The 56,469-nt window shown below is 70.4% G+C and carries 55 protein-coding genes and 1 pseudogene (1 of these 56 only partly in view); 25 read left to right on the top strand and 31 right to left on the bottom strand.

Annotation, left to right across the window (positions count from 1 at the left end):
- The 6 genes in view from HUS56_RS09755 to mnhG are tightly spaced (each overlapping or abutting the next) and all read left to right on the top strand, a layout consistent with a single transcriptional unit that may run on beyond the window.
- Positions 1–1,622, top strand: the 3' portion of a protein-coding gene (locus HUS56_RS09755) for a Na+/H+ antiporter subunit A (RefSeq protein WP_173923229.1). 1,456 nt of this gene lie to the left of the window's left edge; only the last 1,622 of its 3,078 coding nucleotides appear in the window; its start codon lies beyond the left edge, outside the window; it ends in the stop codon at positions 1,620–1,622.
- Complete coding sequence (locus HUS56_RS09750) at positions 1,619–2,134, top strand: sodium:proton antiporter (RefSeq protein ID WP_173923228.1); 516 nt, start codon at positions 1,619–1,621, stop codon at positions 2,132–2,134. The genes HUS56_RS09755 and HUS56_RS09750 overlap by 4 nt, the downstream gene beginning before the upstream one ends.
- Positions 2,131–3,714 (top strand): Na+/H+ antiporter subunit D, encoded by a 1,584-nt coding sequence (locus HUS56_RS09745; protein WP_173923227.1) that lies wholly within the window; start codon positions 2,131–2,133, stop codon positions 3,712–3,714. Before HUS56_RS09750 ends, HUS56_RS09745 begins: the two co-directional genes overlap by 4 nt.
- Complete coding sequence (locus tag HUS56_RS09740) at positions 3,711–4,355, top strand: Na+/H+ antiporter subunit E (protein ID WP_173923226.1); 645 nt, start codon at positions 3,711–3,713, stop codon at positions 4,353–4,355. Before HUS56_RS09745 ends, HUS56_RS09740 begins: the two co-directional genes overlap by 4 nt.
- Positions 4,352–4,624, top strand: a complete 273-nt coding sequence (locus HUS56_RS09735) for a monovalent cation/H+ antiporter complex subunit F (RefSeq protein WP_173923225.1) — start codon at positions 4,352–4,354, stop codon at positions 4,622–4,624. Before HUS56_RS09740 ends, HUS56_RS09735 begins: the two co-directional genes overlap by 4 nt.
- A complete protein-coding gene (mnhG, locus tag HUS56_RS09730; RefSeq protein WP_217423986.1) occupies positions 4,621–4,980 on the top strand; it encodes a monovalent cation/H(+) antiporter subunit G in 360 nt (119 codons plus the stop codon). The genes HUS56_RS09735 and mnhG overlap by 4 nt, the downstream gene beginning before the upstream one ends.
- Positions 4,981–5,027: 47 nt before the next feature.
- On the opposite strand, the gene HUS56_RS09725 is transcribed toward mnhG, so the two are convergent.
- From HUS56_RS09725 to paaA, 7 genes are all read right to left on the bottom strand, one after another.
- Positions 5,028–7,685, bottom strand: a complete 2,658-nt coding sequence (locus HUS56_RS09725) for a cell wall-binding repeat-containing protein (RefSeq protein WP_173923224.1) — start codon at positions 7,683–7,685, stop codon at positions 5,028–5,030.
- A gap of 130 nt (positions 7,686–7,815) precedes the next feature.
- The gene (locus HUS56_RS09720) at positions 7,816–8,601 is read right to left on the bottom strand and encodes an enoyl-CoA hydratase/isomerase family protein (protein WP_173923223.1); all 786 of its coding nucleotides are present in this window, start codon (positions 8,599–8,601) and stop codon (positions 7,816–7,818) included.
- 113 nt (positions 8,602–8,714) lie between these two features.
- A complete protein-coding gene (paaE, locus tag HUS56_RS09715) occupies positions 8,715–9,941 on the bottom strand; it encodes a 1,2-phenylacetyl-CoA epoxidase subunit PaaE (RefSeq protein ID WP_173923222.1) in 1,227 nt (408 codons plus the stop codon).
- Positions 9,941–10,441, bottom strand: a complete 501-nt coding sequence (gene paaD / locus HUS56_RS09710; protein WP_254431428.1) for a 1,2-phenylacetyl-CoA epoxidase subunit PaaD — start codon at positions 10,439–10,441, stop codon at positions 9,941–9,943. The genes paaE and paaD overlap by 1 nt, the downstream gene beginning before the upstream one ends.
- A gap of 218 nt (positions 10,442–10,659) precedes the next feature.
- Positions 10,660–11,631, bottom strand: a complete 972-nt coding sequence (gene paaC / locus HUS56_RS09705) for a 1,2-phenylacetyl-CoA epoxidase subunit PaaC (RefSeq protein WP_173923220.1) — start codon at positions 11,629–11,631, stop codon at positions 10,660–10,662.
- On the bottom strand, positions 11,628–11,933 hold the full coding sequence (paaB, locus tag HUS56_RS09700; protein ID WP_173923219.1) for a 1,2-phenylacetyl-CoA epoxidase subunit PaaB: 306 nt from the start codon (positions 11,931–11,933) through the stop codon (positions 11,628–11,630). Before paaB ends, paaC begins: the two co-directional genes overlap by 4 nt.
- Before the next feature lie 67 nt (positions 11,934–12,000).
- Complete coding sequence (gene paaA, locus HUS56_RS09695) at positions 12,001–12,984, bottom strand: 1,2-phenylacetyl-CoA epoxidase subunit PaaA (protein ID WP_173923744.1); 984 nt, start codon at positions 12,982–12,984, stop codon at positions 12,001–12,003.
- A gap of 89 nt (positions 12,985–13,073) precedes the next feature.
- Between paaA and paaI the strand changes: the two genes are divergently transcribed.
- From paaI to HUS56_RS09680, 3 genes are all read left to right on the top strand, one after another.
- On the top strand, positions 13,074–13,601 hold the full coding sequence (paaI, locus tag HUS56_RS09690; RefSeq protein WP_371808303.1) for a hydroxyphenylacetyl-CoA thioesterase PaaI: 528 nt from the start codon (positions 13,074–13,076) through the stop codon (positions 13,599–13,601).
- Positions 13,602–13,663: 62 nt separating this feature from the next.
- Positions 13,664–15,001, top strand: coding sequence for a phenylacetate--CoA ligase PaaK (gene paaK, locus HUS56_RS09685; RefSeq protein ID WP_217423985.1), 1,338 nt, complete (start codon positions 13,664–13,666; stop codon positions 14,999–15,001).
- 132 nt (positions 15,002–15,133) lie between these two features.
- Entirely contained in the window at positions 15,134–15,763 is a 630-nt protein-coding gene (locus HUS56_RS09680) for a TetR/AcrR family transcriptional regulator (RefSeq protein ID WP_173923218.1), read from the top strand.
- 279 nt (positions 15,764–16,042) lie between these two features.
- Here the strand turns inward: HUS56_RS09680 and HUS56_RS09675 are convergent, their stop codons facing one another.
- A complete protein-coding gene (locus HUS56_RS09675) occupies positions 16,043–16,252 on the bottom strand; it encodes a hypothetical protein (RefSeq protein ID WP_173923217.1) in 210 nt (69 codons plus the stop codon).
- A gap of 104 nt (positions 16,253–16,356) precedes the next feature.
- Here HUS56_RS09675 and HUS56_RS09670 point away from each other — a divergent pair, with 104 nt between their 5' ends.
- Positions 16,357–17,433 (top strand): LLM class flavin-dependent oxidoreductase, encoded by a 1,077-nt coding sequence (locus HUS56_RS09670; protein ID WP_173923216.1) that lies wholly within the window; start codon positions 16,357–16,359, stop codon positions 17,431–17,433.
- A 300-nt stretch (positions 17,434–17,733) separates the two neighbouring features.
- On the opposite strand, the gene mftF is transcribed toward HUS56_RS09670, so the two are convergent.
- The 14 genes from mftF to mftA form a co-directional block, all read right to left on the bottom strand.
- Positions 17,734–19,215 (bottom strand): mycofactocin biosynthesis glycosyltransferase MftF, encoded by a 1,482-nt coding sequence (mftF, locus tag HUS56_RS09665; protein WP_217423984.1) that lies wholly within the window; start codon positions 19,213–19,215, stop codon positions 17,734–17,736.
- On the bottom strand, positions 19,212–20,036 hold the full coding sequence (gene mftE, locus HUS56_RS09660) for a mycofactocin biosynthesis peptidyl-dipeptidase MftE (protein ID WP_217423983.1): 825 nt from the start codon (positions 20,034–20,036) through the stop codon (positions 19,212–19,214). Before mftE ends, mftF begins: the two co-directional genes overlap by 4 nt.
- 9 nt (positions 20,037–20,045) lie before the next feature.
- Positions 20,046–21,338 carry a pre-mycofactocin synthase MftD gene (gene mftD / locus HUS56_RS09655; protein WP_173923214.1) on the bottom strand — a complete coding sequence of 431 codons (1,293 nt, stop codon included), beginning with the start codon at positions 21,336–21,338 and terminating at the stop codon, positions 20,046–20,048.
- A 143-nt stretch (positions 21,339–21,481) separates the two neighbouring features.
- Entirely contained in the window at positions 21,482–22,417 is a 936-nt protein-coding gene (locus HUS56_RS09650) for a VWA domain-containing protein (protein ID WP_217423982.1), read from the bottom strand.
- 54 nt (positions 22,418–22,471) lie between these two features.
- Positions 22,472–23,407, bottom strand: coding sequence for a MoxR family ATPase (locus tag HUS56_RS09645; RefSeq protein WP_173923213.1), 936 nt, complete (start codon positions 23,405–23,407; stop codon positions 22,472–22,474).
- A gap of 13 nt (positions 23,408–23,420) precedes the next feature.
- The gene (locus HUS56_RS09640) at positions 23,421–24,257 is read right to left on the bottom strand and encodes a mycofactocin-coupled SDR family oxidoreductase (RefSeq protein ID WP_173923212.1); all 837 of its coding nucleotides are present in this window, start codon (positions 24,255–24,257) and stop codon (positions 23,421–23,423) included.
- 75 nt (positions 24,258–24,332) lie between these two features.
- On the bottom strand, positions 24,333–25,172 hold the full coding sequence (locus tag HUS56_RS09635; RefSeq protein WP_173923211.1) for a mycofactocin-coupled SDR family oxidoreductase: 840 nt from the start codon (positions 25,170–25,172) through the stop codon (positions 24,333–24,335).
- Between the two features lie 69 nt (positions 25,173–25,241).
- A complete protein-coding gene (locus HUS56_RS09630; protein WP_173923210.1) occupies positions 25,242–26,066 on the bottom strand; it encodes a mycofactocin-coupled SDR family oxidoreductase in 825 nt (274 codons plus the stop codon).
- Positions 26,067–26,141: 75 nt separating this feature from the next.
- Positions 26,142–26,957, bottom strand: a complete 816-nt coding sequence (locus HUS56_RS09625; protein WP_173923209.1) for a mycofactocin-coupled SDR family oxidoreductase — start codon at positions 26,955–26,957, stop codon at positions 26,142–26,144.
- Between the two features lie 13 nt (positions 26,958–26,970).
- Positions 26,971–27,789 (bottom strand): mycofactocin-coupled SDR family oxidoreductase, encoded by an 819-nt coding sequence (locus tag HUS56_RS09620; RefSeq protein ID WP_217423981.1) that lies wholly within the window; start codon positions 27,787–27,789, stop codon positions 26,971–26,973.
- A 94-nt stretch (positions 27,790–27,883) separates the two neighbouring features.
- On the bottom strand, positions 27,884–28,744 hold the full coding sequence (locus HUS56_RS09615; RefSeq protein WP_173923207.1) for a mycofactocin-coupled SDR family oxidoreductase: 861 nt from the start codon (positions 28,742–28,744) through the stop codon (positions 27,884–27,886).
- Positions 28,745–28,912: 168 nt separating this feature from the next.
- On the bottom strand, positions 28,913–30,217 hold the full coding sequence (gene mftC / locus HUS56_RS09610; RefSeq protein WP_173923206.1) for a mycofactocin radical SAM maturase: 1,305 nt from the start codon (positions 30,215–30,217) through the stop codon (positions 28,913–28,915).
- Positions 30,214–30,489 (bottom strand): mycofactocin biosynthesis chaperone MftB, encoded by a 276-nt coding sequence (gene mftB / locus HUS56_RS09605; RefSeq protein ID WP_173923205.1) that lies wholly within the window; start codon positions 30,487–30,489, stop codon positions 30,214–30,216. The genes mftC and mftB overlap by 4 nt, the downstream gene beginning before the upstream one ends.
- Positions 30,490–30,499: 10 nt before the next feature.
- Positions 30,500–30,610: a mycofactocin precursor MftA gene (gene mftA / locus HUS56_RS09600; protein WP_173923204.1), complete on the bottom strand. Its 111-nt coding sequence runs from the start codon at positions 30,608–30,610 to the stop codon at positions 30,500–30,502.
- Positions 30,611–30,751: 141 nt separating this feature from the next.
- Between mftA and mftR the strand changes: the two genes are divergently transcribed.
- From mftR to HUS56_RS09580, 4 genes are all read left to right on the top strand, one after another.
- Positions 30,752–31,393 carry a mycofactocin system transcriptional regulator gene (gene mftR, locus HUS56_RS09595; protein WP_173923203.1) on the top strand — a complete coding sequence of 214 codons (642 nt, stop codon included), beginning with the start codon at positions 30,752–30,754 and terminating at the stop codon, positions 31,391–31,393.
- A complete protein-coding gene (locus HUS56_RS09590) occupies positions 31,390–33,033 on the top strand; it encodes a GMC family oxidoreductase N-terminal domain-containing protein (RefSeq protein ID WP_173923202.1) in 1,644 nt (547 codons plus the stop codon). The genes mftR and HUS56_RS09590 overlap by 4 nt, the downstream gene beginning before the upstream one ends.
- A gap of 159 nt (positions 33,034–33,192) precedes the next feature.
- Positions 33,193–33,447 (top strand): CopG family transcriptional regulator, encoded by a 255-nt coding sequence (locus tag HUS56_RS09585; protein WP_173923201.1) that lies wholly within the window; start codon positions 33,193–33,195, stop codon positions 33,445–33,447.
- A complete protein-coding gene (locus HUS56_RS09580; RefSeq protein ID WP_173923200.1) occupies positions 33,447–33,857 on the top strand; it encodes a type II toxin-antitoxin system VapC family toxin in 411 nt (136 codons plus the stop codon). The genes HUS56_RS09585 and HUS56_RS09580 overlap by 1 nt, the downstream gene beginning before the upstream one ends.
- 418 nt (positions 33,858–34,275) lie before the next feature.
- On the opposite strand, the gene paaZ is transcribed toward HUS56_RS09580, so the two are convergent.
- The 6 genes from paaZ to HUS56_RS09550 form a co-directional block, all read right to left on the bottom strand.
- Positions 34,276–36,363 carry a phenylacetic acid degradation bifunctional protein PaaZ gene (paaZ, locus tag HUS56_RS09575; RefSeq protein WP_173923199.1) on the bottom strand — a complete coding sequence of 696 codons (2,088 nt, stop codon included), beginning with the start codon at positions 36,361–36,363 and terminating at the stop codon, positions 34,276–34,278.
- 107 nt (positions 36,364–36,470) lie between these two features.
- Positions 36,471–37,340, bottom strand: coding sequence for a 3-hydroxyacyl-CoA dehydrogenase family protein (locus tag HUS56_RS09570; RefSeq protein WP_173923198.1), 870 nt, complete (start codon positions 37,338–37,340; stop codon positions 36,471–36,473).
- Positions 37,341–37,549: 209 nt separating this feature from the next.
- Positions 37,550–38,359 (bottom strand): enoyl-CoA hydratase/isomerase family protein, encoded by an 810-nt coding sequence (locus HUS56_RS09565; RefSeq protein WP_173923197.1) that lies wholly within the window; start codon positions 38,357–38,359, stop codon positions 37,550–37,552.
- A complete protein-coding gene (locus HUS56_RS09560; RefSeq protein WP_173923196.1) occupies positions 38,359–39,555 on the bottom strand; it encodes an acetyl-CoA C-acyltransferase in 1,197 nt (398 codons plus the stop codon). Before HUS56_RS09560 ends, HUS56_RS09565 begins: the two co-directional genes overlap by 1 nt.
- 162 nt (positions 39,556–39,717) lie before the next feature.
- Positions 39,718–40,452 (bottom strand): collagen-like protein, encoded by a 735-nt coding sequence (locus HUS56_RS09555; RefSeq protein ID WP_173923195.1) that lies wholly within the window; start codon positions 40,450–40,452, stop codon positions 39,718–39,720.
- A gap of 102 nt (positions 40,453–40,554) precedes the next feature.
- Positions 40,555–42,330, bottom strand: coding sequence for a DEAD/DEAH box helicase (locus HUS56_RS09550; RefSeq protein ID WP_173923194.1), 1,776 nt, complete (start codon positions 42,328–42,330; stop codon positions 40,555–40,557).
- Between the two features lie 296 nt (positions 42,331–42,626).
- On the opposite strand from HUS56_RS09550, the gene HUS56_RS09545 reads away from it, so the two are divergent.
- The 6 genes from HUS56_RS09545 (at position 42,627) to HUS56_RS09520 (ending at position 48,899) form a co-directional block, all read left to right on the top strand.
- A complete protein-coding gene (locus HUS56_RS09545; RefSeq protein ID WP_254431386.1) occupies positions 42,627–43,121 on the top strand; it encodes a GNAT family N-acetyltransferase in 495 nt (164 codons plus the stop codon).
- 46 nt (positions 43,122–43,167) lie between these two features.
- On the top strand, positions 43,168–44,181 hold the full coding sequence (locus HUS56_RS09540) for an alpha/beta hydrolase (RefSeq protein ID WP_173923193.1): 1,014 nt from the start codon (positions 43,168–43,170) through the stop codon (positions 44,179–44,181).
- 94 nt (positions 44,182–44,275) lie between these two features.
- The gene (locus HUS56_RS09535) at positions 44,276–45,325 is read left to right on the top strand and encodes a YihY/virulence factor BrkB family protein (RefSeq protein WP_173923192.1); all 1,050 of its coding nucleotides are present in this window, start codon (positions 44,276–44,278) and stop codon (positions 45,323–45,325) included.
- A gap of 82 nt (positions 45,326–45,407) precedes the next feature.
- Complete coding sequence (locus tag HUS56_RS09530) at positions 45,408–46,691, top strand: histidine kinase (RefSeq protein ID WP_173923191.1); 1,284 nt, start codon at positions 45,408–45,410, stop codon at positions 46,689–46,691.
- A complete protein-coding gene (locus tag HUS56_RS09525; protein WP_173923190.1) occupies positions 46,688–47,359 on the top strand; it encodes a response regulator transcription factor in 672 nt (223 codons plus the stop codon). The genes HUS56_RS09530 and HUS56_RS09525 overlap by 4 nt, the downstream gene beginning before the upstream one ends.
- Positions 47,360–47,531: 172 nt before the next feature.
- Entirely contained in the window at positions 47,532–48,899 is a 1,368-nt protein-coding gene (locus HUS56_RS09520; RefSeq protein ID WP_173923189.1) for an acyltransferase, read from the top strand.
- 289 nt (positions 48,900–49,188) lie between these two features.
- On the opposite strand, the gene HUS56_RS09515 is transcribed toward HUS56_RS09520, so the two are convergent.
- Entirely contained in the window at positions 49,189–49,902 is a 714-nt protein-coding gene (locus HUS56_RS09515; protein ID WP_173923188.1) for a DedA family protein, read from the bottom strand.
- A gap of 117 nt (positions 49,903–50,019) precedes the next feature.
- Between HUS56_RS09515 and HUS56_RS09510 the strand changes: the two genes are divergently transcribed.
- Together HUS56_RS09510 and HUS56_RS09505 are read left to right on the top strand one after the other, a co-directional pair.
- Positions 50,020–50,340, top strand: coding sequence for a multidrug efflux SMR transporter (locus HUS56_RS09510; RefSeq protein ID WP_173923187.1), 321 nt, complete (start codon positions 50,020–50,022; stop codon positions 50,338–50,340).
- Positions 50,340–50,648 (top strand): annotated as a pseudogene (locus tag HUS56_RS09505) (multidrug efflux SMR transporter); the annotation flags it as partial. The gene HUS56_RS09510 and the pseudogene HUS56_RS09505, both read left to right, overlap by 1 nt.
- A gap of 120 nt (positions 50,649–50,768) precedes the next feature.
- Here the strand turns inward: HUS56_RS09505 and HUS56_RS09500 are convergent.
- Complete coding sequence (locus HUS56_RS09500) at positions 50,769–51,206, bottom strand: ester cyclase (RefSeq protein ID WP_173923185.1); 438 nt, start codon at positions 51,204–51,206, stop codon at positions 50,769–50,771.
- Positions 51,207–51,374: 168 nt separating this feature from the next.
- Here HUS56_RS09500 and HUS56_RS17460 point away from each other — a divergent pair, with 168 nt between their 5' ends.
- Positions 51,375–53,048 carry a LuxR family transcriptional regulator gene (locus tag HUS56_RS17460; RefSeq protein WP_305792488.1) on the top strand — a complete coding sequence of 558 codons (1,674 nt, stop codon included), beginning with the start codon at positions 51,375–51,377 and terminating at the stop codon, positions 53,046–53,048.
- Positions 53,049–53,082: 34 nt separating this feature from the next.
- Here the strand turns inward: HUS56_RS17460 and HUS56_RS09490 are convergent, their stop codons facing one another.
- A complete protein-coding gene (locus HUS56_RS09490; RefSeq protein ID WP_173923184.1) occupies positions 53,083–53,865 on the bottom strand; it encodes an IclR family transcriptional regulator in 783 nt (260 codons plus the stop codon).
- Positions 53,866–53,953: 88 nt separating this feature from the next.
- Here HUS56_RS09490 and hutH point away from each other — a divergent pair, with 88 nt between their 5' ends.
- Entirely contained in the window at positions 53,954–55,741 is a 1,788-nt protein-coding gene (hutH, locus tag HUS56_RS09485) for a histidine ammonia-lyase (RefSeq protein WP_173923183.1), read from the top strand.
- Positions 55,742–55,916: 175 nt separating this feature from the next.
- Positions 55,917–56,150 (top strand): hypothetical protein, encoded by a 234-nt coding sequence (locus tag HUS56_RS09480; RefSeq protein ID WP_173923182.1) that lies wholly within the window; start codon positions 55,917–55,919, stop codon positions 56,148–56,150.
- Positions 56,151–56,469: the final 319 nt, after the last annotated feature.

The following is a 56,469-nucleotide window of genomic DNA, read 5'->3' as shown; positions in this document are numbered from 1 at the left end:
ACTACCACCTCGCGCTGTGGCACGGGCTCGAGCCGGCGCTGGCCCTCTCGGTCGCGGTCTTCGGCCTCGGCGCGCTGCTCGTCTGGGGCCGCCAACGCGTCGCGAAGATGCAGGCCTCGGTCTCACCGATGTTCGACTCCGCGCGCGGCTACCTCAGCACGGTCTCGCTCGTCGACCGGGTGGCCGCCGCGGTGACGACGGCGATCCAGCACCAGGGCCTTCCCGGCTACCTCGCGATCATCGCCGCGGTGTTCATCGGCGGGCTCGGCACGGCGACCGCGATGAACACCACCTGGCCGGCGGAGTTCCGCCTCTGGGACTATCCGGCGCAGCCGTTCATCGCCGTGGTCATGGGCGTCGCCGCCGTCGCGGCCGCGACCGTGCGGCAGCGGGTCACGGCCGTGCTGCTGGTCAGTGTCACGGGCTACGGCCTCGTGCTGCTGTTCGGTATGTCGGGCGCCCCCGACCTCGCGCTCACGCAGGCGCTCATCGAGACCATCGTGCTGGTGGTCTTCGTGCTCGTCATGCGTCGACTGCCGAAGCAGATCGCGCAGCGGAACCCGCCGGTGCACAAGCTCGCCCGCGCCATCATCGGATCGCTCGCCGGCCTCGTGATGGGCGTCATCGGACTCGTCGCCCTCGGGGCGCGCATCCAGCCGACGATCGCCGAGGGACTGCCCGCGCTCGCGATCGAGGCGCACGGCAAGAACATCGTCAACGTGCTCCTCGTCGACATCCGAGCCTGGGACACGCTCGGCGAGATCTCGGTGCTCGTGGCCGTCGCCACCGGCGTCGCCAGCCTGATCTTCGTGTCAGGGCGCACGGGCGGCGCGCCTCGGCTCGAAGACCTCGATCCCCAGCTCAGCGTCGACCGCAGCCAGCGCCTGCGTCCCGTGCCCGAGCCGGCCTGGAGCATCCGTGCCCCGCGCACCAGCCTCGCGAACACCGATGGCGAAGAGGATGCCGCGGCCGAGGCTGCTTCGACCCGGCAGACGTGGATCCTCGCCGGCCGCACCCTCTCGCCGCGCAACCGCTCGATCCTCATCGAGGTGCTCGTGCGCCTGCTCTTCCACCCGGCCATCGTCGTGTCGGTGTTCCTGCTCTTCGTCGGACACAACGCACCGGGCGGCGGCTTCGCCGGCGGCCTGCTCGCGGGTCTCGCGCTCGTCGCCCGATACCTCGCGGGCGGACGGTACGAGCTCGGAGAGGCGGCGCCCGTCGACGCCGGCAGGCTGCTGGGCACCGGTCTGCTGCTCGCCGCCGGTACCGCGGCGGGATCGCTCTTCTTCGGGGGCCTCCCGCTCGAATCGGCCTGGTTCGAGCAGGAGGTGCCGGTCCTCGGCACGATCTCGATCGGCACGTCGACGCTGTTCGACATCGGTGTCTACCTGATCGTGGTCGGACTGGTGCTCGACATCCTCCGTGCGCTCGGCGGAGAGGTCGACCGGCAGGAGGAGCTGGCGGGCGAGAGCGACTCCCAGGAGGGCGGCGACCTCGACCGGGCCGCCGAGGTGATCGAACAGGGTGAGGGACCCGAGATCGTCGAACGACCCGAGCACCTGGAGTCCGAGCTCGTGACCCCCCTCACCGGTGACGATCGACCCGAGGAGGCCAGCAGATGACCGGTTCCCTCACGCTCGTCGGGCTCATGGCCGTGCTCTTCGGCGCCGGCATCTCGATCATGCTCGAGCGCAGCCTGACCCGCGTGCTCATCGGATTCCTGCTGGTGGGCAACTCCGTGAACATCCTCATCTACCTCATGAGCGGGAGCCCCGGCCTCGCCCCCATCCTCAACGAGGGCGTCGACGCCGCCGAGATCTCCGACCCCCTGCCGCAGGCGTTCATCCTCACGGCGATCGTCATCAACCTCGGCATCACGGCGTTCATGCTGGCGCTGATCTACCGCTCGTGGTGGCTGGCCCAGCTCGGCGTGAAGGGCGACGAGGTCGACGACGTGACCGACGACATCGAGGACGCCGAGGAGGCGGCCGACCTCATCCGCAGCTCCGCGGCCGACGACGCCGCGATCCAGGAGATCATCGACGCCAGCGATGAGGGACCCGAGGATCTCGACGAGGAGCTCGAGCTCGAGGCCGCCGCCCGCGATCACGTCGAAGGAGGGGGCGACCGATGACGGCCGTGCTCGTGCCCCTCGTGGTGCTGCTCCCGCTCCTCGGAGCGGCCGCGGCGCTCATCCTCGGCCGGCGCCGGCGCGCCCAGATGGCCGTCAGCGCCTCGGTCCTCTCGGCCGTGGCCGTGATCGCGATCGTGCTCCTCGCCGCGGTCGACGGAGGCGAGCCCATGGCCGTCACCGTCGGCGGATGGGAGGCGCCCTTCGGCATCCTCCTCGTCGTCGACCGGCTCTCGGCGATCATGCTGATCATCTCGGCGATCGTCCTGCTCGGCGTGCTCATCTACGCCGTCGGACAGGGCGTGGCCGACCGCCACCGCGAGACGCCGGTGTCGATCTTCTACCCGAGCTACCTGATCCTGTCGGCGGGCGTGTTCAACGCCTTCATCGCGGGCGACCTCTTCAACCTGTACGTCGGGTTCGAGATCCTCCTCTCCGCAAGCTATGTGCTGCTGACGTTGGGCGGCACCGGCGAGCGCATCCGCGCCGGCGTCACGTACATCATCGTGAGCCTCGTCTCCTCGCTGTTCTTCCTCAGTGCGATCGCGCTCATCTACGGCGCCACGGGCACCGCGAACATCGCCCACCTGTCGGTGCGCATCGCGGAGCTCCCGTCGAACGTGCAGCTCATCCTGCACCTGCTGCTGCTCATCGCGTTCGGCATCAAGGCCGCGGTGTTCCCGCTGTCGTTCTGGCTGCCCGACTCGTACCCGACCGCGCCCGCACCGGTCACCGCGGTGTTCGCCGGCTTGCTCACGAAGGTCGGCGTCTACGCCATCATCCGCACCGAGACGGTGATCTTCGCCGAGCACGACCTCACCGTGCTGCTCATGATCATCGGCGGCCTGACCTTGCTCATCGGCATCCTCGGCGCGCTCACCCAGGCCGACATCAAGCGACTGCTCTCGTTCACCCTGGTGAGCCACATCGGATACATGATCTTCGGCATCGCCGTCGGCACCGAGCTCGGGTACGCGGCGACCATCTACTACGTCGTGCACCACATCACCGTGCAGACCACCCTGTTCCTCACGACCGGACTCATCGAGCGCTTCGGCGGCGCCACCTCGATCAACCGGCTCGCCGGGCTGCTGAAGGCGTCGCCGCTGCTGGCCATCCTCTTCTTCATCCCCGCGCTGAACCTCGGCGGCATCCCGCCGTTCTCGGGCTTCCTCGGCAAGGTGGGGCTGTTCCTCGCCGGAGCCGACGACGCGGGGGCGGATGCCGCAGGGCCGGCGTGGCTCATCTGGACCGTGATCGCCGCCGGCACGATCACCTCGCTCATCACCCTGTACGCCCTGACCCGCTTCTGGAACATGGTGTTCTGGCGCCGCCGCGAGGAACTCGAGGGCTACGAATCGGTGCTGCTCGAATCGGTGCAGGAGGCGCCCGAGGGCGCCACCGTCACGGCGACGCGCACGACACCGGTGCTGATGGTCGCGGCCACGACGGCGCTCGTCGTGCTCACGATCCTGCTCACCGTGTTCGCCGGACCGCTGTTCGACCTCACCAGCCGGGCGGCCGCCAACCTCGTCGACCCCGACGTGTACGTGTCGCTCGTCTTCCCCCGAGGCATCCGATGACCCGCGCCGAGCTCGAGACGTCGCGCTGGCGGCTGGTCTGGCGCCAGGCGCCGCTGCTCGTCGCGCTCGTCGTGCTCTGGATCTTCCTCTGGGACCACATCGACGTGCTCACGATCACCACGGGCGTGGTGCTCGCGATCGCGATCACCCGCGTGCTCTACCTGCCGCCCATCCTGCTCAGCGGGCGCTTCAACCCGTGGCGCGGCCTGCTCTTCGGCCTGCGCATGATGCTCGACGTGACGATCGCGTCGCTGCAGGTCGGGTTCTTCGCCGTGAATCCACGCTGGCAGCCGATGAACTCGATCATCGCGATCCAGCTGCTCACCCGATCCGATCTCGTCCCCACCCTCACCGCCGAGGCCACCTCGGTCGTCCCCGGCACGGTGGTCGTCGACATCGACCGGGAACGGGGCCTGCTCTACCTCCACCTGCTCGGCACGCGCACGCAAGCCGACATCGAGCGCATGCGGAACCAGGTGCTCGGCATGGAGGAGGGCATCGTGCTGGCCATCGGCACACGCGAGCAGGCGGCATCCGTTCGCGCGGCCCGTCGAGAACGCCGGGCAGCCAAGGGGCGGGCGAGGAGCTCCGCCTCGGCCGCATCCGAGTCCGATCGATCACCGAAGGGAGGCGCCTCATGACGTTCCTCAACATCGCTGCCGTCGGCGCCGGCCTCATGTTCGCCGTCGGCGCCATCGCCGCCGTCTACCACATCATCCGCGGGCCATCGATCCTCGACCGCGCCCTCGCGACGGATGTGCTGCTGGCGATCGCGATCTGCGCCCTCGGTGCCGAGATGGCCCTCAACAAGCACACCGACACGCTCGTCATCATGCTCGTCCTTTCGATGTTCGCGGTGGTCGGCTCGATCTCGATCGCCCGGTTCATGGCCAAGCAGGATGCATCGTGAACGTCACCGAGATCGCCGTCGGCGTGCTCATCCTCGTGAGCGCGTTCCTGTCCATGGCTGCGGGGATCGGCATCGTGCGATTCCCCGATGTGCTCACCCGGCTGCATGCCGCGACGAAGCCCCAGGTGCTCGGGCTGGGCACCGCGCTCCTCGCGATCGTGCTGAGCGTGCCCACATGGGGCGTCGTGACGACGGCCGTGCTCGTCATGACGTTCCAGCTGCTCACCCAGCCCATGACGGCGCACATGCTGGGGCGCGGTGCGTATCGGAGCGATCACGTGCGACGTGACCTCCTCATCGAGGACGATCTGGGTCGCGACATCGCCGAGCACGACCAGGAGGAATCCACGCGCTGACGCCCGAGGAGGCGGGCCCCCACCGTGGGCCCGCCTCCTCGTGTCGATCACTCGCTGCCGGGATCGTACTGCCACTCGTCAGTCGGCAGCTCGACCCATGGCAGCTCCTGCTGGTCGTACGGCTCGATCTTCCAGGTGTCCACCGGCTCGGGCGGCGCGGGCGGTGCGGCTCGTCGCTGCGGTGCCAGCGGCTCGGGCTCGGTTCCGGTCGTGGCCGGCTGGAACAGCGCCCCGACCTGGTTCATCACCGTATTGGGGATCGCGCCCGAGGAACCCGCCAAGAGCACCAGACTCGGATCGGCGCGCCTGAGCTCCTCGGCGACCGCCGGCGAGAGCGTCGAACTCACGAGCAGCAGGGAACCCCCTGCCGCCGCGACGGCAGGGCCGGCCGCGAGTGCGTCGGGGAAGTTGAGCGCCGTGGCGAGTCCCACCGTGTGGGCGGAGGAGGGAGCGCCGAGGGCCCGGGCCACCGCCAACGCGGTCTCGTACCGGTCGGCACCGGCCAAGCGCACCGTCTGGGGTGCGAGCTGGTCAAGGGCGCTGAGGACGCCGTTCGAGACCACCCCGTCTCCGCCGACGACGACGATGCGGGCCGGCTTGAGCCGCTCGAGCTCCGCCCTGGTCGACGGCGGGAGCGCGGTGCCGGCGGTGAGCAGTACCGGGCCACCGAGCTGGGCTCCGGCCGCACCGGCGGCGAGAGCGTCGGGGAAGTTCGCCCCGGTCGCGACGTACGCCACCGGGACACCTGGCCCGAACGTGTTCGCCGAGAGCGCGGCAGCGGTCTCGTAGCGGTCGGCGCCCGACCGACGAACGGCGGTCACGCCCGCGGCAGCCGAAGCCTGCTGCATGACCGCATCCGACACCACCGACGAGCCACCGACGACCTCGAGCTTGGTCGGCGTGAGCCGCGCGAGCTCGTCGAGCACGGCCTGCGGGATCGACGCGCCCGGCACGAGCAGTACGGGACCATCACCCTGCGTGGCCGCTGCTGCGGCGAGCGCATCGGGGTAGTTCGCACCGGTCGCGAGGTACGCCACGGGCACATCGTCGGGGTCGGGGAACGCGTGCTGCGAGAGTCCCACAGCCGTCGAGTAGCGGTCGTCGCCACCCACCCGCTTCGTGGCGGCATTCTCAGCCAGGCCTTGGAACTTGGCGAAGAGGTTCGTCGTCATGCTCCGCACGCTCTGCTGAGCAGCCGGGCCGTCGCCGTACAACCCGCGCGGGTAGCGCAGGGTGCCGGCGCTGAACACGTACGCCTGGGACGGCGCCTGGTAGAGGGTCGCCTCCTGGGGCCCGACCCACCTGTACGGTTCTAGCCGCTCCGTATAGTACGAGCTCGCGAGCACCGCCGTCGAGGTGCCCGCGAGTCGCGCCGGCTCGGGGTAGTACGGCAGGCGCCGGTCGACCTCGATGCCGACGAGCATCGGGATTTCGGAACCGTTGCCGAGACCGGTGCCCCGGTAGAACCAGTGGTCGGCCTGCGAGACGGTCCACGGCCAGTCACCAAGGGTCATCCCGATGCCCTCGTCCCACATCTGCCCCATCAGCGTCTGCTCGGGCCGTGGGGTGTCGAGGTACCGGAACCGGACCGAGGCGTCGGCGCCCTGCACGGGGTCGATGGTCGGGTCGCGATAGACGACCATGACGCGATCGCCATCACCGCTGAAGGTGGACGGCTCCATGCGCGTCTGCCAGTAGACGTTGTTCGCACCGAAGTACGCGAGGTCGACGCCGGCATCGCGCGCCTTCTCGGCCGCGGTGAACATGGCGCCCGTCCAGTACTCGTCGTGCCCGACCGACACCATGCCGATCTGCCCCGTGAGCAGGTCGGGCCGGTTGTGCAGGTCGGTGTCGGTCGTGTACTTCATGTCGAAGCCGCGCGACTCGGCGTACCGGATCATCGGGGCGTCGTCGGTCATCACGAAGGCGGCGCCCGACATCGAGTACGGCCGGTCGAAACTCACCTTGACGGCCCGAGTGTCGCCGCCGATGGTGTTCGCTCCGTACGAGTTGTAGGGGTAGAGGCTCTTGCCAGTCCAGCCATTGTCGGGGAAGTTGTTGTACGCCTGCGAGGTGAGCGCCGACTGCAGGTGCACGATCGCGTTCTTCTTGGCGTCGTCCCGCACGACGAACGACGCGTAGTTCTGCCAGGTGCCCTTGGTCAGCGTGACGACGTAGATGCCGGTGGGCCAGGGCTCGCCGTCGGCGTACTTCGTCTCGATCGTGAAGCTGTCGTTCCATGGGCACTCGATGAGGCCCGTCGTCCCATCGAGGGTGCACGCGCGCCCAGGCTGCGATCCGGCCTGGAAGGTACCGCTGGCCATCGTGCGCCCCCCGAGGCCCTGGTACCAGCCGAGGCGATACACGCCGTAACTCGCCGTGCCCGTGGATGCGGCGAGCGCACGGATGCCGACCGTCTCGCCTCGGTTCACGCTCGCGTCCGACGCGTACCCCTTGATCTCCAGGTTGTTGTCGTTCGCCATGTTGTACCCGTTCCATGGGAGACGCCACGCGGTCGTGCCCCCCTTGCGGTTCTCGAGCACGATCTCGTTCGTCTCGGGCGGTACCGCGGCGGCCTGCACGGCGATCGGCGCCGCAGCGGCGGCATCCTGCGTGACCGACGATGCGAGCGCGGGATTCGAACCCAGGATCAGCGCGAAGGCGGTGGCGGATGCGACGAGGATCGCCGCAGGGCGTGTTCTCATGGTGACTCCGGGTTCGGGTACTTCGGCGTCCCCTCAGGGTGGGACCCGATCGAGACCGAGCCTATGAGGCCCCCTCAGGAACGGCAGCCCCCCGACCCGAAATGTCCCCCGAACTGGGAGTGAGCTGGGGTCAGCCCCGACCGGCGAAGACCGGCTTGCGCTTCTCCTGGAACGCGGCGAACCCCTCGCGGTAGTCGGCGGTGTCGCAGAGCGCCGCCTGGGCCCGGTTCTCCTCGGCCATCGAGTCCCACAGCCCGAGCCGCTGGTCGCGCAGGGCGGCCACCAGCGCCTTCGACGCCACGAACGCCTGGGTGGCTCCGGATGCCGCGGCGCGGGCCGCCGTGCGGGCGGCATCCGTCACCTCCTCGGCCGGGAACACCTGGGAGAACAGGCCCGACGCCACCGCCTCGGTGCCCGACATGAGCCGGCCCGTGACGATGAGGTCCATGGTCTTGTGCGCGCCGAGCCGCTCGACGAACAGCGCGTGGCCGCCCGAGTCGAGCGTTGCGCCCAGGTTCGCGAACGGTGAGCCGATCTTCGCGGTGTCGGCGACGTAGACGATGTCGCTCGCGATGAGCAGCCCGAGGCCGACGCCGAGGCAGGCGCCGTGCGCGACGGCGAACGTCGGCGCCGGGAACGAGGCCATGCGCTCGAGCAGCGGCTGCACGAGGCCGCCGAGGTAGCCGAGCACGTCGTCCTCCCGGGGGTCGACGCCCGAGATATCGCGACCGGCGCAGAACGCGCGGCCCTCGCCGCGCAGCACGAGTGCGCGGATGTCGCCGCGCTGCGACATCCGCTCGGCCTCGCGGTACGCGTCGGACAACTCGGCGATCGCGTCGGCGTCGAGTGCGTTCAGCTTCTCGGGCGCGTTCAGCACGATCTCGGCGACGCCGTCGGCACTGCTCAGCTCGATCATCTGGGTGTTCTCCTCTTTCGTTTGTGCCCAGTGTGCCCGTTTCGACACGATTCAGCGCTCTGCAGCGCCCTCGACCGGGTGAAACGGGCACAATCGGCGCCGAGCGGACATGACTACACGTCGTAGTCGACCACGACGCGGTCGGTCTTCGGGTGCGACTGGCACGTGAGCACGTAGCCGCGCTCGAGCTCGTCGGGTTCGAGCGCGTAGTTCTCGGTCATGTTCACGCTGCCCTCGACGACCCGCGCACGGCAGGTGCCGCACACCCCGCCCGCGCACGCGAACGGGACGTCGGGACGCACCCGGAGCGCGGCGTTGAGGATCGACTCGTTCGCCGAGACCGGGCTCTCGACCACCGACGACTGCCCGTCGAGGGTGAACTCGATCGCGACGGTCTGCTCTCCGCGCTTCACCTCGACGGGGCGACCGTGCCGCGGTTCGACGCGATCGGCATCGGTCGTGAACAGCTCGTACCGCACGTGATCACCCGGCACGCCCTTGGCGGCGAGGGTGTCGCGGGCGAGCTGCACGAGCTCGAAGGGTCCGCAGAGGAACCACTCGTCGACCGTCTCGGGGCGGATCAGCACGTCGAGCATCGTCTCGAGCTTCTCGGCGTCGATGCGACCCGAGAGGAGTGGCGCGGTGCGCTGCTCGCGGGAGAGCACGTGGTGCAGTGCGAGCCGCGACGGGTAGCGGTCCTTCAGCTCGGCGAGCTCCTCGAGGAACATGACGTCGAGCGTCGAGCGGTTCGTGTACACGAGCTCGAACTCCGCGGTCGCCGACCGGGAGAGCACCGTGTGCGCGAGCGCCATGAGCGGGGTGATGCCGCTGCCGGCCGCGATGCCGACGATGTGCTTGCCGTCGAGCGCGTCGAGCGTCGACGTGAACGTGCCCTGCGGGCTCATGACGTCGAGCGTGTCACCCGCCCTGAGCTCGGAGTTGGCCCACGTCGAGAAGATGCCGCCGAGATCGCGCTTGATCGCGACCGAGATGCTGCCTCGCTCGGGCGGACGGCAGATCGAGTAGCTGCGGCGGCGCTCGTGGCCCTCGAGCTCGGTGCGCAGCGCGACGTACTGGCCGGGCAGGTACGTGTACTCGTCGGCGAGTTCCTCGGGAACCGCGAACGTCACCTCGACCGCATCGGCCGTGAGCGGCCGCACCTCGGCGACCTCGAGCCGGTGGAACCGCGCGCGCCGCCGCCTCGGCGCGTCCTTCGTGGAGAGCGACTCGCCGCCGACCGTCGATGCCAGGAACGCCTGGGCGACCGCGGCATCCGTCGATGTACCAGAGCTCGCGTCGGCGGGCCGGTTCGTGATCGACCCCAGGTTGCGCGCCGCCATCACAGCACCTTGAAGTAGTCGAACGGCTCGAGGCAGTCGCGGCACTCGTAGAGTGCCTTGCACGACGTCGAGCCGAAGCGGGCCAGCTCGCGCGTGTTCAGCGAGTCGCAGCGGGGGCACTTCACGGCCAGCTGCACCCGCACCGGGCCCGAGCTTCGCGCGGGCGCGTGGCCCGACGGGGCCTGGATGCCGTACTCGCGCAGCTTCTGCTTGCCCTCGTCGCTCATCCAGTCGGTGGTCCACGCTGGGGCGAGCACGAGCGACACGTCGACGTCGGCGTAGCCGGCATGCGTGAGTGCGATCGTCACGTCGTCGCGCATGGCGTCGAGGGCGGGGCATCCGCTGTACGTGGGAGTCAGCTGCACATGCACGGCACCGTCGTCGTCGACCTCGACCGAGCGCAGCACGCCGAGATCCTCGATCGTCAGCACCGGGATCTCGGGGTCGGTCACGGTCGCCGCGACCTCCCACGCGCGGCGGGCCGCCGGGTCGGTGGGCACGGGCCGCGCGACGTGCTCGGGTGGTCGGGGAGCGGGCGGCTGCGTCTCGATGCGCGGCTGCGTCTGCGTCTCGACGTGCGTCTGCGTCTCGACGTGCGTCTGCGTCTCGATACGCGTCGCCTGCGGCGGCGCTACTCGACGACCGTCGGGCTGCGCTACTCGACGACCGTCGGGCGGCGCTACTCGACGACCGTCGGGCGCTGCTCGACCTACCGCGGTCACCATGACGCCCCCGGATGCTGCCGGGCGAGCACCTGCATCTCCGCGAGGAGCGGGCCGAGGTGCTCGGTGTGCCTGCCCTGGCGTCCGCCGCCGGACGCGATGAACGCCGTGCGACCGGTGGGCCGCTCGAGTTCCGCCTCGGCGAACACGGCATCGATGGCGGCCTCGAACGCCGGGCGCAACGTCGACGGAAGCACCGCGACCCCCTCGGCGGCGAGTCGCTCGACGAGCTCGTCGTCGACGAACAGCTCGTCGACGTACGGCCAGGTGTCGGTGATGGCGAGGATCATGCGGCGACGCGATTCGTCGGTGCCGCCCGCGAGCCGAAGCACCCACTGCACGGCGTGATCACGGTGGTAGTCGACCTCCTTCACCGACTTGGCGGCGATGGCCGCGAGGGTGGGGTCGGTCGACCGGGCGAGCGCGTCGTAGAGCTCGAACCAGTACACGGATGCCGCGAGCTGTCGTGCGATGGTGTGGGCGAAGTCGCCGTTCGGCTGCTCGAAGAGCCACGCGTTGCGCCACTCGGGCTCGTCGCGCCAATAGGCGAGGTCGTCTTCGGAGCGACCCGTGGCGGTGCCCGCGTAATGCAGGAGCGAACGCGCGTGTCCGATGAGGTCGAGCGCGATGTTGCCCAGCGCGACGTCCTCTTCGAGCTCGGGCGCTCGCGAGATCCACATGCCGAGCCACTGGGCGAGCACGAGAGCGTCGTCGCCGAGCCGCATGGCGTACTCCGCGGCATCCGACGTCGCCTGATGCCCGGCGCTCGTGATGCCGGCTCCGGCGAGCTCCTCGGCGAGCGCGACCCGGTCGACGGTGACGTCGCCGTGCTCGTCGGGTGATCGAGTGGCGACCGGCGCAGCCGGACGCGTATCGAGATCCGCGTCGGCGTCTCGATACGCGTCGCCGACGGCGGCGCGACTCGACGACCCATCGGCGGCGCGACGCGACGAACGGTCGTCGGTCACAGGTGCTTCACCCCCTCGGACTTCGTGTAGTACACCGCGTGGCGGTAGTTCTTGCCGGCCGGGCTCTCGAAGAACGCCCCCTTCGCGTCGGGGTCGCTCGTGGTGATGGCGTCGGCGGGCACCACCCAGATCGAGACGCCTTCACCCCGCCGGGTGTAGAGATCGCGGGCGTTCCGCACCGCCATGTCGGGGTCGGGCGCGTGCAGCGAGCCGACGTGCACGTGGCTGAGGCCGCGGTTGGCGCGCACGAAGACCTCCCACAGCGGCCACGCCTCGGTGCCGGTCTCTCCGGGGGTGCTCATCGGTTGCCTCCCTGCGTCTCGATCCGCGTCGCCTTCGGCGGCGCGACTCGACGACCGAACGTGCTCATCACGCCACCGCCCCGGATGCCGCGAGCTCGCGTTCGGCCTGCTTGCGGGCGTACTCGGCGGCGGCCTCGCGCACCCAGGCACCCTCCTCGTGCGCCTCGCGGCGGCGACGCATGCGCTCCGCGTTCGCGGGGCCCCGCCCGGAGAGCACCTCGTGGAACTCGTTCCAGTCGATCTCGCTCATGTCGTAGCGCTGCTCGGCCTCGTTCCACTTCAGGTTCGGGTCGGGCAGGGTCACGCCGAGCACCTCGGCCTGGGGAACGAGCATGCCGACGAAGCGCTGGCGCAGGTCGTCGTTCGAGAAGCGCTTGATGTTCCACGCCATCGACTGCGCCGAGTTCGGCGACTCGTCGTCGGGTGGGCCGAACATCATGAGCGCCGGCCAGTACCAGCGGTTCACGGCATCCTGCGCCATCTCGCGCTGCGCCTCGTTCCCCTGCATGAGTTCGAGCAGGATCTCGAAGCCCTGCCGCTGGTGGAACGACTCCTCCTTGCAGATGCGCACCATGGCCCGACCGTACGGCCCGTACGAGGCTCGGCACAGCGGAACCTGATTGCAGATGGCGGCGCCGTCGACGAGCCAGCCGATCGCACCCATGTCGGCCCAGGTGGGCGTCGGGTAGTTGAAGATCGACGAGTAGCGCGCCCTGCCGTCGATGAGCTGCTGCATCATCTCCTCGCGCGAGATGCCGAGCGTCTGGGCGGCCGAGTAGAGGTAGAGTCCGTGACCCGCCTCGTCTTGTACCTTCGCCATGAGGATCGCCTTGCGCTTCAGGCTCGGCGCACGCGTGATCCAGTTCGACTCGGGCTGCATGCCGATGATCTCGGAGTGGGCGTGCTGGCTGATCTGCCGGATCAGCGTCTTGCGATACGCGTCGGGCATCCAGTCGCGCGGCTCGATGCGCGAGTCCTTCGCGATGAGGTCGTCGAAGAGCGCCTGCGCTGCTTCGTTCTCGACCACGCCGAGGTCTGCGGGAGAGGTCATCGTCGACTCCTGGTTTCTCGCGGGAATGCGGACGCCGATGTGCAGCGGCATCCGACATTACTAACCGATCGTTCAGTTAGTATATAGTCATGTTGAGCGTCGCAGCAACGGCGCGCGGACTCGATGAGGAGCTTCAGATGACGGATGCCGCGACGGATGCCACGACGGATGCCGCGACCGACGAGGTCGCCGCCGACGTCGAGGCCCACCGCATCAACCGCGCCATGATGGACCGCGACCTGGCGTCGGCGGCGCTGGGCATGGTCGTCGAACGCGATGATCCAGGTCACGCGGTCGTCTCGATGCGGGTGCGCGACGACATGACGAACGGCTTCCACATCACGCATGGCGGCCTCGTCTTCACGCTCGCCGACACCGCGTTCGCAATCGCGTGCAACGAAGACGACAACGTCACCGTGGCGGCCGGCGCCGACATCACCTTCCTGAAGTCGACCGTGGCGGGTCAGACCCTGACGGCGACGGCCGTGCGCCGCGCGAGGTCGGGTCGCACCGGCCTCTACGATGTGACCGTCGTCGATGACCATGGCGACACGGTCGCCGAGTTCCGCGGCCGCTCGATCTCCACGAACCGACCCTTCACGGCGCCCATCGCCTAGCCGCGCACCCCCGCGCCGCCTCCAACCCCAGACCACCAGACCACGACCTCTCGGAGCACACCGTGTCGACGACGACCGCAGCCAGCACCGTCTCGGGCCTCCGCCCGCCCGCACGCGAGGAACTCGACCCCGAGGAGCGGATGTCCCGCGCCGAGCTCGAGGCGCTCCAGCTCGAACGCCTCCAGCACACCGTGCGCCACGCATACGAGAACGTTCCGCTGTACACGCGCAAGTTCGACGACGCGGGCGTGCACCCCAGCGACATCCGGAGCCTCGACGACGTCGCGAAGCTGCCGTTCACGACCAAGGAGGACCTGCGCCAGACCTACCCGTTCGGCATGTTCGCCGTGCCGATGCAGCGCGTCGCGCGAATCCACGCGTCGAGCGGCACGACGGGGCGGCCGACGGTCGTCGGGTACACGAAGGGCGACCTCGACCACTGGGCGACGCTCATCGCCCGGTCGCTGCGCGCCAGCGGCATCCGACCCGGCATGAAGGTGCACAACGCGTACGGGTACGGCCTCTTCACGGGCGGGCTCGGCGCCCACGGCGGCATCGAGAAGCTGGGCGCGACCGTCATCCCGATGTCGGGCGGGCAGACCGCGCGGCAAGTGCAACTGATCCGCGACTTCGAGCCCGACGCGATCCTGTGCACGCCGAGCTACCTGCTCACGATCGCCGACGCGATGGTGAGCGCCGGCATCCACCCCCACTCCACGAGCCTCAAGGTCGGCGTGCTCGGTGCCGAGCCGTGGACCAACGAGCTTCGCCGCGAACTCCAGCAGCGACTGGGCATCGACGCCCTCGACATCTACGGCCTGAGCGAGGTGATGGGCCCCGGCGTGGGCAACGAGTGCATCGAGACGAAGGACGGGCCGCACATCTGGGAGGACCACTTCCTCCCCGAGATCGTCGACGGCGACACCCTGCAGCGGGTTCCCGACGGCACGATGGGCGAGCTGGTGTTCACGTCGCTCACGAAGGAGGCGTTCCCCGTCATCCGCTACCGCACCCGCGACCTGACGCGGCTGCTGCCCGGCACCGCTCGGCCCTCGATGCGCCGCATCGAGAAGATCACCGGGCGCAACGACGACATGATCATCCTGCGCGGCGTCAACCTCTTCCCAACGCAGATCGAGGAGCTCGTGCTCGGCATCGAGCAGCTCACGCCGCACTTCATCCTCGAGCTGACCCGCAGGGGCACCATGGACGAGATGACCGTGCGCATCGAGCGCCACCCCGACCTGTCGGTCGAGACCTGCGAGGCCGCCACGGTGGTGCTCGCCGAGCGCATCAAGCAGTTCGTCGGGTCGACGGTCGCCGTGCAGCTCGTCGAGCCGGGCACACTCCCCCGCAGCGAGGGCAAGTACAAGCGGGTCTACGACCTGCGGAACGGTTGAGCGGATGCCGCGCGACCGGGTCTGCGTCGGCGCTGCGCCAGTTCGACCCCCGCTGCGCCATTCCGGATGGCGCGGAGCGCACGGAAGTGGCGCAGCGGCCGCCACGGCGACACGAGTGCGAGACTGAGGGCGATGTCTGAGAACGGAGCACTCCGCCGCGGCCGGCCCGGCTACGACCAGCAGGGCATCCTCGACGTCGCCGTCGCCGCGTTCAACCAGTACGGCTACGACGCCACGTCGATGGGTGTGCTCGCCGACCGACTCGGACTCTCGAAGTCGGCGATCTACCACCACTTCGCGTCGAAGGACGAGATCCTCGAGCGCGCGCTCGACGAAGCGCTCGGTGCGCTCGAAGGCGTGCTCGAGGAGCCCGCGGCCACTCGCGGTCGTGCGGCCGACCGGATCGACCACGTGCTGCGCGCCGCGGTGCACGTGCTCGTCGACAAGCTCGCCTACGTGACCCTGTTGCTGCGGGTGCGCGGCAACACCGAGGTCGAGCGCCGGGCCCTCGCCCGCCGGCGTGCGTTCGACAAGCAGGTGACGTCGCTCGTCTCGGAGGCCCAGCTCGAGGGGTCGCTGCGCAGCGACATCGACGCGAGCGTCGTCGCACGCCTGGCGTTCGGCATGATCAACTCGATCGTCGAGTGGTATCGGCCCGGCGGCAAGGAGGACGCCGACCGCATCGCCGACGACGTGATCGCCGTCGCGCTCGACGGGGTGCGCATGCCGACGTCGAACCGCGTCGAGGAACTGCTCCGCTGAGGCCGTGATCCGGTGATCGAGTAGCGCTCGCCGCAGGCGAGCGCGTAGCGAGATCGGGTCGGCGGATCTCGATACGCGTCGGCTTCGCCGGCGCTACTCGATCACCAGAAAACGGCTTCGCCGGCGCTACTCGATCACCAGAAGATGGCTTCGCCGGCGCTACTCGATCACCAGCAGGCGGCTTCGCCGGCGCTACTCGATCACCAGCAGGCGGCTTCGCCGGCGCTACTCGATCACCAGCAGGCGGCTTCGCCGGCGCTCCTCGACCACCGGCGGTCGTCAGGTCGGGCAGGGCTCCGCGGCCGGCGCGACCGCCCGTGTAAGGCGTCGACGGCGGTACCGGGTCGCGGGGTGGGCGGCCCGCTCGATGGCGGCCTCCTCCTCGAGGATCTCGCGGATGACGCGTCGACGCTCGAGTTCCTCGCTGAGGCGCGCCTCGTGAGCGGCCTGCAGGTGCGGGAAGGACAGTTCCGAGATCAACATCTTCACTCCGGTTCTTCGTCGTGTGCCTCTAAGCTCCTCCCTAAGGCGGGCCCTCGGCATCCGGAGGATGTCGTATTTCGCAGTCGCCGCCACATGAGGGGAATGGACGGATGCCGCAGGGCGCTGAGACGGGTGTGAAGAAGCGCATCGGGTTCCTCTCGTTCGGCCACTGGCATCCGTCACCGCAGTCGCGCACGCGAACCGGTCGCGACGCGCTCGTGCAGTCGATCGAGCTCGCCGTGGCGGCCGAGGAGCTCGGGATCGACGGCGCGTTCTTCCGGGTGCACCATTTCGCCCGCCAGCTCGCGAGCCCGTTCCCGCTGCTCGCGGCGATCGCGGCCCGCACGAGCCGCATCGAGATCGGCACCGGCGTCATCGACATGCGCTACGAGAACCCGCTCTACATGGCGGAGGAGGCGGCGGCCGCCGACCTCATCAGCGCGCCGCCCGACGGCGAGGGGCGGCTGCAGCTCGGCGTGAGCCGCGGGTCGCCCGAGCCGGCCCTCAACGGTGCGCACGCGTTCGGCTACGTGCCGCCCGACGGACAGGACGACGCCGACCTCGCGCGGGCGAAGACGGAGCTGTTCCGGGCCGCGCTGGCCGGGGCGGGCGTCGCGCCGGCTAACCCGCAGATGACGGGCTCCCCCGGCACCCTGCCGATCCAGCCGCAGTCGCCGGGGCTCGTCGACCGGATCTGGTGGGGGGCGGGGACGCGCGCGACGGCCAAGTGGACGGCTGAGCAGGGCATGAACCTCATGAGCTCGACGCTGCTGACCGAAGACACGGGCGTGCCGTTCGACGAGCTGCAGGCCGAGCAGATCCAGGTCTTCCGCGACACCTGGGCGGATGCCGGATGGGAGCGCACCCCTCGCGTCTCGGTGTCGCGCAGCGTGATCCCGCTGGTGACCGATGAGGATCGCGAGATCTTCGGGCCGCGCATGGCCGGCGACACGAAGGACCAGGTCGGGTTCCTCGACGGCGGGCTCGCCCGCTTCGGCAAGAGCTATATCGGGGAGCCCGACGAGATCGCCGCCGACCTCGCGAAGGACGCCGCCGTCGCCGCGGCCGACACCATGCTCGTCACGGTGCCCAACCAGCTCGGGGTCGACTACAACGCGCGACTGCTCGCCGCCATCGCCGAGCACGTGGCCCCGGCCATCGGGTGGGAGCCCGCGGTCGTCGAGTAGCGCCCGCCGCAGGCGGACGCGTATCGAGACGCCCGACCCCGCTCGTCGAGTAGCGCCCGCCGCAGGCGGACGCGTATCGAGACGCCCGCCCCCTGGATCTCGATACGGGTGCGGCTCCGCCGCTCCCTACTCGGTCAACGTCTGCGACCCGCGGATCTCGATACGGGTGCGGCTCCGCCGCTCCCTACTCGATCAACGTCTGCGACCCGCGGATCTCGATACGGGTGCGGCTCCGCCGCCCCCGACTCGATCAACGTTTGCGGCCGCCGGATCTCGATACGGGTGCGGCTCCGCCGCTCCCTACTCGATCAACGTCTGCGGCCGCCGCTCTCTGCTCGATCCATGGGTGCGGCGCAGGTCGGGCAGCAGGGCCTTCGGCGAGCGCGCCCGCAGGGCGCTCCACCAGACGCCCGCACCGTACGCGGCGTCGTCGAGGCGGCGGGCGATCCCGAAGCGCACGGGATCGAGCCGGGGTTTCGTGCGCGCGAACTCCCACGCCGTGTCGGCGAGGGCCGCCACGAGCACGGCCCGGCGTACGCGCGCCGACACGAGGCATCCCATGACCGTCAACGGCCACCAGTGCCGCAGCAGCAGAGCGAATCCCTGTGCGATCGCAGCGATCGCCCCGTATCCGGTGAGCCTGGCTGCGAGCCGATACGGATGCCGCACCGCCGTCGCGCGGCGGCCGATACGCGCCGCCGTGCCGGCCATGACGAGCGCTGCGACCGGCAGCGACCAGCGTCGCTGGGCGGCGAGCGCGACGAGCAGCGCGGCGCCCCACGGCGGGAGCACGACGGGCGCGATGTCGTCGGGGTGTCGTTCGGCGAGGGGGTGCGCGCCCGTGCCGTAGAAGAACTTGCGTGCGAGCCAGGCCCGCACCGTCGACCGGTGCTCGTGGTGCACGGTGGCCGCGGGCTCGAACCGCACCCGGAGGCCCCGCTCCACGAGACGCCACACGAGGTCGACGTCTTCGCCGACGCGCATCGATTCGTCGAATCCGTGCCCAAGCGCGTCGACCCGTGCCACGAGGCACGTGCTCGACACCCAGGTCACGGGTGAGCGGGGCCGCACGCTCGACGAGTCGCTGCCGAGGTCGAGGGACGAGCGGGCGTCTTCATACCGGGTGATCCAGTTGGGCCGATCGCTCGCGAGACCGAGCACGCGCGGGGCGACCATCGCCAGCCCCGGGTCGGCGAAGTGCCGCAGCATCACCTCGATGGCGGTCAGCTCGACGACCACGTCGGAGTCGACGAAGACCACGAACGGCGTCGCGACCCGAGCAAGCCCCGCGTTGCGCGCGCCCGCCGGCCCGACGTTCACGTCGAGCGTCAGCAGCTCGGCCCCGTGCCGTCGGGCCACCTCGGCGACGGCCGAGCGGTCGACGGATGCATCGTCGACCACGATCACCGGCAGCGTGCCGCCGAGCGACCGCAGCAGGCGGTCGAGCTGTCGCGGACGGTCGCGCACGGGAATCACCACGGTGGCGAGCGAGAGGTCGACGGGAGGCAGGACGTCGACCACCGGGTCGGCCATGCCGGTTACGAGGAGGTGGTCCGCGAACGCTCGGCTCGCGGCATCCGTCACCGTGATCTCGCGACCCCGCATGCTGCGGAGCGCGAGCGGCTTCAGCCGGGAGATGCGCGTCGGGGAGCCGCCCACGAGTGCGGCGCCATCGTCGAGCACGCGGGTGTGGCGGTTGAGGCGCACCACGAACCCGTCGGGGAGCGCCGACGGGGGCGGCGAAGCGCCGGTCGACGCCGTCGAGGGCGGTGCCGTCGTCACGACACGGCTCCAATGGTCGGATCGGGTGTCGCGACGCCGGCGACGAGGCATCCACGCTCATCGATCCGGCCGCTTCGGAGGCGCGACCACGCCTCCTCGACCATGGAGCGAAGCAGCGTCCGTCCCTCGCCGGCGGTGGCCTCGGTGGGGTCGCCGAGCACGCCGTCGGGCGCGATCGCGCGCACCCCACCGGCGCGCAGCTCGCCGATGAGCTCCCGGATCGGAGCGCTGTTGCCGGGGTGCAGCCGGTCGACATGCACGCGCGCCTCGTCGATGGCGAGGAGCACCGAGGTCTCGGACCGCCCGGCGTGCGCGTCGACGGGAATGCCGTCGCGCGTCGCGTCGGGCCCGGGCACGCAGGGCACCCACGCCACTGCCCGCTGCTCGGAGACGAGCACCGGAACCGACCGGGCGAGCGCCTCCACGTTGCCGCCGTGGCCGTTCACGAACACCACGCGGTCGAACCATGATGACGCCGATCGACCGTACTCGAGCAGGAGGAACGCGAGCGCCTCGGTGCCGATCGAGACGGTGCCCGGGAAGCCCTGGTGCTCGCCGCTCGCGCCGTAGGCGATGGCGGGCGCCACGACCGCGTCGGTGCCGGCTGCGGTGAGCCGAGCAGCGAGCTCGGTCGCGACGACGGATGCCACGAGAGTGTCGGTGTCGAGCGGCAGGTGCGGCCCGTGCTGCTCGGTGGATCCGACCGGCACGAACACCACCGGACGGCCCACGTCGGGCCACGACCGGGCGACGAGCCGCGCCGCCGGGGCAGGCCGACCCCCGGCGGGCGACGACCGGTCGTGGGGCCCCTCAGCCGTCACCGCCCCGCCTCAGGCGTTGCCGAGTGCGACAGCTTCGTCGGGGTGGGGCTCCGCGACGTCGGGTTTCGTCGGGGCTGCCGCGGGCTCGGCCGCCCGCCCGGCAGCCTGCGCCGGCGCCGCATCCGCACCGGCCCCGAGGTCGCGTCGGAAGGTCGCCGGGATGTGCAGGTCGGCCGGAGAGAGCTCGTCGATCCCCGAGTGGCCGAGGCCGAGTACCGCTGAGTCGAGGCCGCCGCGGAGCACGTCGAACACGTTCTCGACACCGGCCTGCCCGTTGGCCGCCAAGCCCCAGAGGTAGGCCCGGCCGATCATGACCGCACGCGCCCCGAGCGCGAGCGCCTTCGCGACATCTCCGCCACGCCGGATGCCGCCGTCGAGGAGCACCTCGACCTGGTCGCCGACCGCCTCGGCGATGCCGGGCAGCATCCGGATCGACGCGGGCGTCGAGTCGAGGTTGTTGCCGCCGTGATTCGACACCGAGATCGCCGTCACGCCGGCATCGACCGCACGCCTTGCGTCGTCGATCCGGGTCACGCCCTTCAGCATGAACGGCCCGCCCCACTGCTCACGAAGCCACGCCACGTCCTCCCAGGTCGGCGGCGGGGGCGACATCCATTCGCCGTAGGCGCCGAAGAACGTGGGCGCCGGGCCCCCGTCGGCCGGGGCCAGGTTCGGTGTCGTGAGGTCGGGGATCTGGCCCGCCTTCAGGAAGTCGAGCAGCCACGTCGGCTTCGTGATCGCCTGCGGCCCGAACCGCATCGCCGCCTGGAGGGTGAGCTTCTCGGGGATCCAGGGGCTCCCCCAGTCCCGGCCGTTGGAGAACGACCAGTCGAGCGTGGCGATGAGGCCCTTCGCGCCCGCCGCGCGGGCGCGCTCCAGCCGGTGCAGCATCGCGTCGCGGGTCCCGCTCCAGTACACCTGGAAGAACGTGTTCGGATTCGCCGCCGCCACGTCCTCGACCGGCTTCGACGCGAACGAGCTGAGGCCCATGATCGTGCCCCGGTTCGCGGCCGCACGGGCCACCGCCACCTCACCCTCGGGATGCACCGCCTGCACGCCCGTCGGCGAGATCAGCACCGGCAGCGAGATGGGGATGCCCATCACCGTGGTGTCGAGCTTGCGCTCGGCCTGGTGTCCGGCGACGTGCGGCGAGAACTGCAGCTCGCCGAAGGCGTCCATGTTGTCGCGATACGTGAGCCCCCGTTCGGACCCTCCGATCAATGCACCGTAGACCGACCCGGGCAGCCGCTTCTTGGCCCGTCGCTGTGCGACGGCCACCGTCTCGAACCACTTGTTGGCCATTTCGGATCTCCCTTCGCGGATCTCGTCCGCTCATTCATCGTGCAGGTCATGCAGGTCATGCAGGTCGCAGGTCACGCAGGCCATGCAGGTCGTTCACCTGGGGCGAATCGTCCTCCGTCTCGAAGCACTCGCGTGGTCTCGGGTCATCCTCCGAAGATGCTGCTCACCGCCGGTGCGACGCTCCGGTAGTCGCGCACGACATGGAGCGTACCCCGCCCGATCCGGGCGAGATCCCGCCCGAGTTCCACGTCGTGTTCGCCACTCGCATCGAGCAGCACGTCGAGTCGCGGAAGGCGGGCGGCGAGCGGTCGTGGGTCGGGTCCGGCGTTGTGCACGCAGTCCGAGAGCAGGACGACACGGGCATCACGCACGGGCGCGCGGTGGAGCTGCTTCGCGGCGAGCTCCAGAGGGAATGCCACGTTGGTGAGCCCCTGTGCCGGGATCCGCATGATGGAGTCGAGTAGGTCCATGGGCTTCACGAGCTCGCCGAGGTTCAGCAGGATCGCGGCATCCGACCAGAACGCGATCACGGCGAGGTCGTCGTGCTCGAGCTCACCGGCGAGTGCGCCGACGGTCGCCGCGGCGGTCGCGACGCGCTCGCCCTTCATCGACCCCGAGACATCCACCGCGAGCACCACCGACCGCTTGGTGCGGATGCGATCGCGCACGACGATGTCCTCGTCCTCGGGCACCGGACGCTCGGCGAGCACCTCGATCGTGGCGTCGAGGTCGATCTCGTCGGAGCCGCCCCGGTACGGCAGGCTGCCGAGCTCGCCGATGCCGCCCCGGCTGGTCGCATCGCGTCTGGGCCGCCGGATGGCGAGACGCGAGGCGATCTGCCGGGCGCGGGTCCGGGCGACCGGGTCGACCGCGGCATCCGCTTCGGGGACGACGACGGATGCCGCCTCGTCAGTGAATCCCATGGCCGTGCTCCCCGGCATCGGCTTCGCCGGCGCGCCGCGCCGACCCTCGTCCGTCGGCCGCATGATCATCGCCCCGCCGGGGCCGGCGGTCGCGTCGAACACCGTGGGCTGCTCGTCGAGCTGCTTCGGCTTGCGACGCAGCGGCTTGCCCTTCACGCCGCGCCGATCGGGACGCCGGCGCTGAAGCGGCGAGTCCGCGGGGACCTCCCTTCATCCCGGTGCCGCCGTCGCCGGCTCGAGGATGAATCGGTCCTCCCAGATCTCGCGGAGCACTCGCTCGGGGGTCGTGTCGACCGCCTCGTCGATGTGGATCCGGCCCGAGAGCGACACGATCATCGCGTCGAACACGAGCTCTGCATACCCCTCCTCATCGGGCGAGGTGACGCCGCGCAGGTCGGCGAGCTTCGTCGCGACGAGCACGCAGTCGATCGCGCCACGCACGCTCGACCCCTGTCGGATGTCGGGATGGTCGCGAGTCGCGCGGGTGACCGCGACCGCGTCGGAGACGAGGCGATCACCGACGGGGCCCTCGGCGCCGGTGCGGAGCCGGACGATCGCCTCCTCGCTCGGGGCGTCCTGGTAGCCCACCGCCAACCGGTTGAGCCGGTCGTGCACGCTCGTCGAGAGACGGGTCGTGCCGACGTTGTCGTAGGGGTTCATCGAGGCGATGACCCGGAACGTCGGCTTGGCCTTGATCTTCCCGACGCGCGGCACCGCGATGGAGCGATCAGCCATCGCGGTGAGCAGCGTATTCAAGGTGTCCTCCGGCGCGCGGTTGAACTCCTCGATGTAGAGGAATCCACCCTCGGTCATCGCCTCGACGAGTGGACCGGCCACGAAGTTGTCAGGACTGTAGTCCTCCTTCAACACCCGCGCCGGGTTGTGGTGGCCCACGAGCTTCGCAGGCGTCAGGTCGGCGTTGCCCTCGACGAAGAGCAGCGGGATGCCCCACTCCTCGGTGATCGCCGTGAGCATCGTCGTCTTGCTCGTGCCGGGCGGCCCCTCGAGCAGGATGTCGCGCCCAGCCGCGACGGCCGCGAGCGTGAGTTCCAGCTCGCGTTCGCGGCCGACGACATGCGAGGCGATGCGTTGGCGGTTCGCCGCGAGCTCGCCGGGCGCGGCATCCGCTCGAGTGGTGTCGGTCACGGTGTTGCTCCTCCTACTTGGTGGTCTGCCCAGCGTCGACCGGCAGCGCCACGCCTGTGATGTAGCGCGCCTCGTCGGAGGCGAGGAACAGCACGGCGTTCGAGATGTCGACGGCCTCGACCCACGGGACCGGCAACGCATTCAGGGTCGCGAACCGCTCGCCGACCGCCTCTCGCGTACGCTCTTCGGGCTCGAGGTCGGGCGCGAACAGCCCGTAGATGGTCTCGTTCTGAATCATGTCGGTGTCGACGCTGGTCGGGTGCACCGAGTTCACCCGAATCATGTCGGGTGCGAGCTCGAGCGCGAGCGTGCGCATCAGCCCCACCACACCGTGCTTGGCCGATACGTAATGCGCCAGGTTCTGGTAGGCGTTGAGGCCCGCGGTCGAGCTCGTGATGATGATCGACCCACGACCCGCGGCCTTGAGGTGCGGGATCGCTGCCTTGATACTCCGCCACACCCCCGAGAGGTTGATGTCGATCATCGTCGTCCAGTCCTCTTCGGACAGGTTCTCGGCGGGGTTCGGCGTTCCCGCGATTCCGGCGTTGGCCGCGACGATGTCGAGCCGGCCAAGCTCGGCGACCCCCTCGTCGACCGCTGCCTTCACCGCGTCGTAGTCGCGGACGTCGGCCTTCGTGGCGATGATGCGCCGGTCGAGGGCTTCGACCAGCCGCACCGTCTCGGCCATGTCGGCCTCGGTCGCCGGCGGGATGTTGTTCGTCGGCACGGGCTCGCAGATGTCGACGCCGATGATGTCGGCGCCCTCCTGGGCCAGCCGGATCGCATGACTGCGACCCTGCCCACGCGCGACGCCAGTGATGAATGCGACCTTGCCGTCAAGACGACCCATTGATTCTTTCCTTTCGATGCATCGATTTCTTCTGGGTTGCACGACTTCGCTGTCGTACGGTTTCCGGGTACGCGGCTACTTGATCGTGTAGCCCGCGTCGACCTTCAGCTCGTTGCCCGTGATGTACCGGGCCTCGTCCGAGGCGAGGAACAGCACGGCGTTCGAGATGTCGATGGGCTCGACCCACGGAACCGGCAGCGCGTTCGTCGACTCGAAGATCGGCGCTGCCTCTTCCTGGGTCGGGTGCTCGGCGTCGGGCATGAAGAGCTTGAACGTGGCCTCGTTGAGGATCATGTCCGTCGCCACGCCCGTGGGGTGCACGGTGTTCACCCTGATCCGGTGCGGCGCCAGCTCGAGTGCCAGCGTGCGCATGATGCCCACGACGGCGTGCTTGCTCGCGGTGTACGCCGCGACGTTCGGCGTGCCCTTGAGTCCAGCGGTCGAGCTGGTGATGATGATCGACCCGCCCGTGCCCTGCTCGATCATGTGCGGGATCACGGCCTTCGCGGTGTGCCAGACGCCCGTCTGGTTGATGTCGGTGACGAGCTGCCACTCCTCATCCGAGACCAGGTGGGTCTGGTCGCCGAATACGAAGATGCCGGCGTTCGCCGACACGATGTCGACGTGACCGAGTTCGGCCACACCCTCGTCGAGCGCGGCCTTCAGCCCGTCGTAATCGCGGACGTCGGCTTTGCGCGCGACGATGCGCCGGTCGAGCGCCTCGACCTGCTTCACCGTCTCGGCGAGGTCCTCCTCGGTCGCGCCCTCGTAGTAGCGATCCATGCCGGGCAACGACTCCGCGATGTCGATCGCGATGATGTCGGCACCCTCCTGCGCGAGCCGCAACGCGTGCGAGCGGCCCTGGCCCCGTGCCGCGCCCGTGATGAACGCGACCTTGCCTTCGACTCGGCCCATGATGATGACTCCTTCCGTATGGGATGCCGCGGCCGCACCGCAGCCGGATGGCGCGGCCGCGGCATCCGCTCAGTACTGGGACAGACCGCCGTCGACCGCCAGCGCGTGCCCGGTGATCCACGTTGACTCGTCGGATGCGAGGAAGAGGATCGCGTTCGAGATCTCGCGGGGCGGCATCATGCCGGGGATCCACTGCGTGAACATGCCGGTGAGGTTCGGATTCTCCTCCGAGCCCTTGGCGAATCCGCTGTCTGGGACACCCATGATCCCCTCGACCATCGGGGTGTCGACGCCGCCGGGGTGCACGCTGTTCACCCGGATGTTGTCCTTGGCGAGCTCCATCGCGAACGACTTCGCCATGCCGGTGACGCCGTACTTCGACATGTTGTAGGCCATGTTGAACGGCCCCGCCTTCAGCCCGTTCGCCGAGCTCGTGAGGATGATCGATCCTCCTCGCCCGCCATCGAGGATGTGCGGCAACGACGCCATGACCGTGTTCCAGACGCCGATCAGGTTGATGTCGATCGTCGTCCGCACGATCTCGGGGGTCATCGAGTGCCACGGCCCGACGATGTCCACTCCGGCGTTCGCCGCCACGATGTCGAGGCGCCCGAGTTCTGCGACGCCCTTCTCGAGCACCGATTTCAGCGTGCCGAGATCGCGCACGTCGGCCGTCTCGGCGACGATGCGTCGGTCGAGCGCCTCGACCTGGCGGACCGTCTCCTGCAGGTCCTCGGCCTTCGCCGTCGGGTACGGCACCTCTTCGACCTGCTCCTCGATGTCGATCGCGATGATGTCGGCACCCTCTTCTGCGAGCCGCAGGGCATGTGCACGCCCCTGGCCGCGCGCCGCGCCGGTGATGAACGCGACCTTTCCCTCTACTCGTCCAGCCATTGCTTCATTCCTTCTCACTGATCGATTCGATGAGGTGGGGTTCCGGATGTCGCGGGCCGCGGCATCCGGCTGTGCTCAGTACTGCGTGTTGCCGGCGTCGACGGTGAACTCCATGCTCGTGACGTAGCGCGCCTCGTCGGAGGCGAGGAACAGCACCGCGTTCGACTGATCGCGCGGCTCGGTGCTCTCGACGGGGAGCAGGTTGGTCATCATCGGGCCGAGCTTCGGGTGCGCCTCGAGGAGCGGGCCGAACTTCTCCATGGTCCTGGGATCGGCCATGGGGGTGTTCACCCCGGTCGGGTGGAGCGTGTTCACCCGGATGCTGTGCTCGGCCAGCTCGGTCGCGAAGGCGCGCATGAGGCCGACGACGCCGTGCTTGGCCGCGACGTACGCCGTGAGGAACGGCAGCCCCTTGAGGCCCGCCGCCGAGCTCGTGAGGATCATCGATCCTCCCCCGGCCGCGATCAGGTGCGGTGCCGTCAGTTGCACGGTGTTCCACACGCCGGTGAGGTTCGTCGAGATGGTCTGGTCCCACACCTCGACGCTCGTCTCATCCCAGCCGGCGATCACGCAGATGCCCGCGTTCGCGACGACGATGTCGAGCTTTCCGAGTTCCGCGACGCCCTCGTCGATGACCGCCTTCATCGCATCGCGATCGCGCACGTCGGCTTTGCGCGCGATGATCCGGCGGTCGAGCGCCTCGACCTGTCGAACCGTCTCGGCGAGGTCCTCCTCGGTCGCCGAGGAGTACGCCACGTTCGGGATGTCGTCGCAGAGGTCGACCGCGATGATGTCTGCGCCCTCCTCGGCGAGCCGGAGTGCGTGCGACCGACCTTGCCCTCGTGCCGCGCCCGTGATGAAGGCGACCTTGCCTTCGACCCGTCCAGCCATGTCTCGTCCTCTCCTACTTCTTGTTCGTGAAGCCCGCGTCGACGGGCAGGGTCACACCGGTGACGTACCGCCCGGCGTCCGAGACGAGGTAGAGGATCGCGTTCGAGATGTCGACGGCGTCGATCATCGGCACGGGCAGGGCATTGGCCATCGCCTGGCCCATCTGCGGGTCGGCCTCCAGGAACTCCTGCATCACGTCGTTGACCACCATCGGCGTGTCGACACCGGTCGGGTGCACCGTGTTGACGCGAATCGAGTGCTCGGCCAGCTGGTTGGCGTAGCTGCGCATCAGCCCGACCACGCCGTGCTTGGCGGCGGTGTATCCGAGGCCGCCGGGCGTGTTGCCGCCGATCCCGTTCAGGCCGGCGGTCGAGCTCGTGATGACGATGGCGCCGCCTCGGCCACCCTCGATCATCGACGGCTTGGCGACCTCCACCGTGTTGTAGACGCCCGTGAGGTTGACGTCGAGCACGTCCTGCCACTCCTCGGGAACGGGGTTCAGCGACAGCGGCGCGATACCGGCGTTCGCGAGCACGATGTCGACCGGGCCGAGCTCGGCGACGCCCGCATCGAACGCCGCCTGGAGGGCGGCACGATCGCGCACGTCGGCCTCGACCGCGTGGATGCGTCGGTCGAGGGCCTCGACCTGGCTCACGGTCTCGGCGAGATCCTCGGGAGTCGACATCTGGTATCCGACGGTGTCGATCTGCTTGCAGATGTCGACGGCGATGATGTCGGCACCTTCCTGTGCGAGGCGGATCGCGTGCGACCTGCCCTGTCCTCGTGCGGCGCCGGTGATGAATGCGACCTTGCCTTCGAGCTGACCTGCCATGGCGTGTCCTTTCTGCCGATCTCTGTGAGGGAATCTGGAATAAGCGGGGGATTGGAACTGCGGGGACTTGGAACTGCGGGGGACTTGGAACCGGCTACCTGACCGGGTTGTGGTTGACGCCGGGCATGAGCAGGTGTCCGGCATCGACCGGCAGCGTGACGCCCGTGACGGACGCCGCCAGGTCGGAGTTGAGGTACAGCGCACTGTCGGCGATCACCTGCGGGTTCAAGAAGCCGTTGCCCTTGAGCGCGTGGAAGTGGTACCCGGCGTCGAGCATGTCGGCCTCGGTGCCCTCGCCGGCCGGCTTGCCCGACATCATGTCCCAAGCGCCCTGCCAGCTGGTCATCGGCGTGAGGATCGCGCCGGGGTGCACACTGTTGACGCGGATGCCGTAGGGCGCGTACTCGAGCGCGAGCGTCTTCATGACCCCGACGACCCCGAACTTGGCGGCGCAGTAGTGCACGTAGTTCGCGCCCGGCTCGAGCCCGTTGATCGACGACGTGATGACGATCGAGCCGCCGCCCTGCTCCATCATGTGGGGGAGCACGGCCTTCGCCGACTTCCAGACCCCGGTGAGGTTCACCGCGATCGTGTCGTCCCACTGCTCCTCGGTGAGCTCGTGGGCCGGGGCCAGTGAGAAGATGCCGGCGTTCGCGATGAGGATGTCGATCTTGCCGAGCTCCGCGATGCCCTTCTGCACGGCAGCGTCGAGGTCGGCCTGCTTGCGGACGTCACCGACGTGCGTGACGATGCGCCGGTCATGCGCCTCGACCTGTCGCACGGTCTCATCGAAGTCCGACTGCTGCGCCATCGGGTACTGGACGGTCGCGATCTGGTCCAGCGTGTCGATGATGATCACGTCGGCGCCCTCGCGGGCACAGGTCACCGCGTGCGCGCGACCCTGCCCTCGCGAACCCCCGGTGATGAGCGCGACCTTCCCGTCGAGCATTCCCATGACGTGTTCCTTCCTGTGTCTCCTGTTTCAGGGCATGCCGCTGCCGAGCCGTGTGAGCGCACACGTCTACCCCGTCCGCGTCATCGCGGTCGTGTCGGCGAGTCGGGTCTCACACGGGTTCGAAGCGGATGCCTCCCTGGTGGCGCCGGTCGGCGCCGGGTTGTCTCTTCATTCCTTCGTTGCGAAGTCGGATGCCGCGGCCGCAGTGAACCCGGCGAGCGGGTCCTCGGCGCACGCGCTCACGGGTGGCGCCTGCAGGTCTTCACGACGCGACAGCGTCACCCGGACCGGACCCATGCCCGTTCGCGGCCGAGGCGGAGAGGTGCGATGCGAGTGGTCGCCCGAGTGCTTCGGGATCTCGATCTTGTCCTTCCGGCCCGCCAACAGCTCCTCGCCGTAGCCCTGCACGCACTCGGGGTCGGGCCCGTCGAGCGGCAGGCCGGTGAAGAACTTCGCGGCCATGCATCCGCCCTTGCAGGTGTCGAAGAACTGGCACGACGTGCACGCCCCGCCCGACTGCGGCTCGCGCAACCGGGTGAACAGCTCCGAGTTCTGCCACACGTCTCGGAAGCCGCCCTCGCCACGCACGTTGCCGGCGAGGAACTCCTCGTGGATCGCGAACGGGCACGCGTACACGTCGCCGATCGGATCGATGAGGCACACGACGCGGCCCGCTCCGCACAGGTTCAGCCCGGGAAGAGCCTGGCCGTACGCGGACAGGTGGAAGAACGAGTCGCCGGTCAGCACGTCTTCACCGTGCGCGACGAGCCAGTCGTACAGTTCGCGCTGCTGCGCCTGCGTGGGATGCAACTCGTCCCAGACGTCGGCGCCCCGGCCCGACGGCCGCAGGCGCGTGAGCCGCAGCTGCGCCCCGTAGCGGTCGGCGATCGCCTTGAACTCGTCGAGCTGCGGGATGTTCTGCCGAGTGCACACGACCGAGATCTTGAAGTTGCGCATCCCGGCATCCGACAGGTTCTGCAGCGCGCGCAGCGCCGTCTCGTACGACCGCGGCCCGCGCACGAAGTCGTTGACCTCGGCCGTCGCGCCGTCGAGCGAGATCTGCACGTCGACGTAGTCGTTCGCGGCGAGCTTCGCGGCCACTTCGGGGGTGATCTTGATGCCGTTCGTCGAGAACTTCACGCCCACGTGATGCGCGGTCGCATAGTCGAGCAGCTCCCAGAAGTCGCTGCGCACGGTCGGCTCACCGCCGCCGATGTTCACGTAGAACACCTGCATCCGCTCGAGCTCGTCGATGACCGCCTTGCACTCCTCGGTCGACAGCTCGCGCGGGTCGCGACGACCCGAGCTCGACAGGCAGTGCACGCACGACAGGTTGCACGCGTACGTCAGCTCCCACGTCAGGCAGATCGGCGCGTCGAGGCCGAGCTCGAAGTGGTCGACCAAGCGCATCGCCTTCGGCGGCGGGGCGGTGACCGGTCGGATGTCACGGGCCGGAGTATCCAGAAGGGTCATGCCGCACGCTCCACGAGCATCCTCGAGTCCACGAGCGTGCCGAGCGCCCGGAGGTACGTCGGCACGTGTTCGGGCGAAACCCCGGCCGCGTCGCACGCGGCACGGGCATTGGGGGCATCCGAGAGGCCCTCCACCACGGTCAGCAGGGTGCGGTCCTTCAGGAAGGACAGCTTGCGCGTGCCGAAGTGATAGAGCAGCGCACCGAAGGGCTCGGGCCTGACCGAGACCTGCGGATGCAGCTGCCAGGCGCTCTCGGGATCGATGGTGCTCATCGGTCGGCGCTCAGTACACGCCGCACATGCCGTCGATCGAAACCTCTTCGACAAGGGAATCCGTCTCGATCACGTCCTCGACCTCGCCCTGCGGCGCAACGAGCTGTTCGGTTCGACTCATGGGATGCTCCTCATGTCGTGATCGCCGCCATTGGCGATCTTCCGTTGGTCGCCGACCTTGGCGACCGTCGTGGTTGGGACGATACTAATGACACTCAGTGCCGAAGTGAAGGGGGTTGACTTGGCTGCTGATGTGGAAAGGATGGAAGAGCCCGCTGTATCGGAGCCCGAGCATCGTCGGCTGGGCCGCGCGCCCTCGACGACCCACGCCGAGATCAGCCACACGGCGCTGCGGCTCTTCATGGACCGCGGGTTCGATCAGACGACGATCGACGACATCGCGCGCGAAGCCGGGATCGGCCGGCGCACGTTCTTCCGGTACTTCGCGTCGAAGAGCGACCTGCCGTGGGGGCATTTCGACGTCCTGCTCGATCGCATGCGGCAACACCTGGCGAGCATGTCCGACGATCTGCCGCTCATGGAGCAGCTCCGTGAGGCGATCGTCGAGTTCAACCGCGTCCCCGAGACCGAGTGGGCGTACCACCGCCGGCGGATGGACCTGCTCCTGCACGTGCCGACGCTGCTCGCGCATTCGACGCTCCGGTACGCATCGTGGCGTCAGGTCGTCGCGGAGCACGTCGCGCGACGGCTGGAGCTGCCCGAGCACGACCTGATCCCGCAGACCATGGCGTGGACCTGCCTCGGGGTGTGCTTGGCGGCCTACGAGCAGTGGCTCGCCGACGAGGAGTCCACGCTCATCGACCTCCTCGACGAGGCCTTCCGGCTCATCGACGAGCGGATCGACACCAGCACCGTGCAGGCGCATCGGAGCGCCTCGATGTGACCCGGCGCACCACGGTCGTCGTGGGGGCCGGCTCGGCGGGCGCCGCGCTCGCCGCCCGCCTGAGCGAAGATCCCGATCACCGGGTCCTCGTGCTCGAGGCCGGAGCGGTGCCGCGCACGACCGGCGAGTTCCCGGCCGAGCTGCTCGACGGGTCGACGGTGCAGGGCGCGATGCCGGGGCATCCGGCCAACTGGTCGTACCTCGGGCACCTGACGCCCGAGCTTCCGTACACGATCGCCCGCGGTCGCATCATCGGCGGCTCCTCCACCATCAACGGCGGGTACTTCGTGCGAGCTCGCCCCGACGACCACGCACGATGGGCGGATGCCGCGGGCCCCGAGTGGAGCTACGAGCGCGTGCTTCCCGTGATGCGCGACCTCGAACGCGACCTCGACCTCGGTGCCGGGCCGTTCCACGGCGACGCCGGTCCGATGCCGGTGCGACGCGCCTCGCAGGCGAACCCCGCTGCCCGGGCGTTCGCCGCCGCGGCCCTCGAGCTCGGATTCGCCGAGGAACCGGACAAGAACGCGCCGGGCCCCGAGGGCGTGGGACCGGTGCCGGTGAACGTGGTCGACGGCGTGCGCGTGAACACCGGCATCGCCTACCTGAATCCTGCGCGCGATCGACCCAATCTCGAGGTGATCGGCCGATGCCGCGTGCTTCGGGTGCTGTGCGACGGGACACGGGCCCTGGGCGTCGAGGTGCTCGACGCGGGCCCCACAGGTGGCCGGAGCGGCGGAGGCACGCCCCGCGTCATCCACGCCGACGACGTCGTGCTCTGCGCCGGCGGGATCGGCACGCCGCACCTCCTGCTCGCCTCGGGCATCGGGCCGGCCGGGCAGTTGGCATCGTTCGGGATCCCGGTGGTGCGCGACGCGCCCGGCGTGGGGCGCGCGTTCAGCGACCATCCCGACCTGTCCGTGGGGTGGCGGTCGTCGACCGACGTGGTCGATCCCGGGGCGTCCGAGACCTTCCCGACCGCGCTGAACTTCGACGACCTCGAGATCATGGTCTGCGTCACGACCACGAGCCACCTGCTCACGGGCTCGGGCAGCCTCGTCGCGGGAGGGGCGAAGTCGACGCTGCGGCATCCGATCGCGACCACTCGCGCGCTGCGCGGCGCGTCGCTTCGGCGAGTTCGGCAGCAGGTCGCACACGGCCGGGATCTGACGTTGCTCGTCGGCCTCCAGCGCGAGGAGGCGCGCGGGTCGATCACGCTCGAGTCGGCCGACCCGCTGACCCCACCGCGTATCGACTACCGGTACCTGTCGACGCCGCACGACCGGGAGCGGATGCGCCGGGGCATCCGCACCGCCGTCGCACTGTTGCGCGCTCGTGCGTTCGCCGGTCTGTTCGACCGGCTCTCCGAGCTCGACGACGCCACGCTGGACGACGACTCGGCGCTCGACGCCTGGATGCTCGCGCACCTCGGCACGGCGATCCACCTCTGCGGCAGCGCGCCGATGGGGCCGGCATCGGATGCCGCGGCCGTCGTCGACGGATTCGGCCGGGTGCACGGCACGACGGGCCTGCGCATCGCCGACACGTCGATGCTGCCGGATGCCCCGTCGCGGGGCCCGGCGGCCACGGCCGTGCTGATCGGCGAGCTCGTCGCACGCTTCATGCGCCGCGGCGACTGAGCGCGGCTCGGGCCCCACGAGGTTGTCGAGTGTGCCCGATTCAGCCAGTGATCGCGGACATGGAGGAGCACACTCGGTGGGATCGGACAGACTCGGCGCTGCAGGCCCACGAGGGGACGCGGCGATGGACGACGGCGGTACCATTCGGTACCATCGAGTATGGCCGTCAACCTCCGCCTCGACCCCGAGGCCGCCGAGGCTCTCCGCAAACGCTCGCGCGAGAGCGGCGTGAGCCAGCAGGAGATCCTTCGTCGTGCGCTCGAGCGCTTCCTCGAAACCGACGCCCGTCCGGGGCGTTCGTATCGGGCGAACCTCATTGCTCCGCGGCGGCCGTTCGAAGTGGCCCGAGAGCTCCTCGAACTCCCCGAGGGCGTCACAGCTGAAACGCTCCTCGATCGCGACGATCGATTCTGATGCTGATCTATCTCGACAGCAGCGCACTGTTGAAGCGCGTCGTCGCCGAAGCGGAATCTCCGGCCATGGATGCGTCCACCCGCGATGCGGTGGCGGCTGGCCATGTGATCGCCTCGTCCACGCTCGCGTGGATCGAGGTCACGCGAGCGCTACGCAGCCGGCTCGACTCGGTCGACCCGCGACTCATCGCCCGGCTCAGCGACAATGCCCTCTCAGGTGTGCAGGAGGCACCGATCGTGCCCGAGGTGACCGCAGTTGCGCGCCGCATCGGACCCCCGACCCTTCGCTCGCTCGACGCCATTCACCTCGCGACGGCCACCCTCCTCGAGGCAGACGAGGTCTGGGCGTACGACCGTCGCCTGCTGGACGCGGCTGCCGGGCTCGGTATCGTTACGACGTCGCCGTCGTAGGGCGGGCGGGTGGCGGTCTGGTGTTTCCGGGCAGTCCATTGTCAGCGGCGTCGAATCGAGGTGCGGGCGCAGTGGCCGAGCGGGGTCGATCGGCGGCAACACCGCGTTCCGGCTCGCCGGGTTGTGGGGACGGTTCACGGCCGACGGACTCGAGCTGCCCACGGCCCGGTTCTGCTCATCGACGACCTCGCCGACAGTCGCTGGACAGTCACGGTCGCGGCGCGGGTTCTGCGCGAGGCTGGCGCGACCGACGTTCTGCCGTTCGCTCTCGCGTTGCGCGCCTGATCTCGCTCCGCGGGCTGCCGGTCGGGATGTCGCCGAGTGTGCTCGTTTCTACGGACGTTCGTCGACCTGGACGAGCACACCCCGGCGAAACGGGCACACTCGACGCGGCGACGCCGGCCGCCGCCCGGAGAGGTTACGCGGGTTGGCTGGCCTGCTCCTTCGCGACGAGCGTGAGCACGTCGTAGGTCGCCACGATCTCGTCGTTCTGGTTCTTCAGCACCGCGTCCCAGCGCACCTCGCCGTACTCGTCGGTCTCGCGCGGCGAGATCTGCTTCGCCGTGAGCTCGACCCGGATCTCGTCGCCCGGGGAGACGGGCGTGATGAAGCGCAGGTTCTCGAGTCCGTAGTTCGCGAGCACCGGACCCGGCTCGGGGTCGACGAAGAGTCCGGCCGCCCACGACACGAGCAGGTAGCCGTGCGCGACTCGCCCTGGGAAGAAGGGGTTGGCGGCCGCGGCCTCCTCGTCCATGTGGGCGTAGAAGGTGTCGCCCGTGAACTCGGCGAAGGTCTCGATGTCGTCGAGCGTCACGGTGCGCGACGCCGACACCACCTGGTCGCCCAGGCGCAGCTCGGCGAGCGACTTGCGGAACGGGTGCACCCCGTCGGCCCGCGACGCCGCGCCCGCGTGCCAGACCCCGGTGAGCGCCGTCAGCATCTCGGGCGAGCCCTGCACGGCCGTGCGCTGCATGTGGTGCAGCACGGCACGGATGCCGCCGAGCTCCTCGCCCCCGCCGGCCCGACCGGGGCCGCCGTGCACGAGATGCGGCACGGGCGATCCGTGACCCGTCGAGCTGCGGGCGTCGTCGCGATCGAGGAACAGCACGCGCCCGTTGTAGGCCGCGATGCCCGAGGCGAGCCGCATCGCCACCTCGGGGTCGTGCGTCGCAACGCTCGTCACGAGCGAACCGCCGCCCCGCGCCACCAGCGCGGCGGCCTCATCGAGCGAGTCGTAGCCGACGACGCTGGCCACCGGACCGAACGCCTCGACCTCGTGCAACGCTGGGCTGGAGGCATCGGGGAACCGCAGCAGCATCGGCTCGACGAACGCGCCCTCGGAGGCCTCACCGGTCTCGCCGTCGGCTCGTATGACGTTCGGGGCATGCGTCGATCCGACCACGAGCTCGCCGCCGCCCGCCTCGAGCTTGCCGACCTGGCGCAGCACCTCGTCGCGCTGCGCCGTCGAGGCGAGGGGGCCCATGGTGACGCCCTCCGCACGCGGATCACCGACGACGACGCGCTCGGCGATGCGGGCACGCACGGCCTCGACCACGTCGTCGACGGATGCCGCGGGCACGATCGCCCGGCGGATCGCCGTGCACTTCTGACCCGCCTTCGACGTCATCTCGGTGACGAGCTGCTTCACGTACGCATCGAACTCGGGCGTGCCCGCGGAGGCATCCGTCCCGAGCACGCTCGCGTTGATCGAGTCGGTCTCGACGGTGAACCGCACGCCGCCGGTCTGCACCGACTCGTGCTGGCGCAGCTTCTCGGCGGTCGACGCCGAGCCCGTGAACGCCACCAGGTCGCCGAGCCGGAGGTGGTCGAAGAGGTCGGGCACGCTGCCCGACACGAGCTGCAGCGACCCCTCGGGCAGCAGGCCCCACTCGACGAGGATCCGCACGTACGCCTCGGTCACGTAGCCCGTCGGCGTCGCGGGCTTCACGAGCGTGGGCACGCCGGCGAGGAAGGCCGGCGCGAACTTCTCGAGCGATCCCCACACCGGGAAGTTGAACGCGTTGATCTGCACGGCGACCCCGGGCAGGCGGGTGTAGATATGCCGCCCGAGGAATGAGCCGTCCTTCGAGAGGTTCTCGACCGGTCCGTCGACGTAGACCTTGGCGTTCGGCAGCTCGCGCCGACCCTTCGACGAGTACGTGAACAGCACGCCGATGCCGCCGTCGATGTCGACCCACGAGTCCTGCTTCGTCGCACCGGTGCGTGCCGACAGCTCGTAGAGCTCGGCCTTGCGCTCGGTGAGCGCCAGCGCCATCTGCTTCAGGAGCACCGCCCGCTGGTGGAACGTCAGCTCGCCGAGGCTGCGCTGGCCGACCGTCCGTGCGTACTCGAGCGCGGTGCCCAGGTCGAGCCCGGCGGTGCTCACGCGAGTGATCAGCTCCCCGGTCGACGCGTCGCGCACTTCGGCCGGCTCTGCGCCTCGAAGGGCCGCATCATCGGGGCTCCACCACGCGCCGTTCACGTAGCTCGGCAGGATCTCGTTCATCGTGTTCCTTTCATGTGCGCTCACCCGATCCACTTCGCCGCGGTCTGCGCCACTTCATCTGGCGCGGGAGCCGCCAAAGTGGCGCAGTCGGTCTGGGTCTGGGTTCGTCATGGGGCGTCCCACAGGTAGAAGCCCTCACCGGTCTTGCGGCCGAGCTTGCCCTCGGCGACGAGGCGGCGCAGCAGGGCCGGGGGCGCGAACCGCTCGCCGAGCGTGTTCGAGAGGTACTCGGCGATGCCCAGCCGCACATCGAGCCCGACGATGTCGGTGAGTCGCAGCGGCCCGATCGGGTGCTTGTATCCGAGCGTCATGGCCTTGTCGATGTCCTCGGCGGACGCCACCCCGTCTTCGAGCATGCGGATCGCCTCGAGTCCGAGCGCGACGCCCAGCCGCGAAGAGGCGAACCCCGGGGCATCCGTCACGACGATCGGGGTCTTTCCGATCGCGTCGACCCACTCGCGAGCCTGCGCCAACAGGGTTCCATCGGTGGCGCCGCCGCACACGATCTCGACGAGCGCCGACGCCGGCACCGGGTTGAAGAAGTGCATGCCGAGGAATCGGTCGGGCCGGTCGAGCAGCGCCGCGAGCTGGTCGATCGAGATCGACGACGTGTTCGACGCGAGGGCGGCCGCCGGCGCCAGCACCGACTCGACCCGGGTGAGCGCGTCGATCTTCAGCTCGAGATCTTCGGGCACCGCCTCGACGACCAGGTCGCAGCGTGCGAAATCGTCGACGTCGGTGCTCGTGGCGAACCGGGCGCCGATGACCGCAGCGTCCTCGTGTGCCGTGCCGCGCTCGACGGATGCCGCGACCGATTCGAGCACCCGGGCGGACGCCGCCTTCGCGGCATCCGCGTCTCGCTCGACCACGGTGACCCGGGAGCCCGCGAGCAGGAACGCGTGGGCGATGCCCGCGCCCATGCGGCCGCCGCCGAGCACTCCGACGTCGGACGGGGCGCCGCTCGCCACGCGACGCATCTCGACGCGCGCACCGCTCGTCTCCGGTGATCGAGCAGCGCCGCGCGCACCGCTCGTCTCCGGTGATCGAGTAGCGCCGCGCGCACCGCTCGTCTCCGGTGATCGAGTAGCGCCGCGCGCAGCGCGACGCGTATCGAGATCCCCCTCACCAGGTCTCGATACGCGTCCGGCTTCGCCGGGCGCTACTCGACCACCGGAGTGTTGATCAGTCACTTCTGCCTCCGCTCGAGGAACTCGGTCATGCGCCGCATCTTCTCGGGGCTCTCGAAGAGCCCAGCCTGCGCCTCGAGATCGACGGCAGGATGCTCGGATCGCGGCGCCCGCATCACGCGCTTCGTGGCGATCGTGGCGGCCGGGTCGTTGCGCGCGATGCGATCGGCGATGGCGTGAGCGGCGGTGAGCAGCTCGTCTTCGGGGTGCAGCTCGCTCACGAGGCCGATGTCGCGTGCCTCGTCGGCTCCGATCGTGCGCCCGGTGAGCAGCAGCTCGGCCGCGCGCGCCTCACCGACGATCTCCTTCAGCCGCCAGGTCGCCCCGGCCGCGGCGATGATGCCGAGCCCGGTCTCTGGGTTGCCGATCTTGAGGCGCGGCGTCGCGATGCGGATGTCGGCGGCGTACGCGAGCTCGGCCCCGCCGCCGAGCGCGTACCCGTCGAGGGCGGCGATCACGGGCATGGGCAGGGCGGCCACGCGGATGAAGGCGTTCGCGTTGATGCCGCGCCGCGCGTCATCCGCGCGCCGCTCGCGGAGCTGTGCGATGTCGGCGCCCGATGCGAAGACGCCCCCGGTGCCGGTGATGATGAGGATTCTCGGGATCGCCTCGAGCTCGGCGCAGAGCAGGTGCAGCGCGTCGATGGTGGCCTGGTCGATGGCGTTGCGCTTCTCGGGACGGTTGAGGGTCGCGACGACCCGGTCCTCGAGTCGATCGATGAGCAGGGGCGACTCCGCCGCGGCATCCGCCGGGGATGCTGCACCGAGCGGCAGCCCGTCGACTCGCTCGGGGAGCCGGCCTTCGCGCATCACGCGCGCTCCACGATGAGCGCGGTGCCCTGGCCGACGCCGACGCACATGGTCGCGAGACCGTAGCGCGAGTCCTCGCGCTCCATCCGGCCGAGCAGCGTGACGACCAGGCGCGAGCCCGACGAGCCGAGTGGATGCCCCAGGGCGATCGCACCTCCGTCGGCGTTCACGCGCGCGTCGTCGAGCCCGAGCCGGCGGATGCATGCGATGGACTGCGTGGCGAACGCCTCGTTGAGTTCGACCGAGCCGATGTCGTCGAGGTCGATGCCCGACCGCTCGAGCGCCTTCTCGGTCGCGGGCACCGGGCCGAGGCCCATGATCTCGGGCGCGAGGCCCGCCGACGTGCCGACGACCACGCGAGCGCGTGGGGTCAGCCCGTAGCGTTCGACGGCGGCGGCGCTCGCCACGAGGATCGCGGATGCCCCGTCGTTGAGCGCGCTCGAGTTGCCCGCCGTGACGACCGAGCCACCGGGCACGACGGGACGCAGCCTGGCGAGCCCCTCCATGGTGGACTCGGGCCGCGGGCCCTCGTCGACGAGCACCTCACCCTGGTGCGTCTGCACGCCCACGATCTCGGCCTCGAATCGACCGGCGGCGATGGCCGCGGCCGCTCGGTGCTGCGATCGCAGGGCGAACTCGTCGGCCTCCTCGCGGGTGATGCCGTCGACGCGCGCGACCTCCTCGGCCGTCTCGGGCATGGAGTACGTCGCCTTGTCACGAGCCAGGAGCGTGGGATTCGGGAACCGCCAGCCGATCGACGTGTCGTACGTCGCGCCGGGACGCGCCCACGCCTTGTCGGGCTTCGCCTGCACCCAGGGGGCCCGCGTCATCGACTCGACCCCGCCCGCGATGATCAGGTCGGCGTCGCCCGCGCGAATCGCCTGCGCCGCCATCGTGATCGCCGACATGCCGGACGCGCAGAGGCGGTTCACCGTGATGCCGGGCACCTCGTCGGGAAGCCCGGCGAGCAGCACCGACATCCGTGCGACATTGCGATTGTCTTCGCCGGCCTGGTTGGCCCCGCCCAGGATGACCTCGTCGATCGCGCCGAGCTCGCCGGCGCCATCGAGGTCGGTGCGCCGCACGAGCTCGCCGACGACGAGCGCCGCGAGGTCGTCGGGTCGCACGCCTGCGAGCGCGCCGCCGTAGCGTCCGACGGGCGTGCGCACTCCGCCGACGAGATAGGCCTCTGCCATGCTTCACTCCTTGACCGCTCTGTCTGTGGAAGGCTGCTCCCAGCGTAGGCAGGGGCTTGCGGCATCCGCGCGCCGGTATTTTCTGACCGACCGTTCAGGAAGTAATTATGGCAAACGGATGTCGGGTGCGCCACTCGGCCGGTGCGTCACCGGCTCGGGCGCTCATCCCGCCGACGGTGTCTCAGGGGTCTCGGGTTGCTCGGGAGCCGCCGGCTCGTCGGTGGGCACCGGGACGGGGGCAGCCGGTCCGAACAGCACCCATGTTCCGGCCGCGCACTGGTAGAAGGCGACCCGCTCGGTGTCGATGTAGACGTCGCCGTCGGTGGTGCAGGTGTCGTTCGACGGCGAGCCGAGCCCGAGCGAGACCTGCGTTCCGGGCGCTCCGGGCTCGCCCTGCACCCCCTGCTCACCCTGGGCGCCCTGCTCACCCTGAGCGCCCTGCTCACCCTGCGGCCCGGTCGCACCCGTCAGGTTCTCCGCGGCCGAGGTGCGGATGTTCCCCACGAGCGTCCACTCGCCGTCCTGGAAGAGGTAGACGTCGGAGGTGGAGATGTCGATGTACACATCCCCCTCGTAGCCCTTGCCGGACTCGGGCACGCCGGTTCCCGCACGGACTGCCGAGCCTGCCGGAAGGATCTCGTCGAGCGCCTCCTCGTAGGCGGCCTCGTCGACCTCGTCCTCGGTGACCGCGGGCTGGGTGGCGACCGCCTCCGTCGCATCCGCGGATCGAGCGAGCCACGAACCGAGGAACGCCGCGACGAACGACAACACGACGACCGCCGCACCGACCCAGAGGAGCAGGGCACGGCTCACGGTCGGCGGCGACGTTCGGGTCGCCGGCGGCGCCGCCCCTGGCGTGGTGGGTTCCGTACCCGGCGTGCTGCGGTCGTCACTCATCAGGCGCCCCCACGTCTCGCGCTCCGCGCGGACCGTGCCGCCCGGCGGCGATCCACGTCGCGCTCATGCTACTCGCGCGTCGAGCGGTGCGGCCGGTGCGCGTCAGCGAGCCGCGCCGGCGAGTTCTGCGTGCAGGTCGTCGCCGAGGCGGACGTCGACGAAGTCGACGTCGATCTCCGCACGGTCGAGCAGCTCGCTCATGCGTCGCTGGCGGCCCCGCGGGATGAGCGTCACGACGCGCCCCGCGTTGCCGGCGCGACCCGTGCGGCCGGCGCGATGCAGGTACGTCTTGTACTCGTCGGGCGCGTCGGCCTGGATCACGAGATCGATGTCGTCGACGTGGATGCCGCGGGCTGCGACATCCGTGGCCACGAGCACGTTCACCCGACCCGACGTCAACTGCTGCAGGTTGCGGGTGCGACGCGACTGGTTGAGGTCGCCGTGCAACGCGACCGCACGGATGCCATGGTCCTCGAGGTGCTCGGTGAGATCCTCGGCGAACGCGCGGGTGCGCGAGAACACGAGGGTCCGGCCCTCGCGGTTCGCGAGCTCGGCCACGATGTCGCGCTTCTCGTGGTTGCCGATCACGAACACACGGTGCTCGATCGACGACGACGCCTGGTCCTCACCCGCGACCTCGTGCACCGACGGGTCGACGAGGAACTCGTCGACGAGCGCGGCCACGCCGGTGTCGAGGGTGGCAGAGAACAGGAGCTTCTGGCCGCCCTCGGCGGTGCGACGGATGATCCGCTGCACGGGCTCGAGGAACCCGAGGTCGCACATGTGGTCGGCCTCGTCGAGCACCGTGATCTCGACCTCGCTGAGGTCGAGCCGGCGCTGTTCGATGAGATCCTCGATGCGGCCGGGGGTGCCGATCACGATGTCGACACCGCGCTGCAGCGCGCCGACCTGTCGTCCCTGCGGGACGCCGCCGTAGATCTGCGTGGTGAAGAGGCCGACGCTCTGCGCGATCGGCTGCACCGTGCGGTCGATCTGCAGTGCGAGCTCGCGAGTCGGCGCGAGGATCAGTGCGCGGGGCTTGCGCCCGATCTGGCGCTTCACGCGCTTGCCGCCCGAACCCTCGGTCCAGAGGTTCATCAGTCGTTCGACGAGGGGTGCGCCGAAGGCGATGGTCTTGCCCGAGCCCGTCCTGCCGCGGCCGAGGACGTCGCGGCCCTCGAGCACGACCGGGATCGTCGCCGCCTGGATGGGGAACGGATGCTCCGCCCCGAGCTCGGCGAGCGCGCGCACGATGTTGGTCCCGAGCCCGAGGTCGGCGAAGCTCACGCCCTCCACCGCCGCGGCCTCGATGGCCTGGGCCTCGAGGCGGTCGAGCACGACATCGTCGGCCGGCGTGGGGCGGCGACCGCGGTCATTCGCGGGGAAGAAGCTGGAGGGGCGACGGCCGGAGTCGCGGAATCCGGGGCGATCGAAGCCGCGATGCGGCGACCGGTCGCGGTCTCGAGACGCGTCGCTCCGCGGCGCTCCTCGACCAGCGAAGTGGGCACGGTCGCGGTCTCGAGACGCGTCGCTCCGCGGCGCTCCTCGACCAGCGAAGTGGGCACGGTCGCGGTCTCGAGACGCGTCGCTCCGCGGCGCTCCTCGACCAGCGGAGTAGTCGCGGGTGCCGTCCCGATCGGCGCGGTGCGGGGTGCGGCCGGCGGCGATTCGCTCGTCGCGCGACCAGCGCTCCTTGCGCGGAGCGTCGGTCTGCTCGGACCGGTACCCGCGGTGGCCGGGGCTGCGCGAGCCGGGCTTCCTGGTCGACGAGGTCGAGCCGTGACGCGCGGCTGGGCCGCCCTTGCGGCCGCCCTTCGCATACGACGGATCGAAGTCCTTGGCCGGTCGTCCGCCCTGGCGCTTGGTGTTCTTGGGCATGGTGGTGCTTCCTGGGTTGTACTCGAGTACATGGCAGGCCCGCCGGAAACGCGAGAAGCGCCAGCAGGACTGAGAACCCGGAAAACGTCGACCGGGGCCGTTCACATACGGTGATTCTCCGAACGCAGGACGCGCTCGGAACCGGCCCTTCAGACTCACAAACCCATCCGCACCACGGCGCGGTGTCCAGAACCGACTCCGCAACGCTACCGGAGGCCGGCTGGGAATGTGCCGCACGACGCATCCGCGCGCGATGCCGTAACACGCAGGTAACGCGCTGCGCATACGCTCGCGGGGTGGAACGCCAGCACCCGCCCATCGCCATCACAGTCGAGTCGCCGCGACAGCCCGAGATCGAACGCCTCCTCGACGGCAGCAGCGCGTATGCGCAGAGCCTCTACCCGCCCGAGAGCAACTTCCTGCTCGACGTCGCCACGCTCGAACGCCCCGAGGTCGCCTTCTACGTCGCTCGCGACGGCCATCGCGCAGTCGGCATCGCCGCCCTCGTCGCAGACGTCGGGATGGGGCCGGATGGCGCACCCGAACGAGGCGAGCTCAAGCGCATGTTCGTCGACCCCGACGTGCGCGGGCGCGGCGTCGCGGCCGCCCTGCTGGCCCGGATCGAGGCCGATGCGGTGGCTCGCGGCATCCGCGAGGTCGTGCTCGAGACCGGGGACCTGCATCACGCGGCGCAGGCCCTCTACACCTCGCACGGATACCGCGAGATCCCGCAGTTCGGGCAGTACGTCGGCGAGCCGCACTCGGTCTGCTTCGCCAAGACTTTGCGGTAGCACGCCACCGGGTTAGCATCGCTCGACCCCTGACCCGGAGCCCGGTGTGACATCGACCCGAATCACAGGCGGCTCCGGCATCCGCGCCAGGCGGATCGCCCTGGCCGCGCTGGCCGCCCTCGCGGCCGTCGTCGGCGTGAGCGCGCTCTCGGGGTTCCACACGCAGCTGCGCGAGATCGACCCGACGGGTCCGGATGCCGCGAGCGAGGTCTCGACCGCCGCGACCGTCGGCATCCGTACCTTCACGCCACCGTCCGGCCTCGAGGTGCATGCCGACCTCGAGTACGGCACCCGCGAGGACGGCACCCTACTCACGCTCGACATCTGCACGCCGGCCGCCGACGTCGAATGGGGGGCCCGGCCCGCCGTCGTCGCGATCCACGGCGGCAGCTGGGCGCGCGGCGACAAGGCGAACGCCGACTGGCGCAACGTCTGCCTGTGGCTCGCGAGCGAGGGGTTCGTCGCGGCATCCGTCAACTACCGGCTCGTGCCCGACGTTCGCTTCCCGGCCGCGCTCGACGACGTCGCCCTTGCCGTGGAGTGGCTGCGCGCGCCAGAGCAGGTGGAGCGCTTCGGCCTCGATCCGGCACGCATCGGCGCGTTCGGTGGATCGGCCGGCGGCAACCTCGCCGCCCTGCTCGGCGCGACGGGCGAGGGCGCCCTCGACTCGGGATCGCGCGTCGCCGCCGTCGCCGAGCTCTCGGGCCCTGTGGGACTCACCGCGGTCGAGCTCGCGGCCGACGGCGCCTCGACCTGGCTGCACGGAATCGTCGCCGACTACCTCGACTGCGAGCCAGGTGCGGCTCTCGAGGCGTGTCCGCAGTCCTCGGATGCCTCGCCGACGAGCCGCCTGGATCCGACCGACCCGCCCGTCTTCATCGGCCACGCCGAGCAGGAGGTCGTTCCGCTCGGCCAGTCGACGCGGTTCGCGACCGCCCTCGCCGCGGCAGGCGTGCCCGTAGAGCTCGCCGTCGTGCCGGGCGACCTGCACTCCATCGGCATCCTCGACGAGGCGCTGCGCGCCCGCGTCGCGGCGTTCCTGCGCGCGCACCTCGGCTGATCGCCGCCTCCAGAGGCCGGCGGGGCCGCAACCCCTGCCCAGCCGTGGCGCGGCGGACGTATGCTCGCAACACCCCAGCGACCCGGAGGCGACGATGGCCGACCACGACTCACCCGTCCAGCTCTCGGGTGACGACTGGCGCGTCATCCTCACGAGAACCTGGCATGAGTTCCGCATCCACCAGGCGTACGACATCGCCGGCACGCTGACGTACTACGTGGTCCTCGCGTTCTTCCCGGCGCTGCTGGCGACGCTCGCGGCGGTCGGCATCTTCGGCAGCGCCGAGGCCGGTGCGCAGAACGTGCTGCACGTGATCGACGACCTCGGCGGGGAGTCCGTGTCCGCCGCGCTTCGCGAGCCGCTCGAGCAGCTCGTGAACGCCTCGAGCGCCGAGCTGGCGTTCATCACGGGCCTCGTCGGCGTGCTCTGGGCGACGTCGGGCTACCTCGGCACCCTCGGTCGCGGCCTGAACCGCATCTACGACGTCGAGGAGGGCCGACCCTTCTGGGAGATGCGGCCCGCGATGATCGGAGTGTCGGCGGTGCTCGTCGTGGCCGGGACGCTCGCCGCGCTCGGCCTCATCATCACCGGGCCGGTGGCGGAATCGCTCGCCCGGGTGCTCGGCCTCGACGAGGGCGTCGTGTTCTGGTGGGACCTGCTGAAGCTGCCCGTCATCGCGGCCATCGGGATCTTCGTCATCGCGCTGCTGTACTGGTCGGCGCCGAACGTCAAGCGTCGCCACTTCCGCTGGTTCAGCGTCGGCGCCGTGGGGGCGCTCCTCGTCTGGGTCGGCACGACCACCCTCTTCGGCGCGTACGTGTTCGGAATCGGGCAGTACCAGCGCACCTACGGCGTCGTCGGCGGCGTCATCGCCTTCCTGCTCTGGATCTGGCTGTCGAACCTCGCCATGCTCTTCGGCGCCGTGCTCGACACCGAGGTCGAGCGGGCCCGCCAGCTGCGGGCGGGTGTGCCCGCCGAAGAGCGGGTGCACCTGCCGCTTCGCGACGACCGGCTGATCGCGAAGAACCTCGAACAGCGTGCCCGCGACTACCGGGCATCGGCCGCCATGCGCGAGCCGAGCGCCGTCGACGGCATCGCCTCGTTCGACGCGGCCGCGGAGCCCGCCGACGAGCCGTCGCGCTGATCGCCCCCTACGCCGGTACCATCGCGGAATCGCTCCGCGGAGGGATGCCGGGCGCCGAGGCGCGTGACAGGCTGCTGCCACTATGGACGACTCCCGGCATCCGACCGAACCGCCGATCCCACCGGCGCCGCCCACCGCGACCGCCCACCCGGCGACCGTTCGCGGCGTCACCGGCGGCCCGCGCCTCGGCATGGCGCTCGCGGACGAGCGGAGCTTCCGCGCGTGGATGTGGGTCGGCACCGCCGTCTTCGCCGTACTCCTGTTCTCGGTCGCGGTACCGATCGCGGCGACGCTGTACGACGTGCACCTGCTCGCGGCGTTCGCGACCGGGCTGGCGATCGCCGGCGCGGTGCCGCTCGCCATTCGATTCCCGTGGGTCGCCGCCGGGCTCGCGACCGCCGGCATCCTCGCATTCGCGCTGCTGTCCGCAGGGTCGGAGGGCGCGCCATGGCCGTGGCCGGTCACGACGATCATCGCGGAGTTCGCCCTGCTCATCGTGTTGGGCCTCATGCGGATGACGTGGGTCGGATTGCTCGGGGTGTGGCTCGCCGGCGTCATCGTCACGACGCCGTTCGCGTTCGTCGACCTCGGTGCCACCGCGAACCAGATCACGGCCGCCGCGGTCACCGTCATCGCCGTGCCGATCGCGCTGCTCATCACCCAGCGCCGCCAGATCGGCGCCGAGCTGTTCCGCGAACGCGCGCACTCGGCGTCGGAGCAGCAGCGCCGCGTGCTCGTCGAGGAGCGCAACCGCATCGCGCGCGAACTCCACGACGTCGTCGCGCACGGACTCTCGATCATCCACGTGCAGGCCACGAGCGCGCCGTACCGGGTCGAGGGCCTGAACGACGGCGCCAGGGCCGAGTTCGCCGAGATCGCGGCATCCGCTCGTTCCGCGATGACCGAGATGCGCCAACTGCTCGGCGTGCTCCGCAGCACGGATGCCGCGGCCGAGACGGCGCCGCAACCCGGGCTCGACGAGCTGCCCGCGCTCGCCGCATCCGTCGAACGAGCGGGGGTGCCGGTGACGCTCGAGCTGGGCGCCCACCTGCCCGAGTCGGGCCTCGCGGCCACGTCCGCGTACCGCATCGTGCAGGAGGCGCTGAGCAACGTCGTGCGCCATGCGCCTGGAGCGCCGACCCGGGTGTCGGTCGAGGTGCTCGCCGGTGACCTGGTCGTCTCGGTCGAGAACGAGCCGGCGGCGGATGCCGCGGGGCCCGAGGCCAAGGGCGGCGGCCACGGTCTCGTGGGCATCGGCGAGCGCGCGGCCCTGCTCGGTGGGCGCGCCGAGTACGGAGCCGTCCCCGGTGGGGGCTACCGTGTTCTCGCGACCCTTCCGCTCGCGACCGACGGAGGAACGGTGTGACGATCTCGGTGCTCATCGCCGACGACCAGGCGATGGTGCGCGCCGGATTCGCCGCCGTGCTCGCCGCGCAGCCGGGGATCGAGGTCGTGGGGCAGGCCTCCGACGGCGTCGAGGCGGTGACGCTGGCGCACGAACTGCGGCCTGACGTGGTCATCATGGACGTGCGGATGCCGCACCGGAACGGCATCGAGGCGACCCGTGCCCTGCAGACCCCGCCGCGCAGCTCGGACTACGTGCCGCGGGTGCTCATGCTCACGACGTTCGACATCGACGAGTACGTCTACGAGGCATTGCGCGCCGGCGCGAGCGGTTTCCTCCTGAAGGACGCGACGCCAGAGGAACTCGTCGCGGCCGTGCGCGTGGTCGCCGGCGGTGACGCCCTGCTCGCGCCGAGCGTCACCCGGCGCCTCATCGAGGACTTCGCCCGCTCTGCTCGCCCGCCGAAGCCGCAGACGAATCGGCTCGCCGACCTCACCGAGCGGGAGCGCGAGGTGCTCACCCTAATCGGCCGGGGCCTGTCGAACTCCGAGATCGCGGCCGAGCTGTTCATCGCCGAGCAGACCGTGAAGACCCACGTGTCGAAGATCCTGCAGAAGCTCGGCCTGCGCGACCGCGTGCACGCCGTGGTGCTCGCGTACGACACGGGCCTCGTGCAGCCCGGCTCCTGAATGCGGGTTGAGGAGCCGCGGAGCGGCGTCTCGAAACCCGTGCTCGCCGTGCGGTTTCGAGACGAGCGCTTCGCGCTCTCCTCGACCTGCAGATCCCCCGTACCGCAGTAGGGGTCGAGAACGGCTCCGCGGGGTGATGTGACGGCGCGAAGCCCGTTCGTACTGTGCGGGCATGGCTACAACACATCAGCTCGAACGCCCGGCCGCGGCATCCGCTCGGCCTCGCACCGGAGTCGCTCGCGACACGAGCGTCGACGCCATCCGAATCGTGCTCCTCGTCGTGGTGTTCGCACTGCACGCCATGATGTGCGGCGTCAGCATGGGCGCCGCCGGCCCGGTCCTCGAGAACGCGCTCGAGGAGCAGGACTGGTTCGGCCCCGTCAGCTGGGTCGTGCAGATCATGCCGCTGTTCTTCATCGCCGGCGGATTCTCGAGCTTCCACCACTGGCGTTCGATGCGCTCGCGCGGCGCGACCGCTTCGGACTACGTGCGCGCGCGCCTCGAACGGCTCGTGCGACCGGCGATCGCACTCGTGGTCGTCGTCGCCGGCGGACTCGTGGTGCTATCGCTCGTCGGCCTGCCGGCTGAGCTGGTCGCGACCGCGGGCTTCCGCATCGGTCAGCCGCTGTGGTTCCTTGGCGTCTACGTCGCGATCTCGGCGCTCGTGCCCGTGATGATGCGCGCCCACGAGCGCGCCCCGATGGCGACGCCGGCAGTGCTGCTCGGCGCGGTCGTGGCCGTCGACGTCACGCGCATCGCGACCGGTGTCGAGCCGATCGGCTTCCTGAACCTCATCCTCGTGTGGCTGCTCGTGCAGCAGCTGGGCTTCCACCTGGCCGACGGCACGCTCGACCGCTTCCACCGCGGCGCGCTTTGGGGCATGGCGGGTGGCGCGCTGGCGGTGCTGGCCACCCTCGTCGCCACCGGGCCGTACTCCCCCGACATGTTCGAGAACCTCAACCCGCCCACCGTGGCCCTGGTGCTGCTCGGCGTCGCGCAGCTCGCGCTGTTCCAGCTGGCACGCCCGCACATCCGTGCATGGGTCGAGCGAGCGGATGCCTCGCGGCTGATCTCCGCGCTCGGCGAGCGCGCCATGACCGTGTACCTGTGGCACATGCCCGTGCTCGTCGGACTCGCAGGCCTGAGCCTCGTCGCGAACGCGAGCGTCGGGCTGCCCCTCCCCGAGCCCCTCAGCTTCGAGTGGTGGGCGACGCGTCCGCTGTGGCTCGGTGTCGCCGCCGCCGCCGGCGTGCCGGTCGTGCTCGTGTTCGCGCGGTTCGAGCGGGCGCGGCGGCAGACGCCGGCCGGGATTCAGGGCGGGCTGCCCGCGGCAACCGTCGCGTCGACCACCCGGCTGGCTACCGTGTGGACCGCCGTGGATGCCGTCTCGGGCGTCGCCGGCGTGGCGGTGCTGCTTCTGACCGGCTTCGGCCCGGTGTCCGCGATCGTCGCGCTCGCCCTGCTCACGGTCGCGCTGGTCGGCAGCGCGCGCCTCGTCGCGGGCGGCCGTGTCGCGGCCGCGCTCCGTCTCGCGCCCTGAGCATCGAACCGGCCGAACCGTGTCCATTCGGATCGGGGCGCCGGTTCCGTTCCGAACATGCCGTTCGTCCGCCGATCGCGGGGCCGGAGTGCCGGAGTGCCGAGGTGCCGGCCTTCGCAGCGGTGAAGAGGTCGTCCACACGTCCCCACCAGCGCGAAGCGCCGGCCCTCGCCGGTACGAAGCGATCGTCCAGGCGCCCCACCGGCGGCTCCCACGACGAAGCGATCGTGCAGGCGCCCACCTCCGCCGCTCGCGCCGTGAGAGGTGGCGGTCACCCGAGCTCCCACGCTCAGCGGGTGCGGTCGACCTCCGCGACGGCAGCCGCCTCGACCGACGCACGAGCCGTTTCGTCGGTGTCAGCCCGGGCACGACGGTGCTCGAGGTAACGGCGCACGACGAGCGTCGCGAGTCCGAGCGCGATCGCGGCGTAGACGACGAGGTCGACGTATCCGAGGTACTGGTCGAGCAACTCGTGCTGGGTGCCGAGCGCGGCGCCGACGCCGATGAGGAACGTGTTCCAGACGCCGCTGCCGAGCACGGTGTAGAGGCAGAACCGCGGCAGGCTCATGCGGGCGGCGCCCGCGGGGATGGAGATGAGGCTTCGCACGCCGGGGATGACACGCCCGACGAGCACCGACCACGCTCCGTGCCGCGTGAACCACTCGGCACCTCGTTCGAGGTCGGTGCGGCTGACGAGCCGCGTGCGCACGATGAGGTCCACGGCGCGGCGCATGCCGACGGCCGCACCGAGCCAGTACAGCACGAGCGCGCCGGCGAGCGAGGCGACCGTGCTCCAGGCGATGAGCCACCCGAGCTCGAGCTCGCCCGCCTGGCTGAGGTAGCCGGCGAACGGGAGGATCACCTCGCTCGGGATCGGCGGCACGAGCACCTCGATGAAGACGAGGACGCCGACACCGAACTCGCCGAGGGCGGTCAGGATATCGGCGGCGAAGCCGGTGAGTCCGGTGAACCCGTGGTCGGCCGTGGCGGCGAGGAGTGTCATGCGGTCGTCTTTCCGGTCGGGACGTGCGGCGGCGGCAGCGCTGACCGGGCAACCCTACGAACCTCAGGTGGACGAACCCTGAGTCCTGACGCCGGTAGCGTGGCTGGCGGAGGCCGCATGGACTGGATCATCCTCATCGCCTCGGGTGTGCTCGAGGCGGTCTGGGCGACCGCACTCGGTGCCTCGAAGGGCTTCCGCAGGCTCCGGCCGACCGTGATCTTCGTCGTCGCGCTGGTGCTCAGCATGGGCGGACTCGCCATCGCGATGACGTCCATACCGGTGGGCACCGCCTACGCCGTCTGGGTCGGCATCGGCGCGGTGCTGACCGTCGCGTACGCGATGATCTTCGGCGGGGAGCGGGCGAGCGTGGTGAAGGTGCTGCTGCTCCTCGGCATCGTCGGCTGCGTGATCGGCCTCCGAATCCTCGGGGAGGCGTGATGCACTGGCCCGTCCTGATCCTGAGCGGCGTGCTCGAGGCCGTGTGGGCCGTCGCCCTCGGCCTGTCCGACGGGTTCACCGTCTTCTGGCCGACGGTCGTCTTCCTCGTCGCGGGAGTCGCCAGCATGGTCGGCCTCGCCTACGCGATGCGCGGCATCCCGGTGGGCACGGCATACGCCGTCTGGACCGGGCTCGGCGCGGCGCTCACGGTCGTATACTCGACCGTCTTCGGCGGCGAGTCCGCGAGCGTGCTCAAGCTGCTCTTCCTCGCGGGCATCGTCGGCTGCGTCATCGGGCTGAAGCTCGTGCATTCTCGTGAGGAACACGCCGCAGAGGCCCACCACGACCTGCCGGTGCCCGACGAGCCGCCGGGCGCCTGAAGTGCCCGGCGGCGTCGGCATCGGTCGAGGCGTCAGCGCCCGTCGACATCAGGTCGTGGCATGTTCGGCATCGATGAGCCCGAGCTGCGCGATCATGCTCGCGACGTCGTAGTAGCGTCGCTCGTCGATGACAAGTCCATCGTCGTCCAGCGTTGAGAACACGGCGCCCGGAATGTCAAGCGTTCGACCTGTCGGCGCGACCTCCCCGTCGGGCAACGAGAGGGGACCGAGGTGGGTCCCGCTCAACCCGTACTCGACGGCGACCGTTCCTCCATCCTGCATGACCTCGCCGAGCGTGAAGCGTGCGTCGGGCATGGCACGGAGGACGTCCGCGACATCCTGTTCGACCGCGGCCCGGCCGCTGAGCGGCTTCGGGTACTGCGGATCGTGCACGATCGCATTCTCGGCGTACAGCGCGGCGAATGAGGCCGTGTCGCCACGGTTGAATGCGTCGACGGCGCTGGCGTAGATCTCTCGTGCGTTCATGATGCTGTCCTCCTTCGGGGCGAGATGTCCGCCCCCACGAGCATGATGCCCACCGAACGTGCCACCACGGATCGGCCAGGTGACCCATCTTCCTGCCCGGTTGGTCTCTTGTTCGTCGCCGGTTCGTCTCGTTTCCCGTCGCGGAAACAGCACTGCGACAATGAAGAGGTGACTGCGCAGTCGCCGCTCGAGCGGGGCATGGCCGCCATGACGGCGGGCGACTGGGAGTCGGCCCGCGCGGCCTTCGAAGGGGCGCTCACGCAGACGGGTTCCGCCGACGCGCTCGCCGGCCTCGGGGATGCCCTCTTCTTCCTCGGCGACGTGAGAGCCGCGGTGCGGCACCGTGAACGGGCGTATGCCGTGAGCCTCCGCGCGGGCGACCGGGACGCCGCGGCGGAGTCGGCGATCTGGCTGTGCCTCACCTACGGCATGGCGGTCGGAAACCTCGTCGCCGCGCAAGGTTGGCATGCGCGTGCCCGCAGCGTGCTCGCCGGAAGCGATGACGCGATCCCGCTGGCGTGGCTCGAGTACGAGAGCGCGATCCTGTCAACCGACACGGCGCGCAGTCACGAGCTCCTGGAACGGGTCATCGGCGTCGCCCGGGGGCTCGGCGACCGGGACCTGGAGCTGTGCGCGCTCGCCGAGCGGGGCGTCGCGCGGGTCAAGCTCGGCGACACCGCCGCCGGTCTGACCGACGTCGACGAAGCAATGGCGGGCGTGATCGCGGGTGAACCGGGCGACTTCTTCACCGTCGTCATGTCGACCTGCTCGATGATGACGCTCTGCGACATGATCGGCGACCTCGAGCGTGCTCGTACTTGGTCGGATGCCGCAGACGAGGTCATGCTCGATCGAGGCTGCCCCTACCTCTTCGCCCAATGCCGGGTCGCGCACGGCAGGGTGCTGATGCTGTCCGGCAGGTGGGCCGAGGCCGAGGTCGAGCTCAGCCGGGCGGAGACCGTCGCTCGTGGCACGTTCCCCGGGATCCACGGTCGGGTGATCGCCGGTCTCGCCGAGCTCCGCACGCGACAGGGCCGCTCCGCCGAGGCCTCGGCCCTCATCGAGGAGGCGGGGACGCCCATCCAGACGGCCGTGGCGGCCGCGGAACTCGCCCTGCAGTCCGGCGAACCGACCACCGCCGCCGCCCTGGTCGATCGTTGGTTCGACGCGGAACGAGCGGTCGCGATCACGCCCCTGCACGTCGGCGGGCCCGCGGGGTCGATCGAAGCGGCCACCGCGCTCGGAATCAAGGTGGAGGCGCTGATCGCCCTCGACGACCGTGAGGGCGCCGCCTCGACGGCCGCCCTACTCGACGAGCGAGCTCTCGCAAACGCTCACGGCATCGATGCGGCGCACGCCGCACTGGCCCGGGGACGCCTCGCCACTGACGCATCGGATGCGGTGCGATGCTTCGAGCGATCGCTCGACCTGTTCGCTGCCATGGACCTTCCGCTGGAGACCGCGCGCGTTCGGCTGGAGCTTGCTCGAGCACTTGCGCCCGAGTTCCACCAGTTGGCCGCGACGGAGGCGCGGACCGCTCTCGGTGCGTTCGATCGACTCGGCGCCACCCGCGACGCGGACCGGACCGCCGAACAGCTCCGTGCGTGGGGAGTACGAGGCCGCTACGTGCCACGCTCACCCGCACAGCTCACGCGTCGCGAGGAGGAGGTGCTCGGACTCCTGGCCGAGGGCCTGACGAATCCCGAGATCGCCGGGCGCCTCCACATCTCGCCCAAGACCGCAGCGCATCACGTGAGCAACCTGCTGTCGAAGCTCGGAGTGCGCAATCGAGCGCAGGCGATCGGGTACGCGAACCGAGCGCGCTCCGGCGGACCGACGTGACCGACGGGTCGGGATCCGATCCGAGGACCGATGGTCACCGCGTTCCGAGGATGCGCCGCGTCAGCGTTGCCGCGGCATCCTGAACACCACTCGACGCCCGGTCGCGCAGTTCGGCCGGCGCATCGTCGGGGAAGGTCACCGCGATCGCCGCAGCCGGCCATCCGACGTGATCGAGTACCGCCGCGCCGACCGATGCCAGGCCCGGCGTGACCTCGCCGTCCTCGTCGGCCCAGCCGCAAGCACGCACCTCGACGAGCACGCGCTTCAGGCGCCCGTACGTCCACTCCCCGGGGTCGGCCGCGGTCGACGGATGCCGCGACTCGAAGGCCGCCCGATCGGGATAGAGCGCGCGCAACTGGGCCGCCGGCAGCGCCGCGAGCATCGCGCGCCCGGTCGCCGTCAGGTAGGCGGGGAGGCGCACGCCCACATCGGTCACGAGCGACGGACGGCGAGGCGCACGCTCCTCGACGAGGTAGAGCACATCGCGTCCGTGCAGCACGGCGAGGTGCCCCGACTCGCCGAGCAGGTCGACGAGTGCCGCGACGAGTGGGCGACCGAGTCGCGACAGGGGCTGCTGCCGGCTGAACCCGCTCGACAGCTCGAACGCGGCCACGCCGAGTCCATACCTGCGCTCCTCGGGCAGATGCACGACGAATCCGCGTTCCTGCATCACGGCGAGCAGGTGGTAGACCGTCGACCGGGGCAACGCGAGCGCCTGCGCGATCGTCGCGGCCGGGACGGGCCCGCGCTGTGCCGCCAGGTGCGCGAGGATCGCCAGGGTCTGGTCGGCCGCGGGGACCTTCGAGGGCTGGCTCACGCCGCCAGCCTACGCCGGTCTGGGATCCCGGACGGATGCCGCAGCTGCGGCGTTCCCGCGCGCGCGAGGCCGGTGTGGAATCGAAGGCATGAGCTCCATCGCGCACGCCCACCCATCGACCTTCGGCGTCCCCGGGGCCGGGCGCACCGCCTCCGTCACCGTCGGAACCGGCGCGCTCGCGATCGACGAGGTCGTGGCCGTCGCTCGCCACGGGGCATCCGTCGCCCTCGATCCGACCGCCCTCGACGGCGTCGCGGCCAGTCGGGAGATCATCGAGGGCCTCGCCGCCGACCCCGAGCCGCACTACGGCATCTCGACCGGCTTCGGCGCGCTCGCGACCACGTTCATCGCCGAGGACCGACGCGCCCAGTTGCAGGCGAGCCTCGTGCGCTCGCACGCCGCCGGCTCGGGCTCCGAGGTGGAGCGCGAGGTCGTGCGCGCGCTCATGCTCCTGCGCCTCTCGACCTTGATGACGGGCCGCACGGGCGTGCGCCGCGAGACGGCGGAGACCTATGCCGCGATCCTCAACGCCGGCATCACGCCCGTCGTACGGGAGTACGGGTCGCTCGGGTGCTCGGGCGACCTCGCGCCGCTCGCGCACTGCGCGCTCGCGGCGATGGGCGAGGGCGAGGTCCGCGTCGCCCCCGTCGGTCGAGTAGCGCCGGCGGAGCCGTCGCGTATCGAGACCGAGGCCGCGGGTCTCGATACGCCTCCTGCGGCGGCAACTCGACCACCGGTCGTGCACGCCGCCCCCGCCGGTCGAGTAGCGCAGGCGGGGCCGTCGCGTATCGAGACCGAGGCCGCGGGTCTCGATACACCTCCTGCGGGGGCTACTCGACCACCGGTCGTGCCCGCCGCCGATGCGCTCGCCGACGCCGGCATCACGCCGTTGCGCCTCGGCGAGAAGGAGGGTCTCGCCCTCATCAACGGCACCGACGGCATGCTCGGCATGCTCGCCCTCGCGATCGACGACCTCCGCGTCCTCCTCACCACCGCCGACGTCGCCGCGGCGATGAGCGTGGAGGGGCTCATGGGTACCGACGCGGTCTTCGCGGAGGACCTGCACGCCCTGCGACCGCAGCGCGGGCAGGCGGCATCCGCATCGAACCTGCGACGGCTGCTCGCCGACTCGCCGATCGTGGCGAGCCACAAGGGCCCCGAGTGCACTCGAGTGCAAGACGCCTATTCGCTTCGGTGCGCCCCGCAGGTGCACGGCGCCGCTCGCGACACCCTCGCCCACGCGACATCCGTCGCCGAGGCTGAGCTCGCGAGCGCGATCGACAACCCGGTGCTGACGCTCGACTGTCGCGTCGAGTCGAACGGCAACTTCCACGGCGCTCCGGTCGGGTACGTGCTCGACTTCCTCGCGATCGCGGTGGCGGATGTCGCATCGATGAGCGAGCGGCGTACCGACCGGTTCCTCGACCGCGCACGCAACCAGGGGCTGCCGCCGTTCCTCGCGCACGAGGTCGGCGTCGATTCGGGACTCATGATCGCGCAGTACACCGCGGCCGGCATCGTGTCGGAGCTGAAGCGGCTCGCGGTGCCGGCATCCGTCGACTCGATCCCGTCGTCGGCGATGCAGGAGGACCACGTGTCGATGGGGTGGGCCGCCGCGCGGAAGCTCCGGCGTGCGATCGACGGGCTGACCCGTGTGCTCGCGATCGAGATCATGACCGCGGGGCGCGGCCTACGCCTGCGGGCCCCGCTCGAGCCCGGCCCGGCGACCGGGGAGGTCGTGTCGCTCGTCGCCGGCGTCGGTGCCGTGCCGGGTGCAGACCGGTTCCTCACGCCCGAGATCGAGGCGATCACCGAGCTCGTCGGGTCGGGTCAGGTCATTGCACGAGCGGGGCGCGCGGTCGGCGTACTCGAGTGATCCTCGCCGACGTGCCCCTGAATGCCGACGTGCCCCTGAATGGGGAGCATCCTCTCAGATCCGGAGGTTGTCCCACTCTTCACTGGGTGTCAGACTGATGGGGATCGGCTCCAGAGCCGGCACCCGAACGGAACTCGATGACGCCGAACCGAGACACGCTTGACGAAGAGCGCCCGTGGTACTCACGGAGCGCGCGATCGAGATCATGACCGCGGGGCGCGGCCTACGCCTGCGGGCCCCGCTCGAGCCCGGCCCGGCGACCGGGGAGGTCGTGTCGCTCGTCGCCGGCGTCGGTGCCGTGCCGGGTGCAGACCGGTTCCTCACGCCCGAGATCGAGGCGATCACCGAGCTCGTCGGGTCGGGTCAGGTCATTGCACGAGCGGGGCGCGCGGTCGGCGTACTCGAGTGATCCTCGCCGACGTGCCCCTGAATGCCGACGTGCCCCTGAATGGGGAGCATCCTCTCAGATCCGGAGGTTGTCCCACTCTTCACTGGGTGTCAGACTGATGGGGATCGGCTCCAGAGCCGGCACCCGAACGGAACTCGATGACGCCGAACCGAGACACGCTTGACGAAGAGCGCCCGTGGTACTCACGGAGCGCGCGATCGAGATCATGACCGCGGGGCGCGGCCTACGCCTGCGGGCCCCGCTCGAGCCCGGCCCGGCGACCGGGGAGGTCGTGTCGCTCGTCGCCGGCGTCGGTGCCGTGCCGGGTGCAGACCGGTTC

The sequence above is a fragment of the Agromyces sp. Marseille-P2726 genome, from assembly GCF_902809835.1.
Lineage (GTDB): Bacteria > Actinomycetota > Actinomycetes > Actinomycetales > Microbacteriaceae > Agromyces.
The sequence above is the reverse complement of the archived record's forward strand: the minus strand, read 5'-3'. Positions and strand labels throughout refer to the sequence as shown.

What these genes read in the sequence shown, in the direction of transcription:
- HUS56_RS09740 (WP_173923226.1), top strand. Translation starts at nt 3,711, where the DNA reads ATGACCCGCGCCGAGCTCGAGACGTCGCGCTGGCGGCTGGTCTGGCGC.
- HUS56_RS09560 (WP_173923196.1), bottom strand. Translation starts at nt 39,555, where the DNA reads ATGGCAGAGGCCTATCTCGTCGGCGGAGTGCGCACGCCCGTCGGACGC.
- HUS56_RS09585 (WP_173923201.1), top strand. Translation starts at nt 33,193, where the DNA reads ATGGCCGTCAACCTCCGCCTCGACCCCGAGGCCGCCGAGGCTCTCCGC.
- HUS56_RS09515 (WP_173923188.1), bottom strand. Translation starts at nt 49,902, where the DNA reads ATGACACTCCTCGCCGCCACGGCCGACCACGGGTTCACCGGACTCACC.
- mftC (WP_173923206.1), bottom strand. Translation starts at nt 30,217, where the DNA reads ATGACCCTTCTGGATACTCCGGCCCGTGACATCCGACCGGTCACCGCC.
- paaB (WP_173923219.1), bottom strand. Translation starts at nt 11,933, where the DNA reads ATGAGCACCCCCGGAGAGACCGGCACCGAGGCGTGGCCGCTGTGGGAG.
- HUS56_RS09640 (WP_173923212.1), bottom strand. Translation starts at nt 24,257, where the DNA reads ATGGGTCGTCTTGACGGCAAGGTCGCATTCATCACTGGCGTCGCGCGT.
- mftR (WP_173923203.1), top strand. Translation starts at nt 30,752, where the DNA reads ATGGAAGAGCCCGCTGTATCGGAGCCCGAGCATCGTCGGCTGGGCCGC.
- HUS56_RS09670 (WP_173923216.1), top strand. Translation starts at nt 16,357, where the DNA reads ATGCCGCAGGGCGCTGAGACGGGTGTGAAGAAGCGCATCGGGTTCCTC.
- HUS56_RS09510 (WP_173923187.1), top strand. Translation starts at nt 50,020, where the DNA reads ATGGACTGGATCATCCTCATCGCCTCGGGTGTGCTCGAGGCGGTCTGG.
- HUS56_RS09530 (WP_173923191.1), top strand. Translation starts at nt 45,408, where the DNA reads ATGGACGACTCCCGGCATCCGACCGAACCGCCGATCCCACCGGCGCCG.
- HUS56_RS09620 (WP_217423981.1), bottom strand. Translation starts at nt 27,789, where the DNA reads ATGGCAGGTCAGCTCGAAGGCAAGGTCGCATTCATCACCGGCGCCGCA.
- HUS56_RS09680 (WP_173923218.1), top strand. Translation starts at nt 15,134, where the DNA reads ATGTCTGAGAACGGAGCACTCCGCCGCGGCCGGCCCGGCTACGACCAG.
- HUS56_RS09500 (WP_173923185.1), bottom strand. Translation starts at nt 51,206, where the DNA reads ATGAACGCACGAGAGATCTACGCCAGCGCCGTCGACGCATTCAACCGT.
- HUS56_RS09555 (WP_173923195.1), bottom strand. Translation starts at nt 40,452, where the DNA reads ATGAGTGACGACCGCAGCACGCCGGGTACGGAACCCACCACGCCAGGG.
- HUS56_RS09735 (WP_173923225.1), top strand. Translation starts at nt 4,352, where the DNA reads ATGACGTTCCTCAACATCGCTGCCGTCGGCGCCGGCCTCATGTTCGCC.
- HUS56_RS09615 (WP_173923207.1), bottom strand. Translation starts at nt 28,744, where the DNA reads ATGGGAATGCTCGACGGGAAGGTCGCGCTCATCACCGGGGGTTCGCGA.
- HUS56_RS09520 (WP_173923189.1), top strand. Translation starts at nt 47,532, where the DNA reads ATGGCTACAACACATCAGCTCGAACGCCCGGCCGCGGCATCCGCTCGG.
- mftA (WP_173923204.1), bottom strand. Translation starts at nt 30,610, where the DNA reads ATGAGTCGAACCGAACAGCTCGTTGCGCCGCAGGGCGAGGTCGAGGAC.
- HUS56_RS09580 (WP_173923200.1), top strand. Translation starts at nt 33,447, where the DNA reads ATGCTGATCTATCTCGACAGCAGCGCACTGTTGAAGCGCGTCGTCGCC.
- HUS56_RS09745 (WP_173923227.1), top strand. Translation starts at nt 2,131, where the DNA reads ATGACGGCCGTGCTCGTGCCCCTCGTGGTGCTGCTCCCGCTCCTCGGA.
- HUS56_RS09625 (WP_173923209.1), bottom strand. Translation starts at nt 26,957, where the DNA reads ATGGCTGGACGGGTCGAAGGCAAGGTCGCCTTCATCACGGGCGCGGCA.
- mftD (WP_173923214.1), bottom strand. Translation starts at nt 21,338, where the DNA reads ATGGCCAACAAGTGGTTCGAGACGGTGGCCGTCGCACAGCGACGGGCC.
- HUS56_RS09570 (WP_173923198.1), bottom strand. Translation starts at nt 37,340, where the DNA reads ATGCGTCGCGTGGCGAGCGGCGCCCCGTCCGACGTCGGAGTGCTCGGC.
- HUS56_RS09535 (WP_173923192.1), top strand. Translation starts at nt 44,276, where the DNA reads ATGGCCGACCACGACTCACCCGTCCAGCTCTCGGGTGACGACTGGCGC.
- paaI (WP_371808303.1), top strand. Translation starts at nt 13,074, where the DNA reads ATGTTGAGCGTCGCAGCAACGGCGCGCGGACTCGATGAGGAGCTTCAG.
- HUS56_RS09565 (WP_173923197.1), bottom strand. Translation starts at nt 38,359, where the DNA reads ATGCGCGAAGGCCGGCTCCCCGAGCGAGTCGACGGGCTGCCGCTCGGT.
- hutH (WP_173923183.1), top strand. Translation starts at nt 53,954, where the DNA reads ATGAGCTCCATCGCGCACGCCCACCCATCGACCTTCGGCGTCCCCGGG.
- paaA (WP_173923744.1), bottom strand. Translation starts at nt 12,984, where the DNA reads ATGACCTCTCCCGCAGACCTCGGCGTGGTCGAGAACGAAGCAGCGCAG.
- HUS56_RS09720 (WP_173923223.1), bottom strand. Translation starts at nt 8,601, where the DNA reads ATGATCGAGCTGAGCAGTGCCGACGGCGTCGCCGAGATCGTGCTGAAC.
- HUS56_RS09630 (WP_173923210.1), bottom strand. Translation starts at nt 26,066, where the DNA reads ATGGCTGGACGAGTAGAGGGAAAGGTCGCGTTCATCACCGGCGCGGCG.
- paaZ (WP_173923199.1), bottom strand. Translation starts at nt 36,363, where the DNA reads ATGAACGAGATCCTGCCGAGCTACGTGAACGGCGCGTGGTGGAGCCCC.
- HUS56_RS09725 (WP_173923224.1), bottom strand. Translation starts at nt 7,685, where the DNA reads ATGAGAACACGCCCTGCGGCGATCCTCGTCGCATCCGCCACCGCCTTC.
- paaE (WP_173923222.1), bottom strand. Translation starts at nt 9,941, where the DNA reads ATGGCGGCGCGCAACCTGGGGTCGATCACGAACCGGCCCGCCGACGCG.
- HUS56_RS09635 (WP_173923211.1), bottom strand. Translation starts at nt 25,172, where the DNA reads ATGGGCCGAGTCGAAGGCAAGGTCGCGTTCATCACGGGCGCGGCACGG.
- mftB (WP_173923205.1), bottom strand. Translation starts at nt 30,489, where the DNA reads ATGAGCACCATCGATCCCGAGAGCGCCTGGCAGCTGCATCCGCAGGTC.
- HUS56_RS09550 (WP_173923194.1), bottom strand. Translation starts at nt 42,330, where the DNA reads ATGCCCAAGAACACCAAGCGCCAGGGCGGACGACCGGCCAAGGACTTC.
- HUS56_RS09750 (WP_173923228.1), top strand. Translation starts at nt 1,619, where the DNA reads ATGACCGGTTCCCTCACGCTCGTCGGGCTCATGGCCGTGCTCTTCGGC.